This is a genomic window from Vibrio sp. T3Y01, from assembly GCF_013114525.1.
GTDB lineage: Bacteria > Pseudomonadota > Gammaproteobacteria > Enterobacterales > Vibrionaceae > Vibrio > Vibrio chagasii_B.
The window spans coordinates 230,687-288,357 of record NZ_VTXJ01000007.1 but is presented as its reverse complement, the minus strand read 5'-3'; the positions used below and the strand labels follow the sequence as shown (position 1 = coordinate 288,357).

At 42.0% G+C, this 57,671-nt stretch carries 46 protein-coding genes and 7 pseudogenes (2 of these 53 running past the window's edge); 20 read left to right on the top strand and 33 right to left on the bottom strand.

Features of this window, described 5'->3' with window-relative positions:
* The 4 genes in view from F0232_RS10340 to murQ are tightly spaced (at most 31 nt apart) and all read left to right on the top strand, a layout consistent with a single transcriptional unit that may run on beyond the window.
* Positions 1–1,200, top strand: partial view of a sodium:solute symporter gene (locus tag F0232_RS10340; RefSeq protein ID WP_171731854.1) — the 3' portion only. 399 nt of this gene lie to the left of the window's left edge; only the last 1,200 of its 1,599 coding nucleotides appear in the window; the start codon falls outside the window, past its left edge; its stop codon occupies positions 1,198–1,200.
* The gene (locus F0232_RS10335) at positions 1,197–2,066 is read left to right on the top strand and encodes a BadF/BadG/BcrA/BcrD ATPase family protein (RefSeq protein ID WP_171731855.1); all 870 of its coding nucleotides are present in this window, start codon (positions 1,197–1,199) and stop codon (positions 2,064–2,066) included. The genes F0232_RS10340 and F0232_RS10335 overlap by 4 nt, the downstream gene beginning before the upstream one ends.
* A 10-nt stretch (positions 2,067–2,076) precedes the next feature.
* Entirely contained in the window at positions 2,077–3,189 is a 1,113-nt protein-coding gene (locus tag F0232_RS10330) for an anhydro-N-acetylmuramic acid kinase (protein ID WP_171731856.1), read from the top strand.
* 31 nt (positions 3,190–3,220) lie between these two features.
* Complete coding sequence (murQ, locus tag F0232_RS10325; protein WP_004739508.1) at positions 3,221–4,141, top strand: N-acetylmuramic acid 6-phosphate etherase; 921 nt, start codon at positions 3,221–3,223, stop codon at positions 4,139–4,141.
* Positions 4,142–4,266: 125 nt separating this feature from the next.
* Here the strand turns inward: murQ and F0232_RS10320 are convergent, their stop codons facing one another.
* Positions 4,267–4,617 (bottom strand): DUF2799 domain-containing protein, encoded by a 351-nt coding sequence (locus tag F0232_RS10320; RefSeq protein WP_061033334.1) that lies wholly within the window; start codon positions 4,615–4,617, stop codon positions 4,267–4,269.
* Positions 4,618–4,950: 333 nt separating this feature from the next.
* Between F0232_RS10320 and F0232_RS10315 the strand changes: the two genes are divergently transcribed.
* From F0232_RS10315 to btsR, 3 genes are all read left to right on the top strand, one after another.
* Positions 4,951–6,438 (top strand): carbon starvation protein A, encoded by a 1,488-nt coding sequence (locus F0232_RS10315; RefSeq protein WP_061033335.1) that lies wholly within the window; start codon positions 4,951–4,953, stop codon positions 6,436–6,438.
* Between the two features lie 264 nt (positions 6,439–6,702).
* Positions 6,703–8,373: a sensor histidine kinase gene (locus F0232_RS10310; RefSeq protein WP_171731857.1), complete on the top strand. Its 1,671-nt coding sequence runs from the start codon at positions 6,703–6,705 to the stop codon at positions 8,371–8,373.
* Between the two features lie 102 nt (positions 8,374–8,475).
* Positions 8,476–9,207, top strand: coding sequence for a two-component system response regulator BtsR (gene btsR / locus F0232_RS10305; RefSeq protein ID WP_116870034.1), 732 nt, complete (start codon positions 8,476–8,478; stop codon positions 9,205–9,207).
* Positions 9,208–9,311: 104 nt separating this feature from the next.
* Here the strand turns inward: btsR and ispH are convergent, their stop codons facing one another.
* From ispH to murJ, 6 genes are all read right to left on the bottom strand, one after another.
* Positions 9,312–10,268 (bottom strand): 4-hydroxy-3-methylbut-2-enyl diphosphate reductase, encoded by a 957-nt coding sequence (gene ispH, locus F0232_RS10300; protein WP_171731860.1) that lies wholly within the window; start codon positions 10,266–10,268, stop codon positions 9,312–9,314.
* A gap of 116 nt (positions 10,269–10,384) precedes the next feature.
* Complete coding sequence (gene fkpB, locus F0232_RS10295; protein ID WP_004739519.1) at positions 10,385–10,816, bottom strand: FKBP-type peptidyl-prolyl cis-trans isomerase; 432 nt, start codon at positions 10,814–10,816, stop codon at positions 10,385–10,387.
* A gap of 159 nt (positions 10,817–10,975) precedes the next feature.
* Positions 10,976–11,476, bottom strand: a complete 501-nt coding sequence (gene lspA, locus F0232_RS10290; protein WP_004739521.1) for a signal peptidase II — start codon at positions 11,474–11,476, stop codon at positions 10,976–10,978.
* A gap of 160 nt (positions 11,477–11,636) precedes the next feature.
* A complete protein-coding gene (gene ileS / locus F0232_RS10285) occupies positions 11,637–14,477 on the bottom strand; it encodes an isoleucine--tRNA ligase (RefSeq protein ID WP_061033338.1) in 2,841 nt (946 codons plus the stop codon).
* A gap of 63 nt (positions 14,478–14,540) precedes the next feature.
* Positions 14,541–15,476: a bifunctional riboflavin kinase/FAD synthetase gene (ribF, locus tag F0232_RS10280; protein ID WP_171731858.1), complete on the bottom strand. Its 936-nt coding sequence runs from the start codon at positions 15,474–15,476 to the stop codon at positions 14,541–14,543.
* 70 nt (positions 15,477–15,546) lie between these two features.
* Positions 15,547–17,109 (bottom strand): murein biosynthesis integral membrane protein MurJ, encoded by a 1,563-nt coding sequence (gene murJ, locus F0232_RS10275; protein ID WP_061033403.1) that lies wholly within the window; start codon positions 17,107–17,109, stop codon positions 15,547–15,549.
* Positions 17,110–17,360: 251 nt separating this feature from the next.
* Between murJ and rpsT the strand changes: the two genes are divergently transcribed.
* Positions 17,361–17,621, top strand: coding sequence for a 30S ribosomal protein S20 (gene rpsT, locus F0232_RS10270; protein ID WP_004739529.1), 261 nt, complete (start codon positions 17,361–17,363; stop codon positions 17,619–17,621).
* Between the two features lie 279 nt (positions 17,622–17,900).
* Here rpsT and F0232_RS10265 read toward each other — a convergent pair whose 3' ends face one another.
* Positions 17,901–18,194, bottom strand: a complete 294-nt coding sequence (locus F0232_RS10265; RefSeq protein WP_004739532.1) for a metalloregulator ArsR/SmtB family transcription factor — start codon at positions 18,192–18,194, stop codon at positions 17,901–17,903.
* A gap of 100 nt (positions 18,195–18,294) precedes the next feature.
* Entirely contained in the window at positions 18,295–19,185 is an 891-nt protein-coding gene (gene nhaR, locus F0232_RS10260) for a transcriptional activator NhaR (RefSeq protein ID WP_004739533.1), read from the bottom strand.
* Between the two features lie 390 nt (positions 19,186–19,575).
* On the opposite strand from nhaR, the gene F0232_RS10255 reads away from it, so the two are divergent.
* Complete coding sequence (locus tag F0232_RS10255; RefSeq protein WP_061033341.1) at positions 19,576–20,721, top strand: Na/Pi symporter; 1,146 nt, start codon at positions 19,576–19,578, stop codon at positions 20,719–20,721.
* Positions 20,722–20,795: 74 nt separating this feature from the next.
* Here the strand turns inward: F0232_RS10255 and F0232_RS10250 are convergent, their stop codons facing one another.
* The 8 genes and pseudogenes from F0232_RS10250 to F0232_RS24940 all read right to left on the bottom strand — a co-directional run.
* Complete coding sequence (locus tag F0232_RS10250) at positions 20,796–21,638, bottom strand: IS3 family transposase (RefSeq protein ID WP_128163909.1); 843 nt, start codon at positions 21,636–21,638, stop codon at positions 20,796–20,798.
* Entirely contained in the window at positions 21,635–22,144 is a 510-nt protein-coding gene (locus F0232_RS10245; RefSeq protein ID WP_171750764.1) for a helix-turn-helix domain-containing protein, read from the bottom strand. The genes F0232_RS10250 and F0232_RS10245 overlap by 4 nt, the downstream gene beginning before the upstream one ends.
* 306 nt (positions 22,145–22,450) lie before the next feature.
* Positions 22,451–22,927 carry a hypothetical protein gene (locus F0232_RS10240; protein WP_061033342.1) on the bottom strand — a complete coding sequence of 159 codons (477 nt, stop codon included), beginning with the start codon at positions 22,925–22,927 and terminating at the stop codon, positions 22,451–22,453.
* Positions 22,928–23,142: 215 nt separating this feature from the next.
* A complete protein-coding gene (locus tag F0232_RS10235; protein WP_171731955.1) occupies positions 23,143–24,537 on the bottom strand; it encodes a winged helix-turn-helix domain-containing protein in 1,395 nt (464 codons plus the stop codon).
* A gap of 123 nt (positions 24,538–24,660) precedes the next feature.
* A pseudogene (locus tag F0232_RS10230) lies at positions 24,661–24,957 on the bottom strand (thymidylate synthase); the annotation flags it as partial.
* Between the two features lie 588 nt (positions 24,958–25,545).
* Complete coding sequence (locus tag F0232_RS10225; RefSeq protein WP_171750763.1) at positions 25,546–25,827, bottom strand: hypothetical protein; 282 nt, start codon at positions 25,825–25,827, stop codon at positions 25,546–25,548.
* Positions 25,828–26,428: 601 nt separating this feature from the next.
* Positions 26,429–27,334 (bottom strand): annotated as a pseudogene (locus F0232_RS10220) (IS630 family transposase).
* Positions 27,335–27,512: 178 nt separating this feature from the next.
* Positions 27,513–27,781: pseudogene (locus F0232_RS24940) on the bottom strand (hypothetical protein); the annotation flags it as partial.
* Positions 27,782–28,275: 494 nt separating this feature from the next.
* Between F0232_RS24940 and F0232_RS10215 the strand changes: the two are divergent.
* The 7 genes and pseudogenes from F0232_RS10215 to F0232_RS10185 form a co-directional block, all read left to right on the top strand.
* Complete coding sequence (locus F0232_RS10215; protein WP_171750762.1) at positions 28,276–29,190, top strand: hypothetical protein; 915 nt, start codon at positions 28,276–28,278, stop codon at positions 29,188–29,190.
* A complete protein-coding gene (locus F0232_RS10210) occupies positions 29,187–30,503 on the top strand; it encodes a YcaO-like family protein (protein WP_171750761.1) in 1,317 nt (438 codons plus the stop codon). Before F0232_RS10215 ends, F0232_RS10210 begins: the two co-directional genes overlap by 4 nt.
* 16 nt (positions 30,504–30,519) lie before the next feature.
* Positions 30,520–31,329, top strand: a complete 810-nt coding sequence (locus F0232_RS10205) for a nitroreductase family protein (protein WP_134837276.1) — start codon at positions 30,520–30,522, stop codon at positions 31,327–31,329.
* Positions 31,330–31,334: 5 nt separating this feature from the next.
* Positions 31,335–32,582, top strand: a complete 1,248-nt coding sequence (locus F0232_RS10200) for a hypothetical protein (protein WP_171750760.1) — start codon at positions 31,335–31,337, stop codon at positions 32,580–32,582.
* A 4-nt stretch (positions 32,583–32,586) separates the two neighbouring features.
* A complete protein-coding gene (locus F0232_RS10195) occupies positions 32,587–33,531 on the top strand; it encodes an ABC transporter ATP-binding protein (protein WP_171750759.1) in 945 nt (314 codons plus the stop codon).
* Between the two features lie 23 nt (positions 33,532–33,554).
* Positions 33,555–34,313 (top strand): ABC transporter permease, encoded by a 759-nt coding sequence (locus F0232_RS10190; RefSeq protein WP_171750758.1) that lies wholly within the window; start codon positions 33,555–33,557, stop codon positions 34,311–34,313.
* A gap of 81 nt (positions 34,314–34,394) precedes the next feature.
* Positions 34,395–34,642 (top strand): annotated as a pseudogene (locus tag F0232_RS10185) (transposase); the annotation flags it as partial.
* Between the two features lie 119 nt (positions 34,643–34,761).
* Here the strand turns inward: F0232_RS10185 and F0232_RS10180 are convergent.
* Positions 34,762–35,168: pseudogene (locus F0232_RS10180) on the bottom strand (transposase); the annotation flags it as partial.
* 70 nt (positions 35,169–35,238) lie between these two features.
* Between F0232_RS10180 and F0232_RS10175 the strand changes: the two are divergent.
* Positions 35,239–36,773, top strand: a protein-coding gene (locus F0232_RS10175; protein WP_367613620.1) for an IS3 family transposase whose coding sequence is annotated in 2 segments (ribosomal slippage) — positions 35,239–35,707 and positions 35,707–36,773 — 1,536 coding nt in all. Because the reading frame shifts where the segments join, the coding sequence is not laid out codon by codon here.
* Between the two features lie 36 nt (positions 36,774–36,809).
* On the opposite strand, the pseudogene F0232_RS25045 reads toward F0232_RS10175, so the two are convergent.
* Positions 36,810–37,007: pseudogene (locus tag F0232_RS25045) on the bottom strand (IS6 family transposase); the annotation flags it as partial.
* A 329-nt stretch (positions 37,008–37,336) separates the two neighbouring features.
* Complete coding sequence (locus F0232_RS10170; RefSeq protein WP_171750756.1) at positions 37,337–38,545, bottom strand: chromosome partitioning protein ParB; 1,209 nt, start codon at positions 38,543–38,545, stop codon at positions 37,337–37,339.
* Between the two features lie 140 nt (positions 38,546–38,685).
* On the opposite strand from F0232_RS10170, the gene F0232_RS10165 reads away from it, so the two are divergent.
* On the top strand, positions 38,686–39,867 hold the full coding sequence (locus tag F0232_RS10165; protein ID WP_171750755.1) for a hypothetical protein: 1,182 nt from the start codon (positions 38,686–38,688) through the stop codon (positions 39,865–39,867).
* Between the two features lie 31 nt (positions 39,868–39,898).
* Positions 39,899–40,759 (top strand): thymidylate synthase, encoded by an 861-nt coding sequence (locus F0232_RS10160; protein WP_171750754.1) that lies wholly within the window; start codon positions 39,899–39,901, stop codon positions 40,757–40,759.
* Positions 40,760–40,772: 13 nt separating this feature from the next.
* Here F0232_RS10160 and F0232_RS10155 read toward each other — a convergent pair whose 3' ends face one another.
* From F0232_RS10155 to rppH, 9 genes and pseudogenes are all read right to left on the bottom strand, one after another.
* Complete coding sequence (locus tag F0232_RS10155; RefSeq protein WP_171750753.1) at positions 40,773–41,261, bottom strand: hypothetical protein; 489 nt, start codon at positions 41,259–41,261, stop codon at positions 40,773–40,775.
* Entirely contained in the window at positions 41,261–43,315 is a 2,055-nt protein-coding gene (locus tag F0232_RS10150) for a hypothetical protein (protein ID WP_171750752.1), read from the bottom strand. Before F0232_RS10150 ends, F0232_RS10155 begins: the two co-directional genes overlap by 1 nt.
* Before the next feature lie 2 nt (positions 43,316–43,317).
* Positions 43,318–45,882, bottom strand: a complete 2,565-nt coding sequence (locus tag F0232_RS10145; RefSeq protein WP_171750751.1) for a tyrosine-type recombinase/integrase — start codon at positions 45,880–45,882, stop codon at positions 43,318–43,320.
* Complete coding sequence (locus F0232_RS10140) at positions 45,879–47,132, bottom strand: tyrosine-type recombinase/integrase (RefSeq protein WP_171750750.1); 1,254 nt, start codon at positions 47,130–47,132, stop codon at positions 45,879–45,881. Before F0232_RS10140 ends, F0232_RS10145 begins: the two co-directional genes overlap by 4 nt.
* 148 nt (positions 47,133–47,280) lie before the next feature.
* Positions 47,281–47,838: pseudogene (locus F0232_RS10135) on the bottom strand (thymidylate synthase); the annotation flags it as partial.
* 9 nt (positions 47,839–47,847) lie between these two features.
* Positions 47,848–48,669: a prolipoprotein diacylglyceryl transferase gene (gene lgt / locus F0232_RS10130; RefSeq protein WP_008221585.1), complete on the bottom strand. Its 822-nt coding sequence runs from the start codon at positions 48,667–48,669 to the stop codon at positions 47,848–47,850.
* A gap of 55 nt (positions 48,670–48,724) precedes the next feature.
* Positions 48,725–49,516: a sulfite exporter TauE/SafE family protein gene (locus F0232_RS10125; protein WP_171731954.1), complete on the bottom strand. Its 792-nt coding sequence runs from the start codon at positions 49,514–49,516 to the stop codon at positions 48,725–48,727.
* 8 nt (positions 49,517–49,524) lie between these two features.
* Positions 49,525–51,774, bottom strand: a complete 2,250-nt coding sequence (gene ptsP, locus F0232_RS10120) for a phosphoenolpyruvate--protein phosphotransferase (RefSeq protein ID WP_116870032.1) — start codon at positions 51,772–51,774, stop codon at positions 49,525–49,527.
* Positions 51,775–51,776: 2 nt separating this feature from the next.
* Positions 51,777–52,295: an RNA pyrophosphohydrolase gene (rppH, locus tag F0232_RS10115; protein WP_004739545.1), complete on the bottom strand. Its 519-nt coding sequence runs from the start codon at positions 52,293–52,295 to the stop codon at positions 51,777–51,779.
* 616 nt (positions 52,296–52,911) lie between these two features.
* Here rppH and mutH point away from each other — a divergent pair.
* A complete protein-coding gene (gene mutH, locus F0232_RS10110) occupies positions 52,912–53,577 on the top strand; it encodes a DNA mismatch repair endonuclease MutH (RefSeq protein WP_061033404.1) in 666 nt (221 codons plus the stop codon).
* Between the two features lie 48 nt (positions 53,578–53,625).
* On the opposite strand, the gene F0232_RS10105 is transcribed toward mutH, so the two are convergent.
* The 4 genes from F0232_RS10105 to lysS all read right to left on the bottom strand — a co-directional run.
* Positions 53,626–53,937, bottom strand: a complete 312-nt coding sequence (locus F0232_RS10105; RefSeq protein WP_061033347.1) for a DUF6482 family protein — start codon at positions 53,935–53,937, stop codon at positions 53,626–53,628.
* A 204-nt stretch (positions 53,938–54,141) separates the two neighbouring features.
* Positions 54,142–54,393 carry a hypothetical protein gene (locus tag F0232_RS10100; RefSeq protein ID WP_008224444.1) on the bottom strand — a complete coding sequence of 84 codons (252 nt, stop codon included), beginning with the start codon at positions 54,391–54,393 and terminating at the stop codon, positions 54,142–54,144.
* Positions 54,394–54,979: 586 nt separating this feature from the next.
* Positions 54,980–56,314 (bottom strand): cyclic-di-GMP-binding transcriptional regulator VpsR, encoded by a 1,335-nt coding sequence (gene vpsR, locus F0232_RS10095; RefSeq protein ID WP_116870031.1) that lies wholly within the window; start codon positions 56,312–56,314, stop codon positions 54,980–54,982.
* Between the two features lie 270 nt (positions 56,315–56,584).
* Positions 56,585–57,671, bottom strand: the 3' portion of a protein-coding gene (gene lysS / locus F0232_RS10090) for a lysine--tRNA ligase (RefSeq protein ID WP_061033349.1). 431 nt of this gene lie beyond the right edge of the window; 1,087 of the gene's 1,518 nt are visible here — the last part of the coding sequence; its start codon lies beyond the right edge, outside the window; the stop codon is at positions 56,585–56,587.

Genomic DNA, 57,671 nt, shown 5'->3' with positions numbered 1-57,671 from the left:
TTTGCTTCTGGTGCTCGTCTATATATGGCGGCTATCGCAGTATCTATGATTCTATTTACCAATATTGACCCAAGCAGCGTTATCACTTCCGTGGTGATTTTGGTCACCGTTGGCCTCGCTTACACCTACATGGGCGGTATCCGCTCGGTTATCTGGAGTGACCTGATCCAACTTGTGGTGTACGTCGGTGCAGCTATTGCAGTCATTATCTACTTACTAGGTCAGATCCCGGCAGATTTCAGCCAAATAGCACAAGTGCTTGCCAACCCTGGTGAAGGTCAATCTTCGAAGCTGACCTTGCTCGATTTCACTCTTGATTTAACACCTGCTGGTACTTTCAGCTTCTGGGCATGTATTACTGGTTTTGTACTGCTGAACATTGGTGCGTTTGGTCTTGATCAAGACATGACCCAGCGAGTTCTAACCTGCAAAGATGCCAAGCAAGGTTCTAAGGCGATGATCAACTCAATCATCTTCTCTATCCCTGTTGTGTTGGTTTTCATGTCGATTGGCCTGCTTCTGTATGTTTTCTATCAACGACCTGACCTGATGGGCGTCGAAGGTAAAGATGTCGTGCAGAGCTTTAATGGTGAGAACGTGACGATTTTCATGTACTACGTGCTCAATGAAATGCCAGCAGGCCTTCGAGGCTTAGTGACCGTTGGTGTGGTTGCCGCTGCGCTTTCAACCCTAAACTCAGGCTTGAATTCAATGTCTTCTGTTGCGATTCAAGATATCTACAAACCATGGTTAGAAGCTCGTAAAGGCGAACAAGATGACTTCCATTATGTAAAAGCGGGTCGCTTCGGTATGGCCGCTGCTGCGCTGGCCTTAGGTAGCATGGGTATCTTGTGTTACTACTGGCAGCAATACACCGACATGCCATTATTGTCGTTCGCTTTGAGTGTAATGGTGTTTGCTTACACTGGGTTATTGGGGGTCTACTTCACAGCGATTTTCACCGAACGTGGCAATGAAACATCAGTAGCTTTAGCGCTTGTCGCCGGCTTCTTAACTACGTTACTGATGCAAGCTTATGTTTGGGATAGCGTAATGGGTATGATTAATACTGATTGGGTGGGTGTTCGATTGGCCTTCCCGTATCAACTGTGTGTAGGTACCTTTGTGTCATTGATCGTCTGTCTATCAGGCAAGAAGCAGCCTCAAGAAGCAAACAAACTACAAACAGTTAGCCAATGATTACTCATACTCTAGCCGTCGATGGTGGCGGCACAAAAACCGCAATGAGACTCAAGCGAATTTCGCCGACACCGAGCGTAATTAAAGAGCGTACTTTGGCCGCAACGTCATTGACCTTATACGGTGAAACAGCTATCACTCAACTGACTCATTACATTGAAGAAATGCTGAGTGTGAATCAGATAAGTCCGAAACAGTGTTATATTGTGGTCGGTGTTGCTGGCGCAGGTAATGCTCAACTAAAAGCGAAATTACAACTGGCACTGTCCCATTTCCCAAACCTGTATGTGACGAGCGATGCTGAAGCCTCGGTCGTTGGTGCAAATAGAGGGGAAGGCGTAAACTGTATTGCCATTGGCACTGGTTCTGTTGCGATTCAATTAGACAACCAATACGTGACCCATCAATTTGGCGGTTGGGGTTTCCCCATTGGCGATCAGGGTGGTGGCGCTTGGCTTGGTTTTAAAGCGGTTCAGCAAACACTTGTCGAGTTTGACGCTCAACGTTGCTCGTTAACGAGTCAACTAGTCATGAAGAAAACAGGCAATGTCCGCAGTGCGATTCTAAAATGGACTCGCTCAGCCAACGCAACCGATTATGCTCAACTTGCAAAAGAGCTTGTCGAGTTAGAACCGTGTTGTCCGACGGCAAAAAACATCGTTGAGCAAGGTATTCAAGAAATTGATCTGCTTGCACGAACATGCTCAGACAACAACTCACTACCGATCATGTTCTTAGGCAGCTTAGGCGCTTTCTATCGTGACAAACTGCCACAAGCGCTACAAGATCGCAGCTTAGAGGTTCAAGGTAATGCTTTAGATGGCGCAGAAATCATCGCACATCAAAAGCTTCGCCCGCTTAATTAAGGAAATGACCATGAAGTCAGAGTTATACATTGGCGTGATGTCAGGCACCAGCATGGACGGCGTTGATACGGCACTGGTGTCGATAGAAGACAACCGGATCACACTGCTTGCTCATGATGAGTTTCCAATGCCAAAGGAACTCAAAACACGCTTGCTTAATGTATGTATCGGTCAGCAAACTGACTTGATTGCCATTGGTGAGCTCGACCACCAGCTTGGCCACCTATTTGCTGATGCCGTTCTACAGCTTCTCGCCAAGTCAGAGACTCCAGCATCAACTGTCACCGCAATTGGCAATCATGGTCAAACGGTATTCCACCAACCAACAGGCGACTCTCCCTTTACCATGCAGTTAGGCGATGCCAACATTATTGCTGCTAAAACCGAGATTCAAACCGTCGCAGATTTCAGACGTAAAGACATGGCGCTTGGTGGACAAGGTGCACCACTGGTCCCCGCTTTTCACCATACTATTTTTCAACCGCAAGAAAGCTCAGTTGTTGTGCTGAACATTGGTGGCATATCGAATATTTCAGTACTGCGCCCGAATCAACCAACACTTGGTTATGATACTGGCCCAGGCAATATGTTAATGGACGCTTGGGTAGATAAACACACGGGTGAAAAATTTGACCGCGACGCTCAGTTCGCACTTCAAGGTCAAGTTAATCAAGCCTTATTAAAACAACTGCTGGAAGCGTCTTATTTATCTCAAACACCGCCGAAAAGTACCGGTAGAGAGCTATTCAATCTGCCTTGGTTAGAGCAACAATTAACAGAATTTAATGACATCTCAGCACAAGATGTCCAACGCACACTTTGCGAATACACGGCTTTGACGATAGCCAATGAAGTCGAGGCTTACCGCTTAGGTAACGCTCCAGCATTGTATGTATGTGGTGGTGGGGTTAGAAACCCATTATTGATGAAGAGGCTTTCTGAGCTTCTACCAAGCTGGGAGGTTGCCTCAACCACCAGCAAAGGTGTAGACGCTGACTATATGGAAGCGATGGCTTTTGCTTGGCTTGCTCAACGTCATGTCCATCAACTACCGAGTAATTTACCAGAAGTGACTGGTGCAAGTAGATCTGCCTCTCTAGGCGTTCTATACAGTGCTAACTAAACCATTTTAGAACCATCATTTAAGGATCATTATGAGTAACGACGCTCTCATATCAGCGCTCTCGCACCTCGTTTCGGAGGGGAGAAACCCTGACACTATGGATATTGATCTACTCACTTCTCTTGAAGTGGTCGAAAAGATTAACCAACAAGACAAACAAGTCCCACTGGCGATCGAAGCTGAACTGCCGCAAATAGCTAAGGCCGTTGATAAAATCGCTCACGCCTTTCAAAACGGAGGGCGACTGATTTACATGGGTGCTGGCACCAGTGGTCGATTGGGCGTTTTAGATGCCTCAGAGTGCCCGCCCACATTTGGCGTTTCAGACAAAATGGTTATCGGCCTTATCGCCGGCGGACCAGAAGCCATTTTGAAAGCCAAAGAAGGGGCTGAAGATTCGCTAACGTTAGGTATTGATGATCTGAAAGCGATTCAATTTTCAGAAAAGGATGTTGTGGTTGGCATTGCGGCAAGCGGGCGTACGCCTTACGTGATTGGCGCACTCAACTACGCCAATCAAATCGGTGCGGTGACGGTTGCTCTGTCTTGTAATCCAGATTCGCCAATTGCTGATATTGCTCAGATCGCGATAAGCCCAGTGGTTGGCCCAGAGGCACTAACGGGGTCAACAAGGCTGAAATCCGGTACAGCGCAAAAACTGGTTCTTAATATGCTGACCACAGCGAGCATGATTCGTATTGGTAAGAGCTACCAGAACCTGATGGTCGACGTAAAAGCGACTAACGAAAAGCTAGTAGCCCGGGCCGCTCGTATCGTTATTCAAGCAACCGAATGTGATAAAGCGTTGGCAGTGTCGACACTTAAAACTACCGATTATGACGTTAAGCTAGCGATTTTAATGATTCTGACCGGGCTTGATTTGCAGGCGGCGAAGGCTCAGCTTGACCAGCAGAACGGCTTTTTAAGAAAAGCGGTCGAGAATAATCAGTAAATGTCGGATTAATCTTCAATACTGACGAAAGCGTGATACAAAAAACCAGTACACATAAGGTACTGGTTTTTTTCAATTTAAGCTTAATGATTCCGTTTAAGAGGTGTGAGTAATCACGAGCGAAGTTAGTGGTCGTTTGAAAACTCATCCCAGCCACGTTGCCACTCCATACGGAAACGCTGGGCATCTTCGGTACCAGAACAAACACCTTCATACACCTGACCAGATAGACCAATCTGGTATGCGTGGTTAGGGTTACAATATTCAGTCACACCAATTTGGTAACCTTCGTTGTAACTTGCTTGGTCAACCGCGCCCAATTTTGCCATCTCTGAATAGGAACGTTGAGTGTTGCCTTTAATACCATCGCGGTAGCCAATCTCTTGCCAGTTGCCTTCTGCCGCTAAATCTTGAACATTGGCGCTGCATCCTGCAAGGCTAAATGCTACGGCGAATAGTGCTATTATCTTTTTCATTTCAATCCTTTATATTTCCCTAGCCACTTCTAAATGAAGCTTTGCCTCTGTTGGTGATTCTCCGCTGAACGGGAGCTGATGTCCACTCATCTCTGTTATCTGCCGTTGATCTTTATTACGCGCCGTTTAATGCTCACTATCGACCACTTAACAGAAGCACGATACTTCTCAACACTTCTACCCCACCACTCAACAAAGGTCACAAACCACTAAACCGGTTATAACACCACTTAATTAGCTATTCGACCACTCACTCCAGTAGCGGAAGTTTCTTTCCATACACTCCTCTAATATACACCCTGACTTAATTAATACATTCAGGGATAACAAATTATGATGTGGTTTCTTACCTGTGTCGCAGCACTCATTGGTGGCTACTTTATTTACGGTACCTTTATCGAGAAGATTTTTGGTATCAATGAAAAGCGTCAAACACCTGCTCACACTAAGCAAGACGGCGTGGACTACGTTCCAATGTCGACTCCAAAGGTTTACCTAGTTCAACTGCTAAACATTGCAGGTGTAGGTCCAATCTTCGGCCCTATCATGGGTGCCCTATACGGCCCAGCAGCAATGCTATGGATCGTACTAGGTTGTATCTTCGCAGGTGCAGTACACGACTACTTCTCAGGTATGTTATCTATCCGTAATGGCGGTGCTTCGGTTCCAACCATCACTGGACGTTACCTAGGCAATGGCGCAAAACACTTTATGAATATCTTTGCCATTGTTCTACTGCTTCTAGTTGGTGTGGTATTCGTTTCTGCTCCAGCAGGCATGATCACTAACCTAGTGAACGACCAAACTGATTTCGCGATGTCTGCAACAACTATGGTTGTTGTTATCTTTGCTTACTACATCATCGCAACGATTGTCCCTGTCGATAAAATCATTGGTCGCTTCTACCCACTGTTCGGTGCTCTGCTTATCTTCATGTCAGTTGGCCTTATCACTGCGATTGGCTTCTCTGATGAACACCAAATCATGGGTGGTTTTGAAATCAGCGACATGTTCACCAACATGAACCCGAACGACCTACCACTATGGCCTGCTCTATTCATCACTATCGCTTGTGGTGCAATCTCTGGCTTCCACGCAACTCAGTCACCTCTGATGGCGCGTTGTATGGAAAACGAGAAGAACGGTCGCTTCGTATTCTACGGTGCAATGATTGGTGAAGGCATCATCGCTCTTATCTGGTGTGCACTTGCACTATCGTTCTTCGGTTCAGTTGAGTCTCTATCTGAAGCGGTAGCAAACGGCGGTCCAGGTAACGTTGTATACAGCGCTTCATTTGGCCTACTAGGTGTATTCGGCGGTATCCTTGCTTTCCTAGGCGTGGTTATCCTACCAATCACATCTGGTGACACTGCATTCCGCTCAAGCCGTCTTATCCTTGCTGAATACTTCAACATGGAACAGAAGACACTGCGTAACCGCCTACTGATGGCTCTACCACTGTTCGTTATCGGTGGCATCCTGACTCAAGTAGACTTCGGTATCATTTGGCGCTACTTCGGTTTCGCTAACCAATCAACAGCAGTAATGATGTTGTGGACAGCTTCAGCTTACCTACTACGTCACAACAAACTGCACTGGGTAACGACGGTTCCAGCTATCTTCATGACGTCTGTGTGTATCACATTCATCCTGAACAACAGCCAACTTGGTTTCGGCCTACCAATGCAAATCTCAACTATCGTTGGTGTGATTAGTGCGCTGGGTGTTGCGGCTTACGTAATCAAGATTTCTAAAGGCAAAGGCGAAACAGACCTTGCTGATGAAGAAAAAGAAGCAAAAGGTGAAACTAAAACAGCCTAGTTCTTTAAACTCTTTGTAAAAGACCAGTCTTCATAGAAAGACAAGAACAGCCAAACACAACTTCGCTTGTTCCGGCAATCACTCAGTGATTCATGGATATTAAGACTAAAGCCCATCCCCTGTGATGGGCTTTATTGTCTGTACTGGTTAGCAACAAGACAGTGTGAGCGCTAATCGCTCGATATAAGCCTAACAAACACAAGCAAAACTACCCTTACCACACAATGAGCTTTACACTTAACAAGCGTCTCAATAGGTGAAAATATGGAACTCATTCTCTCTCTGCTTCAACAAACCTGTGTCTACTTAGTGATCGCTTACATGCTAAGTAAAACCCCACTGATTCTCCCTTTGTTGAGCATCTCTTCACGCTTGAGCCACAAGATCAGCTGTTACGTTCTGTTCTCTCTGTTCTGTATTATGGGCACCTATTTCGGCCTACAGATCAATGATGCGATCGCCAACACACGTGCGATGGGCGCAGTCATGGGCGGTTTGTTTGGTGGTCCTGTAGTTGGCTTTGCGGTGGGCTTTACTGGCGGGATACATCGCTATTCATTAGGTGGTTTTACGGACTTAGCTTGTGCTATCTCAACGACAGCAGAGGGCCTGATTGGTGGCTTGCTGCATGTGTACTTAGTCAGAAAAAACAAAGCCAGCCAATTGTTTAATCCGATGGTAGTGTTTTCTGTGACGTTATTTGCAGAGATCATTCAGATGTTGATTCTGCTTGCGGTCGCCAAACCGTTTGAACAATCTTATGCGCTGGTTTCCGACATTGCAGCACCGATGATCATTGCCAACTCCGTGGGTGCAGCACTGTTCATGAGTATCATCCAAGACCGTAAAACCATCTTTGAGAAATACTCAGCGACCTTCTCGCGCCGCGCATTGACCATTGCTGAGCGTTCGGTGGGTATTCTTCATGGTGGTTTCACGTCTGATAACGCGCAGAAAATCGTGCGTATTATCTACGAAGAGACCAACGTAGGCGCTGTGGCAATCACTGACCGAGAAAAAATTCTCGCTTTCGTTGGCATTGGCGATGAGCACCATATCCCTAACACTCCTATTTCATCGCAAAGCACACTGACTTCGATGGAACAGAACGACATCATCTACCTGGATGGTAAAGAGAACCCATACCAATGCTCTCTCTCACAGGATTGTAAGCTGGGGTCAGCGTTGATTATCCCACTGCGTGCTGGTAACGAAGTCGTCGGCACCATTAAACTGTATGAGCCCAAACTGAAGCTGTTTTCAACCATCAACATGTCGATGGCTGAAGGTATTGCTCAGCTGTTATCGAGTCAAATCCTGTTCAGCAACTATCAGCAACAGCAAACCCTGCTCACTCAAGCTGAAATCAAACTGCTGCACGCACAGGTCAACCCGCACTTCTTGTTTAATGCACTCAATACCATCAGTGCCGTAACACGTCGTGATCCAGATAAAGCACGTGAGCTCATTCAGCATCTGTCTCACTTCTTCAGAAGCAACCTCAAACAGAATATTAATACCGTTAAGCTTAAAGACGAGCTCGCGCACGTTAATGCGTACCTGACGATCGAAAAGGCGCGCTTTACTGACCGCTTAGAAATTGAATGGGATATAGACCCACAATTGTTTGAATCACAATTGCCAAGCTTTACCCTGCAACCTCTGGTTGAAAATGCCATTAAACATGGGATTTCAAATATGCTGGAAGGCGGCAAAGTGAAGATCTATAGCGAAGCTTTCCAAGGTGGATTTAGACTGATCGTCGAAGACAATGCTGGTAACTACCAGAAGCCATCTCAAGATCATGTAGGATTAGGGATGGAAATTGTTGATAAACGACTCACTAATTTCTTTGGACAAGATTCAGCACTAAAAATAGAATCTCAACCACAGCAATTTACTCGAATGAGCTTTATCATACCTATACTAAAATAATGGTGTTTCGTAGGTAATCGCTTCTCATTAGCGACATTTAGAAGCAGGCATAAAAAAGATAAGCGGAATAAGCAGGGACAGAACAAAAATGAAGATTGCAGGATGTTAAAAGCACTCGTTATCGATGATGAGCTTTTTGCTCGCGAAGAGCTGATTGAGTTACTGACTGAAACGGGAGAAGTGGAAGTCATCGGTCAAGCAAGCAACGCGATCGAAGGACTTAAGCAGATCAACCTTCTTAAACCCGACGTGGTGTATCTGGATATTCAGATGCCTCAAGTTACAGGTATTGAGCTGTTGAGTATGCTTGACCCAGAGACAATGCCTTACGTGGTGTTTGTGACCGCTTACGATCAATATGCGATTCAAGCCTTTGAAGACAACGCCTTTGATTACCTGCTTAAGCCTGTTGAGCCCTGCCGACTCAATAAAAGTGTTTCTCGACTGAATAAAGTCGTCAAGCAGAACCAAAAAGCACCAGAGCAAGATGTCGCTTCAATTGCTCCTTCACGCTTAGAACAGATTCCGTGTATTGGTCACAACCGTATTGTGATCATGGCGAGCCAAAGTGTCGAGTGCGCCTATTCTGATATCAGCGGCGTGCATGTTCGCTGTTCATCGCAAACGGCCACTTCACAGCTGACGCTAAAGATCTTGGAAGAGAAGACCGATTTGATCCGCTGTCACCGACAATACTTGATCAACATAAAATCGATCCAAGAGATCAAATTGCTAGAGAATGGATTAGCGGAGATCGTCACGCTTACTGGCTTTGAAGTGCCTGTGAGTCGTCGCTATCTCAAGACACTAAAAGAACAACTCGGTATCCAATAGCTTATCAAAGCGCACGATCAAAAAAGCCAACGTATCAACGTTGGCTTTTTACTGCTTGCGAATCGACGGTATGACGAATCGTTAATGTCACAAATCGATAGAGATTAATCGACTTGTTTAATCTGTAGCTCTTTTGGTACTTCGAAGAACATATTCTCTTCACGACCTTGAATCTCTTCAACGTCAGTAGCACCAAGCTCGCGAATTCGATCTAAGATTTGATTTACTAGCTCTTCAGGAGCAGATGCACCAGCCGTTACACCGATTTTCTTCTTGCCTTCAACCCATTCTGTTTGAATGTCTTCAGGGCAATCCGTTAGGTAACCAGGTGTGCCTAGTTTTTCAGCCAGCTCTTTCAAGCGTGTTGAGTTCGATGAGTTCTTAGAACCAACCACAATCACAACGTCAACGTCGTTTGCCATCTCACGAACAGCGTCTTGACGGTTTTGAGTCGCGTAACAGATGTCGTCTTTACGAGGGCCTTGAATCTCAGGGAATACACGACGTAGCTCTTCGATTACATCAGCGGTTTCATCAACAGAGAGCGTCGTTTGGCTCACGTAGTGCAGGTTAGTTGGATCGTTCACCACTAGGTTTTGCACGTCCTCTGGTCTCTCAACCAAGTACATGCCACCCGTTTGGCTCGCGTATTGACCCATAGTACCTTCAACTTCAGGGTGACCTGCGTGACCAATCAGTACCACTTCCATATGTTTACGGCTCGCACGAGCAACCTCCATATGTACTTTAGTTACCAAAGGACACGTTGCATCGAATACCGTTAGCTCGCGCTCTTTCGCTTCTTTACGAACCGCTTGAGACACGCCGTGAGCAGAGAAGATCACGATGTTATCGTCTGGCACTTCGCTAAGTTCTTCGACAAAAATAGCACCGCGTTGTTTTAGCCCCTCAACAACAAAGCGGTTGTGTACCACTTCATGACGAACGTAGATCGGTGGCTGATACATTTCGAGTGCGCGCTCGACAATGCTGATCGCACGATCAACACCGGCACAAAAGCCACGAGGGTTAGCTAACATTATTTTCATTTCATTGCTCATCATTTACCGCGGTACTAAGGTTGTTTCTATAGAGTTCGCCGTCGGCGAGGCTCGCATTCTACAGTGAAGCGCCTAGACAGTGAAGCTCTGGGTGACATCACAGCTGTAAGGTGATGTTAGTCGACAGCTAAGATATTGACGTCAAACGTAACATCTTGGCCTGCAAGTGGGTGATTAAAATCAACCGTCACTGAATCGCCAGCGATCTCAGTGATAATACCTGGGATTTCCATGCCGTCTGGACCAGAAAATGCCATGATAGTGCCCACTTCAACCTCAGAGTCGCCAACAAATTTAGCACGGTCCATGTGATGGATATGATCTGGATTCGGCATACCAAATGCATCTTCCGCTTTCAGGTCGATAGACTTTTCAGTACCGGCTTCAAGCCCAAGTAAGCACGCTTCAAAGTTCTCGCTTAGGCTACCATCGCCCATCACGAACTTCGCCGGTTTGCCCATATTTTCGGTGCTATCGGCAACTGAACCATCCTTCATTTTAATCGTAAAATGTAGGGTTACTGCTGAATCATTTTTAATTGCTGCCACGTTACTTTCCTTAGACTTCTTTATTATTTGAGGATGCATTTTGCTTTGCTCCCTTGTTGACTGAAGCATAAAAAAAAGCGCCACCGGAATCAACCGACAGCGCTTAGGGCTATTCTATTCTGTGAGTCATAGACTGACTTTAGAGCATCTATTTAAAAGCTATTTGCTTTCGTCTTTCTTGCGGAAACCATCTAGGATGATCATCGCGGCACCAATACAAATACCCATATCGGCTAAGTTGAATGCTGGCCAGTGGTAAGTGCCCCAGTAGAAATCTAAGTAATCGACAACAAAGCCGTGTACAACACGGTCAAATACATTACCGACTGCACCACCTATGATGATGGCATAAGCGATGTTGTTCCACTTTTCTGTCGCTGGTAGCTTGCTCATCCAGTATGTCAGCATGCCCGTTACAGCAAAGGCAATACCTGTAAATAACCAACGCTGCCAACCACTTTGATCACTCAAGAAGCTGAATGCAGCACCGTAGTTATGAACGTACAAAAAGTTAAAGAACGGCAACACCTCAATACGGTTTGCCCAGCCATAACCCATGTTGTCCATGACAAAGAGTTTGATGCCGATGTCTGCAAGAAAAACCAGCAGAGCTAACCATAACCAACGTACACCAGATTGTTTTAACGAAACTTCACTCATTTCTATTCCTAGTATTTACGAAGCGATTCCTCATTCACACACTCGGTTTGAGTCGCCATGAAGAATCAGCTTGGTTAAACACATTTCCTATAACTAAAAATAACCCCAGTTGATACTGGGGCTATGATTTTTACAAAAAGTTCAGTCTTTCTCTGAGTCGTTATGCGAACTTACGCACTTCGCCTTCACCATCAACGTTTGATACACAACGGCCACAGATCTTCTCGTGTCCTTCAATAGTGCCTACGTCTGGTGTGTGGTGCCAACAACGGTCACACTTCTCAGCTTCTGTTGCTGCAACTTCAACGAATAGACCTTCAACGTCTGTCGCTTGAGCCGCATCAGACTTCTCGCTCAGTGGCTTAACAACCGCTGCAGAAGTGATAAGTACGAAACGTAGCTCATCTTCTAGCTTGTTGATCTTAGCCGCTAGTGCGTCATCAGCGTATAGAGTGACTTCAGCTTGTAGTGCACCACCGATTGTTTTCTCTTTACGAGCGTCTTCAAGAAGCTTGTTCACAGCGCCACGAACCGTTTGGATTTCAGCCCAGAATTCGTTGCTTAGCTCTTCGCCTTCAGCAAGACCGAACAGACCTTCGAACCATTCGCCAGTAAATACGAACTTGTCACGTTGACCAGGCATCTCGTTCCAGATTTCATCTGCAGTGAACGACATGATAGGTGCCATCCAACGAACTAGAGCTTCTACGATGTAGTAAAGCGCAGTCTGACAGCTACGTTGAGCATGGCTGCCCTGTTTTGCTGTGTACTGACGGTCTTTGATTACGTCTAGGTAGAAAGAACCCATTTCGATAGAACAGAACTGCATTAGACGCTGAGTTACACCGTGAGTGTTGTACTCGCCGTATGCTTTCACGATCTCTTCTTGTGCAGCTTGTGCACGGCCAACAGCCCAGCGATCAAGTGCAACCATCTCTTCAGCAGGCACTAGGTCAGTTTCAGGGTTGAAACCGCTTAGGTTCGCTAGGAAGAAACGCGCTGTGTTACGAATACGACGGTAAGCATCAGCAGAACGCTTCAGGATTTCATCAGAAACCGCTACTTCACCCGTGTAGTCTGTAGAAGCAACCCATAGACGTAGGATATCTGCGCCTAGTTTGTTGGTTACATCTTTAGGAGCAACAACGTTACCGATAGATTTAGACATCTTACGGCCGTTACCATCTACTACGAAGCCGTGTGTTAGCACTTGCTTGTATGGTGCTTCGTCTTTCATCGCGATAGATGAAATTAGAGAAGACTGGAACCAACCACGGTGTTGGTCAGAACCTTCAAGGTAAAGATCTGCACTGTTACCGTTGTACTCTTCACGAGAATCAACAACAGAGAAGTGTGTAACGCCTGAATCGAACCATACGTCTAGCGTATCTAGCACTTTTTCGTACTTGTCTGCGTCTTCAGCGCCCATTAGGTCAGCTGCGTCTACATCCCACCAAGCTTGAATGCCTTTCTCTTCAACTAGCTTCGCTACTTTTTCGATTAGCTCAGAGCTATCTGGGTGAAGTTCTGACGTTTCTTTATGAACGAAGAGAGCAATTGGCACACCCCAAGTACGTTGACGAGAGATACACCACTCAGGACGACCTTCGATCATACCTTCGATACGGCTTTGACCCCACTCAGGCATCCACTCAACATTCTTCGTTGACTCTAGTGCTTTTGCACGTAGGCCAGCTTGATCCATAGAGATGAACCACTGTGGTGTTGCACGGAAGATGATTGGAGTTTTGTGTCTCCAACAGTGTGGGTAGCTGTGCTCGTAAGCGTGGTGATGCAGAAGTGCACCTTTCTCTTTTAGAACGTCTAAAACAGAGTCGTTCGCTTTGAATACATGCTGACCAGCAAATAGCTCAGTATCAGGCAGGTAAACGCCGTTAGAGCCTACTGGGTTAGCGATTTCTAGGTTGTACTTCTTACCAACCACGAAATCCTCTTGACCGTGACCAGGAGCAGTGTGAACCACACCAGTACCTGAATCCGTCGTAACGTGATCACCTAGGATCGCAGGAACAGTGAAGTCGTAGAACGGGTGGTTGAACTGAGAAAGCTCAAGATCAGCACCAGTTGCAAAGCCTAGGTTATGGAAATGCTCGATGCCTGCACGATCCATTACGTCTTTTGCTAGTTCAGAAGCAACAACGATACGTTGAGCTGGCTGGTCGCCATTCGCTTCAACTTGGATAAGCACGTATTCAAGATCATCACGTAGACATACCGCTCGGTTAGCAGGCAGAGTCCATGGTGTTGTTGTCCAGATAACGATAGAGATTTCGCCTTGACCAGCGTGGCCGTCAGCTAGAGAGAATTTCTCTAGAAGCGCCGCTTCGTCAGCTGCAGTAAATTTCACATCGATAGATGGAGATACTTTATCTTTGTATTCAACTTCAGCTTCAGCCAGAGCAGAACCACAGTCAGTACACCAGTGAACAGGTTTGAAACCTTTCAGTAGGTGACCTTTGTCTGCGATTTTGCCTAGAGAACGAATGATGTTCGCTTCTGTGCCGAAATCCATAGTGCGGTAAGGTTTGTCCCACTCGCCCATGATACCAAGACGTTTGAAGCTCTCTTTTTGACCTTCAACCTGGCCCGCAGCGTACTTACGACACTCTTCGCGGAATTCAGCAGCCGAAATCTTCTGACCTGGCTTACCTTTCTTCTTCTCAACCATTAGTTCGATTGGAAGACCGTGACAGTCCCAACCAGGGATGTACGGTGCATCAAAACCAGAAAGGGTCTTAGATTTAATAATAATGTCTTTAAGAATCTTATTCAGCGCGTGGCCAATGTGAATGTCGCCGTTCGCGTATGGAGGGCCATCATGCAGTACGAAAGATTTTTTACCTTTCTTTGCCTTACGGATTTCGCCGTAAAGATCTTCTTTGTACCAACGCTTAAGCATTTCTGGCTCACGATTTGCCAGATTGCCGCGCATTGGGAACCCTGTTTCTGGTAAGTTCAGGGTATCTTTATAATCACTCATCGATTCTTAATTCCGTTATATTGGGCGAAGTTAGACATTATGTTAATCGGTGGAATCATCCGATTAATTCTTTAGCTGAAGCAGCCACACCCTTGCGGCTTCAGCATCCAATTCTATTTGATTCTTTAATGCGTCGAACGATTCAAATTTTATCTCGTCGCGCAGTTTGTGCAAAAGTCGTACTTCTAACTGTTTACCATACAAATTGGCTTTAAAGTCAAAAAAGTGCACTTCTAATTGCTGCCTTACACCATTCACCGTTGGTCGTTGTCCAATATTAGCAACGCCACCGACAGGAACCCCATCGATATCCAATGCTTCGACAACGTACACTCCCGACACAGGAGATACACAACGCTTTAATGGAATGTTAGCGGTAGGGAAACCTATGGTTCTCCCCAGTTTTCGACCATGGGACACACGACCACTAATGCTGTAATCACGTCCTAACATGGTAGCACTTGCAGCCAAGTCATCGACCGCTAATGCATTTCGTATCTCAGTACTGCTGACACGTAATTGATTTAAGCAATAACTTTGTGTGCTTACCACCTCAAAGCCATACTTTTCACCCGCTTCTTTAAGCATAGCGAAATTGCCAGTGCGGCCTTTGCCAAAACAAAAGTCATCACCAACCACCAAAAACTTCACGCCAAGCTTATCAACCAAAAGATCTTTAATGAATGCTTCCGCCGATAAACTTGCAAAGTACTGATTAAAATTGACACACAATAAACGACTGATCTCTAGCTTTCTCAGTTGAACGTACTTATCGCGTAAGCGAGTCAAACGTGCTGGCGCTCTATCTCGGGCAAACAGCTCCATAGGCTGCGGTTCAAACGTCATAACAACAGAAGGTAAACCTAATGCTGCCGCTTGTTCAGAAACCTGGCTAAGAACCTCTTGATGTCCTAGATGAACACCATCGAAGTTACCTATGGTCAAGACACAGCCGTGATGCTGCGCTTTAATATTGTGTATACCTCGGATCAGTTCCATTATGATCAGCTAAAACCTGTTATTTGCATCATTCATTGTGTGAAACCGACGGATTATATACTAATCAGTATTAATCTGTCGCTGCTTTTAAATGTTTTACTCGGATACCTAAAACCAGTACCGAAACAATATAAACAAAGCCACCAAGTCCAATCAAGCCTGTTAGCATCAGCGCTCTCTGACTAAAGCTCCATTCAAGCCATTGTTGCATATTATCTAACTGCCACAGAATTGCCGCGACCATCACGCCGCCTGAGACAACAAGCTTCGCGCAGAACAGTAAAGTGGTCTTTGTCAGCTTATAGACACCAGCAAGATGTAAACCGCGATATAACAAGGCCATATTCACAAAGGCTGACAGAGCGGTTGCAATTGCCAAACCTATATAGCCATAGAAATAAGCAAAGATAGCGTTGAATACCATGTTCGTGACCATTGCGATAATGCCGTACTTCACTGGGGTTTTCGTATCTTGACGAGAGTAATAACCCGGAGCTAACACTTTAATCAACATGAAGTTAAGCAAGCCAGATGCGTACGCCACTAAAGACATCGATGCTTGTTGCACGTCGTGTGGAGAGAACTCACCACGCATGAATAGCACCATCAGCATTGGTTTCGCTAAAACAATAAGCCCCAGCATGGCAGGAATGCCAAGCAGTAGCACCATACGCACGCCCCAGTCCATGGTATGTGCAAACCCTTCTCCTTGAGCATCAACGTGCTTACGAGACAAAGCAGGAAGAATCACAGTCGCAATCGCAATACCAAATAGACCCAGTGGGAATTCAAGCAATCGATCTGAGTAGTACAACCAACTAATAGAGCCTGTCGCTAGGAAGCTGGCAATGAAGGTATCAAACAGTAGGTTGATTTGGCTAACTGACACACCAAACAGAGCTGGAATCATTAATGTGCGAATCTTAACGACGCCCGGATCTCTCCAGCCCCACTTCGGCTTAACCAACACACCTGCTTTAATAAGGAAAGGCATCTGGAAAAGGAACTGAACTAAGCCACCAAGAAACACACCGATCGCCAAGCCGATTTCTGGCTGTTCTAAGTTCGGAGAGATAAACCACGCTGCACCGATGATCATGACATTCAAAAACACAGGGGTAAAAGAGGAGACCGCAAACTTACCCAGTGTATTGAGAATGGCACCAGATAACGCGACAAAAGTGATGAACCATAAATAAGGGAAGGTAATCTTGAGCATAAAGCTCGCGAGTTCGAACTTAGGCGCCGCTGGGCCATCATTTAGCCAGTCGATAAACCAACCCGCACCAAACAGCGCGGTAATTGCTCCAGAGCCCAGCACACCGATAACGGTAACAATAGACACTAATACCCCGAGCGTACCTGACACCTTAGCGATTAAATCTCGGGTTTTCTCTTTATCACCAGCCGCGTGATATTCCGTTAATACTGGAACAAACGCTTGAGAAAAGGCACCTTCTGCAAACAGTCGACGTAAGAAATTCGGGATTTTATTAGCGAAGAAAAATACGTCGGCACTCGCTCCTGCTCCCATCAAATTTGCTACTACTACATCACGTACTAGCCCCAATACACGGGAAACAAAAGTCATTGCACTGACAATCAGGCCTGACTTTAATAGTCGTTTACTCACAGAAACCTCTGACACTGGTTGATTACTTTCAAGGGAGGATAAATACTATCCTGTCCTAAGAAGCATATTTATTAGCATTGGTCTAAAAATGCTGTTAGAATCCCCGCCATCTTAACCGCGATGACCTTTCCATACCAAAGTTTGTTTGGCTACGATTGGTTTTTGCACAAATCATTTGACAATTAAGCGCTAATGAGGGATAGTCCTCGCCCTTAAATTGTCACCGAACTAAGTTTTTGGGAGTTAGACCCTTGGCAAACAGTAAATCTGCTAAGAAGCGCGCTATCCAAGCTGAGAAACGTCGCCAGCACAACGCTAGCCGTCGTTCTATGATGCGCACTTACATGAAAAAGACTATCGCAGCTATCGCAGCTGGTGATAAAGAAGCTGCAACTGCTGCTCTTGTAGAAGTTACACCACTTCTTGACCGTATGGCGACTAAAGGCCTTATTCATAAGAATAAAGCTGCACGTCATAAGTCTCGTTTCGCTGCTGCAATCAAAGCTCTTTAATAGAAATTTGATTACAACGCAAAACGAAAAAAACCGGCTTAGGCCGGTTTTTTTATATCTAAATTTTGAGCAGCCCAATTAAACGACTGACAGGCAGTAGTTAAAGGTGACTAACAAACCAAGTTACGAATAGTAAATAAAACAGATAGGAGTTAAATAGATAGGTTGTAGATAAATAGATAGTGAATAGACAGCGATAAACGTTCGACGTGAAATACTGACACTTCCTTGTGTCGACCTTATTCCTGATAAGAAACTACTTTTCTTACCAACAATAAACTACTTGCAATATAGACCATGCAGTAGATTAATCATTGCTTTTACTTCTTCACTGCTCAATGTGTAATACACGGTTTGAGCTTCTTTGCGAGTATCGACCAAACCATCTCTTCTCAACCAAGCAAGGTGTTGAGATAAAGCCGATTGACTCAGTTCCAACTTGCCACACAACTCCCCAACCGACAGCTCAGTACCATGTAAAAGGCACAAAATCTGTAAGCGACGTTCGTTGGCCATGGCTTTGAGTAGAATCACAGCTTGTGCTGAGTTCTTCTCCATCTCTTTTAAGTTCATAGTTTGGCTCCCTACAACCTTTACGCCAACTACGGGCTATCAGTATTTACGGCATATTGCGGAGTTATCATAGTCGATATCAATTCATTAACAAACTACCTCATTCGAACAATTTGCTAAAATCTGCGTCACATACATTTTTTACTGCTGGATGCTGGATCATCCTCTCAGCAAAAATGACGTAGTACTCCTCTTTTAACTCTTCAATACCACCTAATAGCTGCAATGAAGTGTCTTGTTCTACTTCTGACATATAAAGCGTTGGCGCTAAGAAAATCGCGTCATGGTGATAGCGAGCGAACGCTTTCATCAATGCCGCGTCATCAAACTCTCCCAAAATATCTGGTTTAAGACCTTGGCGGTCAAACCATTGCAGTATCTTGCGCCCCATTGAGGTTCGACTGCCCGGGATCAGCAACTTCCTTTGTTCTAGTACAGCAGGGAAATTAACCCCTTTCACTTCACCCGAGCTGAAAAAGCTCATACCGCTCTCACCCAACTTCTTGCTGAATAAGCCTGGGCTTTGGCTAGAGTCCACAGGGCAGTCAGACAAGATCATATCGAGCTTATGTTGAGAGAGCTGTTCAAGCAGCATTTCGTGAGTCGATTCAAAACAGCGAAGGTGGATACTGTTGTCTTCTGGAATTGTCGACATCAGGATCTTGCTAACGAGCCTTTTTGACAGCGCATCCGCAACACCGACATCAAACAGAATATTTGAGTGCTGACTGTAGTTCACGATGTCGAGCATTTCGTAGCTCAAACCAAACATACGATCCGCGTATTTGAACACCAACTGCCCAAGCTCTGTTGGTTCAACACTGCGACCATTACGCTTAGTCAGCTTGCCGTCCATTCGCTCTTCTAATGCTTTTATCTGGCCAGTTACCGTTTGAGGTGTGAGAAATAGAGCTTCTGCTGCTTTAGTAACAGAGCCTTGCTTACAGACCATCCAGAAGTAATAAAGATGGTTATAGTTGAGGTGCGACATAGGTGTGCCGTAAATAAGAGAGTCGATTCCTTTTTATATCAAATATGACACCTCCGCTCAACAAACTCGGAAAAACCAATCACAAAACCATTTAACCACTAATTTTTTCGAAGTGTTTGATTTCATAATGTAATATTAGGACGAATTTTCTCAATTTTTTTCTAACTTTTAAGATCTATATCACCCATCAAAACCAGCAATAAAAACATTCAAAAACAATAACTTAAAACAACCACATTTACTGTCAGAATATTTAAACAGTAAATCATCACAAAAAAGTCTCGCCTCAATCAAAATGTAATATTACTGAAATATTTCACCTCTAACATCACGCTCAGATTAAACAAACAGACCAAACACAGACTTAAACGGTCCTATGGAGAAAACATTATGAACCAAGCTACTACTGCAGCAGCGCCTATTTCGAGCACAACTCGTTGGCTACGCTGGGCTAACTTGGCATTCATGCTTTACCTACTATTACTTTCAGTTTCAATGGTTGGTACAGGCTTCAAATGGGCAACAGGCGAACAAGCAAAAGTTCTTTTTGAATTTGCTTCACACCCAGTTGCAGGCTTAATGATTGGTTTAGTTGCAACCGCACTTATTCAATCATCAAGTACAGTTACTTCAATTATCGTTGGCCTTGTGGCAGGTGGTTTACCTGTTGAGCTAGCAATCCCTATGATCATGGGTGCAAACATTGGTACTACGGTAACCAATACGCTAGTTAGCCTTGGTCACGTTCGTTGTAAAGAAGAGTTCAAACGCGCATTCGCAAGTGCGACGATTCACGACTTCTTTAACCTATTGGCTGTAGCTATCTTCCTACCGCTAGAGATGGCGTTTGGTATTCTAGAGAAGATTTCTCACTGGTTGGTATCTCCGATGCTAGCAACAGGTGATATGAGCATGAAGGGTCTTAACTTCATCAAACCAATCACTAAACCAGTAGTGAGCGCAATTAAAGAGCCTCTATCAACATTTGGCGACACGGTTGGCGGCATCATGCTTATCGCTCTAGGTATCGCAACTATCTTCGTAGCTATCACAGTTATGGGTAAGCTGATGAAGAGCCTAATGGTTGGTCGTGCTCGTGAGATTCTGAAGAACGCAATCGGTCGTGGTCCAATCCACGGTATCGCTTCTGGCTCTATCGTTACTATCCTTGTTCAGTCTTCTTCAACGACGACAAGCTTGATGGTTCCACTAGTAGGCTCAGGTGTTCTTAAAGTACGTGATGTTTACCCATTCACTCTAGGCGCAAACATCGGTACATGTATTACCGCTCTGCTAGCAGCAACAGCAGTATCTGGTGAGTTCGCAGTATTCGCACTACAGATTGCTCTAGTACACTTGGTGTTCAACATCATGGCAACGGTATTCATCTTCGGTATCCCGTTCCTACGTGAGCTACCAGTTAAAGCAGCAGACATGATTTCAGACATGGCTGTGAAGAACAAAGCTGTTGTTGCCGGTTACCTTGTTGCGGTATTCCTTGTACTGCCAGGCACAATCTTGTCTCTGACTGCTTAATAGCAAAATACACATCGCTTATAGCAAAGCCCGCAACCTAGGTTGAAGTGACCCCGTAAAGTTGGACATTTCTGTTAAGCGGCTTTCAAGGCCTGAGTTCGATATTCTATCGGAGTCAGGCCTTTTAGTTTCACTTTTATACGTTTGGTATTGTAGTACTCGATGTATTCTTTAATTTGCTCTATCAGAGCATCTGCATCTTCAAAGCTTTGGTTGTGATACATCTCTGTTTTGAGTAAAGCAAAAAAGTTTTCAGCAACCGCATTATCCAAGCAGTTACCTTTTCTCGACATGCTTTGTGTTAACCCACTCTCCGCTACTTTTTTTTGATACTGTCGATGGCGATATTGCCAACCTTGATCGCTATGTATAATTGGCTTTGAGTTGGGTTTAAGCTTTGATATGGCTTCCGTCAGCATATCCGTGACAAGCGGCAAGCAGGCATTTTTGGCCACTCTATAAGCAACCACCTCCTGAGTAAACAAGTCGACAACGGGAGACAAGTATACTTTCTGCTCTTTTACTTTGAACTCCGTGACATCAGTTACCCATTTTTCATCGGGTTGAGTCGCACTAAAATCTCTTTCAAGCACGTTAGGAGCTGCTGTTCCAGACTCTCCTCGATATGAACGATACTTTTTAATCCTGACCGTCGATTTAAGGTTGAGCTGAGCCATAAGCCTTTGAACCGTTTTGTGATTAAGCATGAACCCCTGATTTTTTAGTTCCAAGTGAATACGGCGGTAGCCGTATCGTCCCTTATGCTCATGATAAATTGACTTTATCAACCGCAGCTCACGTTCGTAGCTATTTGGGCGCTTGCTCGTTTGAGCCTGGTAATAAAAGACACTTTTTGCTAGCTGTAGAGTGTGCAGTAAGTGCTTTAACGGGTACTTGCTTTTAAGAGTTAGAGCTATGACCGCTTTTTCTTTGTTCGACGGTTTTTTTCCTGCTCCAACTCTTCCAACTTTTTTAGAACGGCATTCTCGGTTCGCAAGTAGACCAATTCCTCTTTTAGCTCCTCAAGTGTCATTTCATCATCAGGCTTAGTCGTACGTTGAGGGTGCTGTTTCATTGAGGGTCTTCCTTTCTGGCGCATTTTGAGCCCTTTGATACCGAGCTCATTAAATCTTTTGAGCCAGACAGAGAGTATCCCAGGGGATGAGAGGTTTAATACTGCGCTAGTGTGCGTGAGAGACCATTCATTCGTCCACATTAAATTCAATGCTTTTCGCTTTGTCTGAGCAGAAGCAGCATGCTTAGTTGGTAAAAATGAATCAGTACCATGGATGGCAAAGACTTGAGCCCAATACCGTATCTGTCTTGAAGGGATTGAATATTGTTTTGCTAAGTAGCGAGATGACGTGCCATCTAAATATTGCTTAGCAATGATACATTTTAGCTCTCGGCTATATTTGGACATAAAAAGACCCCCAATAATTGGTGTCCAACTATTGGGGGTCAGTTCAGGTTGCGGGCTTTTTCTTTTATAAGAGCAGATGCGGGAAACAAAAAAAGATGCGGGATTCGAGTAAACGAGTAACGAAGAGTCAGAAGCAGGTTAGAGATACGGGTAAGCGAGTAACGAAAAACATGAACTGTGATAGTCGTACTTGGTATATCGCCGACTCAAACCTAGGTATGTTTTTCGTATTCCTAATCTCATTTACTCATTTCTACTCTTAGCTCTTCGCATCTCGAATCCCGTTTACTCGCATCTAAAAAACGCTTACTTACCCTGCTCATTACGCAGGTACATGATCGCAACCATGCCAAAGCCGATAAATTGCCATAAATACTGTCCGTCACTCGCGCCAGTGATGGTTTGAGTAAACGCCATACAAGCAGTCACAAACAGGGAAGAGAAAGCAGCATAAAGTAACCACGGACGCTCTTTACCGACCATGAACTCACCGGCAAACACCGAGCGAATAACCAGTAAAAATGGAACGCATTGCAACGCAATTAGAATCGGAAACATAAAGTCGAACGTTGGGCTAAGTAAAACATGACCGACTTGGCTCTTATCCCAAGTGCCAACAATATAACCTTTCCAACCAGCCCAGGTATCACCTGCATAAGCGGTATCAGGTGTAACAAAGCCAAGTAACACGCCCATCACTTTATCGATAAAGCCATTTTTGAACCAAAAGACGAATAAAAAGATCTGAATCGGTATGATCTGAAAAGCAAATTTCTTCAACATGTGTGTACCCCAAATAATGAATGATTTGAGGACCAGTATGTGGAAGTCGGCGTGTTTACACTTGATGCAAGGCAATCAAGGCTGACTACAAACAATAAACAAACATGTTAAGAAGCCCATTAGGACTGGGAAAACCAACCTAACTCCCATGCCACCAGCGCTCCCTCACACCTTCACATAAGTGGGAGTTTAGGCATTTAGAAAAAGTTTGTTTTTTATAAAGATTCAATAAGATCAAACAGTTGACCGTTATGCTCTTTTTTCACTTCGGTGTAGCGTTGATAGTTGTATTGCGAACCTTTTGGGTTGTCCGACAGCTTGTCAGCGACACTTAGTAGATAAAAACTGATTGGGCTCGGTGTGCTTTCGGCTGCATAAAAAAGGTAAGGGAAAGCTTGGTTGGCATGTTGGTTGATTAACAGTGCAAGACCCAGGGTTAGATTCGCGATATCACAACGCGGGTTCATCTCGAAGGCTTGCTTTGCCAGTTGTAGCGCATGTTCGCGATCTTCTTGCTCATGGCTTTGCAAATAAGCCAAAGATTCCGAATACGACAGCAAGGCATTGACCAGATAATTATCTCGCCCTTGTTGTTGAATCGTATCCAACTGAAGTGCTATTTCCTCAAATGGCTGACCACCTTTACCTTGGTAGAACAACGATATCCCCTCAGAGATAACACTCCAATCATCGTAGTTATCAATAGAGGTCACGCGATGACTCGCTACGCCGTATTCTGAGCTCATAGGAGCAATAATGGCTTTGATCTCTAGAATCACATCCCCAATGGCATCGAAGAAGTTATCTTGGCTAAAGGTCTTTTCCACCTTCTGACTTTGATTCGGTTGGCGATTGTTTTGTACAAGCACGCTCAACACATAGTCACCCCCCTCTTGCTTAAGCCAACCTTTGAGCTCGACACCATTATTAGCCAGTGATTGCTTCCCCTGTTTCGATAGCTGAGAAAAGTGGTAACCCGATAGTTTTTTAGCTGAGTTCAGCCCATAGAAAAGATAGTTATAGACGCTTTCTGACATCTCATAATCGTTCGAAGAATCTAGGGTTATGTCATGGATATAAACAGGAATCACATCACTTTGGTGAGCAGAAACAACAGCAGTGCCACTGGTTGGGACATCGGTTTGCCACGCCCAAGTTGCTATTAAGCCAACAGAGAATACTGCGGTTGTAATCAGGGCGATGGTTTTCTTTTTCGACTTAGCAACAAAAGGGGTAGATTCAGGTTGAGAGACGCCCTCAACGGGAGTTGGTTCGACGCTCGACTGAGTCACCTCAACATCGAACAGGTAACCTTGCTTAGGAATGGTCTGAATAATCCGATACGGACGTGATTTATCCTGAAGCTGACTGCGCAGCAAGCTGATGACCTGTCTGACCAAGTTGTCAGACACTTGAGTTCTTTGCCACACATCCGCGGCTATCTGCCGAGTGCTAACCACTTGCCCGCGATTTTCGATGAAATAACTCAGCAATTTAGCTTGCAAAGGCTCTAAATGAATCGCTTCGCTATCCACCACTAACTGATTTTTATCAGGGTAGAAAGCAATAGGAAAATCGTGTTGCAATACAAAGCAATGCGAGCGAGTCATAGTAGTTCTGTAGTTAGAAAAGACCCCACAAGATTATTGGTTTTATAAATAGTAAGCAAGCCAAGTATCACAAATAAAAAAGGCTGCACAGTGGCAGCCTTTCAATCAAACAAACGGATACGATTAAACCGAGAATGGGTACCTAATCGCTTCGTGGCACTCGTAACCTTCAACCCAGAAGTCATCCATTGTTACCCAAGTTTCTAAATCCTCTAGAGACTTAATCTCTGGGTTGATGTGGAATGTAGGGCCAGCTAGAGGCTCACGCTTTAGCTGAATATCACGCATTGGCGCCAGTTGATCTTCATAGATATGAGCGTTAACTAGCTTGTGGTAAGCCACACCCGCTTTTTTACCCGTGATTTGCGCCATGATAGCTAGGAACACGTACACTTGAACCATATTGAAGTTCAGGCCTAGCAAATTTAAACCCCTAATTTTATGAACACTTAGTTTATAAATCATATGGTTACATTTGATTTACCAGTGTGCATTTAGAAAGATGCATACTGACTAAACTTTAAGTGAGGGATGGTTATGGAAAAAGAAACTTTGACGACATCATTTTAGATGACAACTGTACAAAGTTTTCATTCGATACGAGGAGTGTAGTGGATGAGCGCTTTTGGCCAGCCATATGTATGGCTGGCAGCATGGTTTCGATACTAGAAGTATGACAAAAAGTAGAAGTGGCGTATGGGTCGTAACTCGGAATTGTCCAGAACATTGCTGACTGGAGCAAAATGTTCAAGCCATTAGCTAACAAGTCTTTGCCCCATTATTAGCTTTATCGAGCAAATTAGCGTTTTCAATCGTCCGTAATTTGCCCAAATGTTTTTCATGTTGTGATTTTATTATTTATGCACAAAAAGTGTATTTTTAGATTGTGGCTATGCGGCGCTTTGGGACAAAAGCGACTTGGTGTTGGTATTTTAAAACTCGTTTACTCAAAATTATTGGAATCTTAATGAGGCTGAGAGCACAGCCTTGAACTAACTATAATGGAGATTACACGAATTCATCCGCCCAATCGGTGTCATAGCCCATTTCTTCGCAGAAATCATACATACGTTCAAAATCGTGGATAAAACGTCTAGTCAATTTAGTATGTATTTCTTTTAAGATGATCACACCATTGTGTATATCGTTTGCGCGCAAAGGTGCTGTAGCGACACTATCAATATGTGCAAACTCCACACAACGATAGTCATCAAAGTACGTTCCTGTGAACTCGCAATATGTAGGTTGATTATAGTCAATTTGTTTTCTTTTTAGTGCGTTGCGAGCCATACTCACTCTACTGTTGAAAGAGGTATTTGGTCTTGGATAGGTTTGCTATTTAAAATCGAATCGTAGATGTCTCTTGCATATCTAAGATATAGTTGGGTATGACCAGTGGATAATCTAATTCTGGCATCTAACAAGCTAATAAAATCGGAACCAGTAATGTAGATTTTTTTTCAACGTATAAGGTAGAGATGGTGGCACCAATCCATCGATTCCATTCTGCCAAAGGGGAGGGGCGGCTCCTGAGTTTGATGTTCTCAACAAATGCTTTAATTGAGACACATCAATATATGGCCAACCATTCTCTGTAATTAACACGCCCCTTAAAAAGGTATTTCTGATTGTTGTAAGTGTAGATCCTGTGAGTGTGCGTATTATCCATGCCTATCGCTTTGAACAACACAGGGATTAACTTACGTCGGATCTGATTCTCTATTTCTTGAGGATTAATTGAAAACTCAGCAAAAGTGGCGGTAACGATCTCGTCGATTTGTAACGCATAACTGAAGCTTTGATCTTCTGGCAAAACATTATCCCCTAAATGATGAGGGAATAGACAATAGAATGCCTTTATGTACGGTTGTATTTTAGGATCTATACCCGTTCAACTTGAAGATGCAGGCTTGAGAACTTGAAAATTATCATTAATTCGGGATACCAAAGAGCCTGCGATCTCTGGAAGAGTCACAGTAAAAAATTGGTCTATTGCCGCCTTAAAATCCCGTTTGCTTTTGAAGTAAACGTTGTTCCTCGACTTCTCATTCATTACTTTCCATAGCCGCTCTATTGGGTTGAGGTTTGGGCTGTAAGGTGGAAGATAATGCAGTTCAATATTCAGGACAAACGCCGCATTTCTGACTAAATCACAGCGGTGATATCCCGCATCATCTAAGACGATATGAAGCTTATGGGCTAACGGATAACTCTCTCTTAACTAACAGAAAAAGTGAACTATCGTTTCACTGTTAATACTTTCGTAATCGTGAACGATGGTGGCACCAATATCCGATAGGTTTAGTACGCCAATAATGTTCAACCTACTGCGATTACCCGTTGTTTCAATCACTTTATCCTGACCAGTTCGTATCCAGCCATGAGATATTTTTGTTGATAGTGTTGGGTGAACTGCGTCCATAAAAACTATCGATTCATCCTTGCCACAGCTTGCCTTTAGCGCTTCATAAGCCGCTATGAATGCTTGCTGTTTCGCTTCATCAAACTTGTGTGGTACGCCTTTCGGTTTCTTGTAGCTAAAACCATTGTGGTGAAGCCATTTATTCATACCAGAGACGGTATAATAAAGTCCAAATGTGTCTTTAACGTAGGCGACAATTTGATGAGTATGAGAATAGGTTTTCTCCGTCAAATGCTCGATTAGGTACATGGTTTGAGGAGCAGAAAGCTTGGTTTGACTTCCGCCATTTTCAAGCTTAAGTTTTTCAGAAAGAACGTAGTCACTAAGGTGGCGTACAACGGTCGATTCATGAATACGAAGAGCTTGTGAAATCATAGTCTAAGTCCAGCCTTCAGAAGCCAGCAAAACAGCCTTAATACGCTCGTAAACTCGACTATCCCGCTCAATGTCGTGCATTTGTTCGAGTTGTAATTTCTGTTGAGAAGTCAGTGTAATTTTCATAGTTCGTAGCATGATCCTGATTTTACTAAAAATCAAGCATCTTCAATGATCACGGGTATAGCTCCGCAAAGCGATCTGTCGGTATACCATCGAATTTGCATTCTTTCACTTGCTCTTCGAAATCAGCAAACAGTAGGTATTGCTTTACAGGCGCATCAAACATCTCTTTGGCTTGATGAATCGCTTAGTTAAGTAGCTTCGAGAGGTACTCTTGCGCGTAAGGCTCATCGGCAAGGTCTTGCTCAATAATCTAAGTGACGCGGCCTGTGATCGCATCTTTTTGTTGTGAGCTTCATCGTCAGCTAGCTCTTCTGGTTTAATTCCACTGAACTAGGCAACATCAAAGCCCGAGACAATATCAATGCCGAGTGCAGTTCTTATTGGTGTTATGAATGCAATTGTAGATCACCATCACAAATAATAAGCTACTAGCTTCATACCTTGCCGCAATTCTAATAAGGTGAGGGCCAATTTTGATTAGTAATGGTAATTAAGTGCATGAAAAAAATGAAGTTTTATTCAAGCTCAGATCGAATTCGAATGAAGTCTCCTATTGGGTTAGCTGTGTCGGCTGGACGTACTTGTACTACAACAAGCTCCTCTTGCTCTTGTGGGGGGTAGAAGTTATACCTATTTATTCTGTTGATACAGAAAACTACAAGTTTACCTGTAGATTAGTGCCAATTATAAAATTACAGCGAGAGCTGTAATTTTAGCCAAATATCTAGCTCTGTAACAAAAAATTAATCACTACTTCTAATTAAGTAAATTAATGGTAAACAGAGTTTTAATAATTATTTTAGTATAGATTAAAAATGAATAATAAATACTTAGTAAATAAAACATTAAAAATCAGTGTGATTAATAATGAAAAAGTACAATTCCGTTACCCTGACTATAATAATGTCACAATTGAATTTAGCTCAAATATAATTCAGTCGATCGTTATGACGGACAGTATAATGTCTTATGAAGACTGGTTGACTAAAATCACTGAATATGGTGTCGAATCAGAAGATGTGGAAGATATATTTAATGATCTATTATCTTTAGGTGTGATACATGCTGAACGTATGGGAATAAATAACACGTTTGATTCGTTGTTAGCTAATGAAGATCTCCGTACTTTAGAGTTGAAAAAGGATGTTATTGATAGTCTAATCATAAAAAATGTTGGAGTATTTGGCTCAGGTGAACTTGCAGATATTGTTAAAAACTCTATCAAAAGAGTTTCTAACATGGAGGAATCTCAAGATAATCCTGATATTACTTTTATCTGTTGCGATTCTGATGATATTTCAAGTATTAAGTCTCTTTGGAAAAATTCGCCAGACTCATTGTTAAAAGTAGCTTTTTGGTTTGATGGTGGAACTCTTAGACTGGGTCCATTTTCTATTTTAAACGAATCAGCTTGTTTTAATTGTTTCGCTGATCGTATTAATTCAGCTTCTCAATTTATTGATGAAGCCGAAGTATATGATTTAACGTTACCTATTTCGGTTTCAAATCTTCCATTAGGAATAACTATAAATAACCTTGCTTCATATATCGTTATGAGGACTTTAAATTTAGCAAAGGTTCGCCAGTTTAATATATTAGAACCTAGTAATGTTGAAAGTTGGGCTGTATTGACAGGAGAGTATTCTAAAAAATTTGTCGTACGAAATCCATTCTGTTCTACCTGTAGTGATGTTGAACGCCCAAAACGAGCGATAAGGGATATGGCATGACGATATTGGAAGATACCTTAAAAAAACTTGTTGATTTTGAATCTGGCATTATTTCATGTATTTATGAGGCCCCTCCTCAATATTGTGAGCCACTAATACAAATTTATATGGCTGAATATTCTGACCCAGTAGTATTGGACAAAAAAAAGTTACGAAACAGGTTCCCAGCAATTTCCCGTCAAGCATCCGGAGCTGGACTAACTCGCTCAGAAGCTATGTGGTCGACTATAGGGGAGGCTATTGAACGTTATAATTCAGGAATATACGACCATTTACCTCAAACAGTGGCGGTGGCTGATGAAGTGGCTGGTGGAAGAGATTTTCTTGAGAAGATGATACATTTTTCTGAAATCAGTTATATAAATGGTTACGTAAATTATCCAAAACCAGACCCTAATATTGAACGTAACTGGACAGAAGCAAAAAACATCTTGACTGGTGCTTCGAGCTATGTTCCTGCCTTTCTTGCGTTTATGAGGTATGACGCGCCGAGACAATCCGACATATTAGATCGTACATATAGTACGGGATTAGCTAGCCATTCTACATATTATGACGCAGCATTATCTGGATTCTGCGAATTGATAGAACGAGATGCATATTCTTGTTATTGGCTAACCGGAATACCTCCATTGTCTTTGTCGAAAGAATTTGTACGAAAGTGTCTACCAACAGACTTTGCAGAAGAATTAAATCGATTAAAAGTAACTTATAAAGTCTTAGCATTACGAACAGATCTTAAGACACCAGTTATAGTTTGTGTGATCTCAGTCCCGGGTGGAGGTATAGCTTCAGGTGCTTCTTGCAACTTAAATCCTCAAAAAGCTCTACAAAAAGCGATGATCGAAGCATTTCATACATACAATTGGTGTCTTGATATGAAACGTTTAAATACAACAATTGAAGCTCCAGATTTAATTGATGACTTTAGAGACCATGTAGCATGGTATCTAGAGCCTGAACGTAGCGAAAAATATAAATGGTTCAATCAAGATATGGTCGAGATTGACAAATTTCCTGAAGATTGGATGCCACTTTGTACAAGTGATTTACCAATAAAAGATCAGGTGGGTATTATTGCAGAAAGACTTTCTAGTATTGGTTTTGATCCGCTATTAGTTGATTTGACATCTCCTGACATTCGTGATCTCGGCTTCTATGTGATTCGTGCATTTGCTCCTGGGCTACAGCCGCTTTCTTCCGGATATACAAAGACTCATACAGATCCGCGAAGATTAGAGGGATTTATTGATTGGCTTGGATTTCCTGAATCAGTAACTGTGTCACTTTTTCCACCTCATTCCTTTCCGTAATAATAAGAATAAAAACATGTCAATTGAAAAATATATTACCCCCCATAGTTTTGATGCTTTAGAAATGAAAGATATATTAGAATTTCATGATAGAACAAAATTAAAACCAATAAGTTCAATGTCTTTTTTTCTGAGAACTGGTCTTTATATGGATTCAATAAGGGGAGCCCAAGAAGCATCAAGAAATTACAAGGCAACTCCTTCATATGATACGGAGTTAATAAATGTAGATGTCCCTGAACGCTTATATAAGGCCATTGAGCAAAGAAGATCCTGTAGAAGTTTTGATCTGAAAAAACCATTCAATCGTTCAGGACTATTACGATCTCTAATGTCTTGTACACCTACTCGTAAAGCACAAGCTCATGTCGATGATAGTATATATTTAAATTTTAGGCCTTATCCATCTCCTGGAGGTTTATATCCTGTGGAGATACATCTATTAGAACCAACTAATAATGGATTTGAACTTAAATATTTTAATCCTAATACAAGTACGTTACATATGATTCGTCGTGATATTTCAGTTACTGAAGTAGAAAATGCATTATGTGTTGGTTCAGATAAATCATTGGTGCATACTACACGTGGAGCAATATTACTAAGTGTATTATGGGAGCGGACCGTAATAAAGTATGGAATCGCTGGATACCGTTTCGCGTTAATCGAGTTAGGTATTGTAAGCCAACACTTATCATTAATACTAGCAGATCAAGACATAGAAACTTTAAATTGGGGGGCTTTTTACGATGATAAAGGAACAGATCTACTTGGTGCTGACCCTTCTTTAGAGACTCTTGGTTCAGTTATCTGGTATGGAAAGTAGTTCTCATGGATTGTATAACACCTTTAAAACTCGAAGATATATGGTTAGGTTCAGGTTTAATAAATGATGGACAATGGCTTGATGAGGTAAATGAATTAATTACGCCAAATAGAATTCATGCAATGTCCGTTTTATTGGAAAGAGATTCCTTAATTTTTAGTATATCTTCAAAAGATATGATTATTTTTCAATCAGGTATCGATAGTTCAATAAAAGAAAGAGTCATAAGTTCTTATAAAATTTGTAAGGATTTATCTGAAAAAATAACAGATACGTTATCTGAATACCGAATTCTTATTGTCTCCAAATATAACTCTATTGATCAACATTGCATTCTTTTTACAAATGGAACATCGGTTGCTGTAATACATGAAGATAAATTGTCAAATACTAATGATATTTATCATGAAACAACACATTTGTTTGCATTATCGGGTTACTCTATGATTGATGAAGGGTTGGCAACATTCATAGAAGATATAGCTTCTATTTTTACAGATTTAGAGGATGTTGCAGTTTCTAATGAATGGTTAAAGCATAAAGTTCAATCTAGAACCAATAAGAGTAATCCTTACGTATATGGTTCGGCGAGTATTTGTTCTGCTTTATTAATAGGAGGAATTAAAAATGCTAAGAAATTAATACGCTCATGTCAAAACTCTAGTACCGAATATGAGTGTTATCTTTTAATGGAAGAAAGCCTTAAAAAGGCTGATTACTTGATTTCCAGTAAGGAAGCTTGTTATAAATCTATCAACCCTACTGATGACTATTTTAAAGGACGTCATTCATTATTTAAAAATCAAGTCAGTAAGATAATTAAGGGAGATCCTGTTAAGTATACCTACGACGAGTGGTTAAACATAGCTAGATGTTCTGTATTATTAGCATCTGAACCATCTTTTGATAATGAACTCTTAGATGAAATTCATAAAGTATCTAAAAAACTTCCAATTGATTTTCTTAATGTTAGATGGTTATTTAGTATATCTAGCCAAGTAAGATTTATATATTCTTGTTCATCTCAAGATTCCTTTATTGACTCATCAAAGTTACTAATCAAAACTTTAGTTAAAAAAATTGAGGATACTAATTTAAGTAAAGATGCAATGATAATTCTAGTGTATTTATACTACTATCTTCCTAAGTTCGCTGGGGGCTCCAATGAAGATGCATTATCTTTATCTAAAGCACTTCGTGTTAAACATGGTATAATTATTCCACAATTTAAATATATAAAAAATGATAGCTAATAATATGAACTCATATTTAGAAATAGAAAAAATAAGATATATAGGTAATAGTCGTGAAGCACCTACTACCATAGTTTCACTAAAAGACTTGTCATTTGAAGATGGTAAGGCAACGGCCATTATTGGTCCAAATGGCTCTGGAAAGTCAACATTGTTAAATGTAATGATGGGACTGCGACCAGATTTTACATTTAAAGCAAGTCTCTCTGGTCAGGTTTATTCTGACAGACTACCTCCGAATCGTAACCGTATTGGTTATGCTAGTCAAAATCTAAACTTTCCATCAGGGACTAATGTAAAAGATATTTTTCGTTACTACTTCAGTGTTTATGATTGCTTTGAAGAACATTTATCAGAAAAAATTTCAAGTTTAATTCCAGAAGACTTGGAGAATTCTTCCTTTGATAAAATATCTAGTGGGCAAAAACAAAGGGTTAATATATTTTTAGCTCTGAATCACCAACCCGATCTAGCTTTATTAGATGAGCCGGAAAGGAGTCTCGATGATTTAAGAATTAGAACCACAGCCCAAATTATTGCTGAACGTTCATCATTAAGTAAAACAACAATAGTTGCTACACATAATGAAAAGATTCTCTCCGTGGCACAAAATGTGATTTTCCTGACAGATGGACAAGTTATTTACCAAGGTAAATTACATGATTTAATTTACGAACGTCTCGGTGAAGGGGTTTTAGAGATCATAATCAATAACGAGTCTGAATTAAGGTTTATAATGTCAAAGGTTAAAGGTATTTCTGATTGTAAAATGAAGATAATGCTTGATGATGGTAGATTGTTATTGTTTGGTAGTAGTTCTCTCCCTCGTGATTTAGAAGATTCTAATATTGAAAAGTTATCTTTTACTTGGCGAAAATTAACATCTAAAGATCTTTTGCTTTCTGTTGAAGGTAGTCGTCTTTATGACGATTGTGCTCTGTCATTTTAATAAGTTTATTAAGGTAGATGTGTATGATTTTCCCCTCTATATTTAGATTAGAAACAAAGTCATTTGTAACAAATTTAACTGCATTGTTTTGGACATTTTTTTATCCAGTCATGATGCTTCTTTTGCTTATATTTCTATTTGATCCCAGAGATGAGGGTTCAGTAGACTTTTATTTTTCTAGTATTATTGGTTTAACGATGCTGACTATAGTTTCAATGTCAATATTTGGTCTTGCTCAAACTATTTGCGATTTTAGGTCACATAATGCATTCTTATCATATGTAATAGCTCCAGTCAGTTACTTTGAAATCTCGATGGCAATAATTATTTCTCGAATGGTGCTGATTGTTGGATTTTCTATTTTATTTATTATTTCGAGTCTAATTATACTTAATGCTGGTTTTAAATTAAACGTTGGAATGTTTTTTTTGGGATTTTGGGCACTAATAATAACTAGTGTTTTTTGTTTTGGTCTTGCACTTATTGTTTCTCGTTATTGTAGGAATAGTCAAACAATGCTTGCGATTGCAAATATTATATATATATATGCGTTGATGTCATCGAATGTCTTTATACCATTATCAGCCCTACCTAGTTGGAGCAAAGTTTTTATAACAACATCCCCTTTTTATAGTTTTAATAATATACTATTAAGCGCATTTTCCGGCGAAAATTATTTCTATATTTTAACTGTTGGCAGTTTTTTATTTTTGTTAGGACTACTCTTTGTGTGGTTTGCGTCTGACCGATATTTATTTCTCCCTGTAGGTCGTATTCGGTAATAACAGCGTTGTTGACTAAATCAGTTGAACCTTTCTTCAATCCAGCGAGCTGCTCCCATGTAGTAGAAGCATGGTGATGTTATGGGTAAGTCGAAAAAGAAGATAACTAACTGGAGTCAATATAATGAAGCCTTGTGCAAACGAGGCTCAGTAACATTTTGGACTGACGACTCGGCTGTTGAAGCGTGGCAATGCAAGAGGCACATAGCAAACGTGGTAGAGGCTTTCAATTTTCTGATACTGTGATTGAAACAGCTTCAATGATTAAAGGGATATTCTCTGCGCTTCAATGTTTTATCGACTCTATATTTGCATTGATGAACGTCCCTTGGTTCTGTCGCAAGTCTGGTTAGAGGCGTAACAGCTCAACTCTACAGATACAATTATACAGCGAGTGCGTAGAATCGTTCAAAGGCCGTCTGGCCTACAATATCTGTCTGATCTTGTTTCAACATCGTCCACACTTCCCGCTCATGTAAACTGGCCAAAGCTCCTTCCTTTGACTTCCAACCCAAAGCTTGACGTGTTTTCTGCTTTACCCAACGGTGGCTCTGCTCAACGATATTGTTCAGATATTTAATGTCCAAAATCTCTACCAGTGAGAGCATAAAATAACCCGTCAACCAAAGAATCAATGGCCGCGTAGTTACTCTTACTTCCATCTATGGCAACTTTGCTTGGTAAACCATTTTGTGAAATGGCCTTATTCAGAAAGGCTTTAGCAGCAGCCTCATCACGGTTCGGGCTAAGATAATAATCGATCACATTGCCAAATTTATCGACAGCTCGGTAATAGTAGACCCACTTACCCTTTACTTTGATGTAGGTTTCATCCATACGCCACGAGCCAGACACCGGCTTCCCCTATCTGGCAGGGTAGTTGTCACTGTTAAAATTTAACCAGTTTGGGCGATAAAGAGTAATTGTGTCTCGTATCTCAGTAGAAAGAAAAGAAGCTATATTGAAGAAGCTATTACCTCCCTATTCTATGTCAGTTAAAGAAGTGTCGGAAGAGGAAGGAATCAGCACTGCGACCCTGTATCATTGTCGCCAGCAACTCAGACGTTCAGGAGCCGCCGTGCCAAATAGCAACACTTCATCAGAGCAGTGGTCTGCTCAAACTAAACTTGCCATTGTCGCTGAAACCTACTCAATGACAGAAAGTGAACTCAGCCAATATTGTCGTGAAAAAGGTCTTTTTCCAGAGCAAATCCAAAGCTGGCGCAGCGAATGTATGCAAGGGTTTAAGTCGAGTAAAGAGCAGGAAGCTGAAGCAAAGAAGCAGGCTAAAGCTGACAAACTTGAAATCAAAGAGTTGAAGAAAGATTTACGACTCAAAGAAAAAGCACTCGCTGAAACGGCCGCCCTCTTGGTACTAAGAAAAAAGCTGAGAGCCTTTTACGGGGAAGAGCCAGAGGACGACTAACCTCAACCGATGAAAGGCAGACCCTAGTGACTCTTATCCTTGAAGCGAAGCAATGCGGATGTCGTTTAGAGCCAGCTTGCCATGAAGTTCAAATCGACTTGAGAGCGTATCGCCGCTGGTATCAGCAAGGTGAAGTGCAAGCTGACAAAAGGCCAATATGCCTTAGGCCTGAGCCTGCTAACAAGCTGTCGCAGGAAGAGCGTGATGCGATAATCGAGGTGTGTAACCGCTCTGAGTTCGCAAGCTTGCCTCCAACTCAAATCGTCCCGACACTGCTTGATAGAGGTGAGTATATCGCCTCTGAGTCGATCTACTACCGAGTGTTGAGTACGCAGGGGCAACTTCACAAACGAGGTCGTCAGCGGAGCAGACAGAAGCAAGCGAAGCCAACCAGTTACACAGCGACGGGCTCGAACCAAGTCTATACATGGGATATCACTTACTTACCTTCAAAGGTTCGAGGTCAACACTATTACCTGTATGTCATTGAGGACATCTACAGTCGAAAAATTGTTGGTTATGAAGTGTATGAGCATGAATGCGGTGAGCTGGCGTCACAACTTCTGCAACGGACGTTGATGCGAGAGCAGTGCTTTAATCAAGCGCTGGTTCTTCACTCCGATAACGGTGCGCCAATGAAGTCGTTGACGTTCCAAGCGAAAATGGAAGAGTTAGGTATTACCTCGTCATATAGCCGCCCAAGGGTCAGTGATGATAACCCTTATGTCGAGTCATTGTTCCGTACAGTAAAGTACATGCCAAACTGGCCAACAAAGGGCTTTGAAACTCTCGATAGTAGCCGAAGTTGGGTTGAAGCCTTCGTACTCTGGTACAACACCGAGCACAAACACAGTAAGCTAAATTACGTCACGCCTTCAGAGCGTCACAATGGAAAAGATAAAGAGATCTTGAAGCGTCGTGTAGAGGTATTGTTCGCTGCAAAACAGCGAAAGCCTGAGCGGTGGTCTGGTGATATCAGGAACTGTGCGCCTGTTGGTGACGTTCATCTGAATCCAGAAAGAGAAGCTGCTTAATAAGTAAGCAAATGATGACAACTACCTTGAAAAACACCGCTTCTTTCTACGCCTCGCTCTATGCTCTAATACTGGTGTAAATTTAATAACCCAACGATTAATAGTAGCGTGATCCACAACGACTCCACGCTCTAATTGTATCTCTTCAATTTCACGATAACTGAGTTTATATGCGAGATAATAACGTACTGTTTCGAGAATAACTTCAGAGGGAAAGTGACAGCCTTTAAACATTAAGAATCAGTATCATGAATAGAAATTAAGCAAATCTTAACTTAAAGGCTCAAAGTTTGCGACAGAACCAGACAACCACAGCTAACTTTATTAAGTTAAGGTTATGAGTAAATACATATAAGTAAGAAGTTGTAGATTCCCACTAAAACAAAGTCAATATTTCCTAACGTGGGTGTCAGAGGTGGAGGCCGAGACCGTTTGAAAATATCCCATAATTGATAAATAACGTCAAGCCTTTCTATAAAACAAAAGATTGTTACAACGATGGTATGGAGAGGCTACATACTCTCCATGCTATGCATATTTTTAAAAATATTAACTAAATAGTCTTATTCTACTTCAACGTTAGCTTGTTTCATGATTCGTTTTGGTGTTAGCCCCTTAATGACACAAGGAACAGTGAAGGCTTCATTAATGTTACCAGCACTCGGTAGCGGAACCTTGTTACCGTCCTCATCTTTACGGTAGCGAGAAATGCGTTTAACAGTGATTTTATTTCCAACTATTGGGATATTTAGATAAGAATTCCAGCCTTTGAATATTGCAGATAATCGGCATAGTAATGAATATGATGATGATTCATGCACTAGTGATTGGAGGTATTTTCGCACTTGATATTCCACATCATCTTCTGATTCAAGTCCAATAGATGAAATTAGTCGAGTGAGATACACCTCTGGTGTTAGGGGTAGACATTCAAGGTGACTTTCAGTTAATTTTTTCTTAATTAGGTAATGAGCAAAAGCGTAGACCGACTCAGACGCCTGACTTTCTAATTTATGCCTTTTCAATACTTTAGAGACGAAGTCTACAGAAAGAGCTAGCTCATGGTTTTGTTCGACATATGTCAGAATTTCAGATGGTTGGAATGAAGTGCCTTGGGTCCCACGAAAAGCGAATGGATTTTTTGTTGATTCAAAAGCTTTTGCCAACATAGCAACACGTGAAAGAGATTGAGCATTCACTTTTACTCCTGCCATTTCGAGAACCTGAGCACGAGAACGCATGTTTCCGACGTCGATATTTGCAAATGATCTTTCATCAATAACACCAAAGGTAAGCGTCGCAATAAAGCCTCTCATTGCTTCACAAGCAGCCTCAAGTCGGTGGTGGCCATTCAGGATTTCTCCATCGTCAGAGATAATGATCGGTTCTCCAGTTAAGCACCACTCTCCCTTTTTCATTGCCTCTGCGTATTTTTTAACCTTTGCTTTGCTCAATCGACGATTCTTATTATTTGCGTTCACTGCCCCACGGCGAGAAAAACGAAGCATATCCCTTGCAAGCTCAGGGGTAATAAATATATCAATATGCTTCAGCCCTGTTTGTACAGATTGGATACCACTGTAGTAACGCGCTTTAGATTTAAAAATACTTTCAATTGTTGTAGTTGATAAGTGCTCACCTGTGTTTTCTAGCAAATGCTTAGAGCTCGCCAAATAACTTGTAGCATGTCCTTTGTCATATTTTCCAACTAACTGCTCAACAATGGACTGTTCTAGAAAATCTTCATTAGTTTGATCGTGTTTTGTCGTCATATTTACCGCCTCACTTGGTTTGCCCCTGCTTGATGGGCTAAATTTTTGACGCGCAATGATTGATCAGACACCACCGTCTGATCAATCATTATTTTTGTTTTAGACTATAAATTCACATTAATCAATGTTAGGTATCCAGCTTGTCCAAAGTTCAACTTAAGGGTCGATTGGTCTCTCAAGGCACAACGAGCCTTAAAAGGTTTACAACGAGCATTCCCGTTATTGAATTAGTCAATATCCTAGAGCCAGAACGCGAGTATCAAGGCTTGGAGTTCTTTTTTGAGGCTGCAAGAAACAAAATAAACAAAGAGCAAGTAGCAATTATTAAGCGAGATATTGAATGGGATTTACGTACGGAAGGCTTAGAGCCTCTTTTGTCGCTAACACTTGTGATTGCGGGAAAATCAAACGTAGAAATAGCTCGTGATATTGCTTCGGTTAGCTATCATCGCAAGCAGGCTATCGTTGTTGGCAACTTATTGGTTTTTATAGCGATAATGGATTTACTGAGTGTTAAATCCCCTCTTTTTTCATCAAGGTTAAGCTCTAAAGATTTAGAGAAGAATAGTGTTACTCGGCAGGCTCTGGCTATAGAGGATATATCCTTAACGGTTATTTTTAATGAGAAAGGGATCTGCGATGAGCAAGTTCGTGACTTGTTCTTCAAGTTTGAACGTCAATACACAGGTGTGCACTTGACGCAGCTCAAGACTCAAGAGAGTAACTACCCTCTAAAAAAATGGGTATGTGACTTAGCTGACAAACTAAACCTTGACGAGCTTGGTGGGGTTTCTAGTCAATCTAAACACGTTAAGTCTAAAGATAAATTTGTCACCACCGAATACATCTTATTCAAAGTCTTAGTTGGTGCTGTTGCTAATTCTCTTGTTCAAGAAAAATGTCGAATGGGAGATAATGTCACATTTAATAAGGGTTCTTTAGTTTCTGATATTTTGTCAAAGAAAGGGCTAAAGAGCCTTGTTGTATTTTTTAATGCGTGGTTAGAGCCATTGCGTGGACAAAAAAGTTACCATGGTGGCTTTCGTTTATCTGCTCAAATTTGGCAAGCACTATCTTTGGTTGTAAACCAGCTGATGTCCATAGAATCAACAGTGGAAGAGATAGAGCGAGCAGGAAAAGTGTTGGGGCAATTGGACTATGGGAAAAAAGCTACTCATTGGAAAGATTGTAGCGTCATGGAGCTAGATTCTAACGGTAGACTCTTTAAAAGTGCAGCACCTTCAAGTAGAGATTTCAAGCTAGGACTTTACCGGTATTTTACAGAAATCATCAATACCAATACTCAGTTGCAAAAAAAATAAGTTAAAATAGTTGAAAAACTAGGTAAGTAATATGAAAAAAAGTCACAGTCAATACGAAGAATTATGTCAAAGAGTCATCAATGAAGGTATATGGATCGAGAACAAAAGAACAGGTAAACGTTGCCTAACTGTAATCAACACAGATTTAGAATATGATGTTGGTAACAATGAATTTCCATTAGTAACAACACGAAAAGCTTTCTGGAAAAGTGCTATAGCAGAAATGCTTTGCTACTTACGTGGCTATGATAGTGCTGCTGATTTCCGAAAGGTTGGCACTAAGACTTGGGATGCTAATGCCAACTTGAATGAAGCATGGCTCAATAACCCTCATCGTAAAGGTGAGGACGATATGGGTAGAGTTTATGGCGTCCAAGGTCGAGCATGGGCAAAGCCTGATGGCGGCCATGTAGATCAGTACAAAAAAATAATCGACAACCTTAGTAAAGGCATCGACGACCGAGGTGAAATTCTATCTTTTTACAACGTTGGTGAATTCCATATGGGCTGTTTACGTCCATGCATGTATAGTCACCACTTCTCACTACTTGGCGACACCCTCTATTTAAATAGCACTCAACGTAGCTGTGACGTTCCATTAGGGCTAGTCTTTAATCAAGTTCAAGTAGCTTGGCTCCTTCAAATTACGGCTCAGATCACAGGGTTAAAGGCAGGTAAAGCGTTTCATAAAATAGTCAACGCACATATCTATGAAGATCAATTGGAATTGATGAAAGAGCAAGTTAAGAGAGAGCCTTATGCATCTCCTAAACTAGTTATAAACCCGAATATTAAGTCCCTAACAGACTTAGAAACTTGGGTGACTGTTGATGACTTTGAAGTAATTGACTACCAGCATCACGATCCAATCAAATATCCATTTGCAGTCTAGTTATAATGGGGCACTAAGCCCCATTGTTCTTCGAGCTAAGTAGGCTCTCTAATAGTTCAATCCTTTCCTCTAACGCCACTTCGGACTTTCGCCCTTTTACAAGCTCTGCCTTATACCATTCGAGACTATCATTATCGCGTTTTAATCGGTGCCTAAGTTTATCTAACTCTCTTTCTGATTCAGAATACTTAGTGAACCAATGCAATATTTCTAACTTTGATTGGTCTAGTAACTTCTGCAAGTTATCTTCTTTTTTCTTTTCCGTAACCTTATTACGATTTGAGTGTTCTTGCTTAGCTATTTTAAGTATCTCAAGTTCTTGACCAACCCAAGATCTCGTACCTTTTGAATCAAAAGTATTACGATGAAGACCAGTCAACTCCACTAATTGCTTCTTGGTCGCCTTTAATTTTTTATCGTTACGTATGGCGAGTAAAGCATCCTCAATTTTCTTAGTGTTTATATCGTACTGTTCTTTGTTTCTTTCATCATATTCAGCCATCAGATTAATGCCTCGCCCAGATACTCCAAAACCCTTTTTGATTCTTCTATTGCTTCAACCAACTGCTCCTGCCTATCTTCATACCCATCGGCACCAAGCAGCTTTATATTATCGAGGTATATCTCCCGCCACTTAGGTGCGTTAGCTTTAGTTACTACAGCATTATGACAGCGGACAGGGTTACATCTTAAACCACCAATACATGGTAAAGTCTCATCAAAATCCTCTACTCCCCCAAAGCAATAACCGCTACCTACATTAATGATGGCTAAGCCTTGCTCTACCATCGCTTCATATATTTCTTCTTCTGTGTAACCAGCTTCTATACAACCATTGAAGAACTTTTTAACCTTAGAAAGATGCTCCTCAGCCTTCCCACCCATATATTTGCCATTGGGATCAAAATTTGCCTTAACTGCTTCTAATTCAGCAGAGTGCCTAAGAACTAACGGCTTATTCGCTCCTTTTGTTAATTCATTAGCTATACCACCGTAACCTAAAGTTGTTTGACTAACTTTACCTTTTCGAGCAAGAGCTTCTACTGCTGAAACCATATGTTTAAGTTGGTAAGATATAACTGGCAAGCCTACATCAGCTCTAAACATCTGATGAGACAAACTATGTCTGAATACGTAACCGTTCAGCTTGCTATTGATGTCATTTGGAGATAACCCAGTCAACACCATAAAGCTCTTTTTAACAATATGAGAAAGACTAGTCATTGGGCGATTTATTTCATCTGGTTTCAAGGTATCAACATTTGAAAACACATATGTATTTTGGAAAACCTTGCCACCGATTAGTTTAATCACTCCTATAGCATCAATCATAATTGGTATGGCAATCCAGCGGTCATTGAACAAGTTCCAACGATTATCTCGCCCCTTATGCTCCTCAGAAACGATCATGTTATCTCTCAAATCTAAGCAGCTATTAATCTTCAAGTCTGAATAGACATTTGGTCTCGCGGCCATGAGTGAGCCAACAATCCATAGTGCCGAATAGTACGCCTCATTAATCGCTAATCGTAATGGCTCACTGGAGCTAAACCTTTTACGGAAATTGACCTCTATTGACGAATTGGAAGGTTGTATATTATGGTCAATTTTTGCTACTTGATTATCAGGAAATGTAGAATTGATGTGAGAAAATGAATATCTCTTTCTACTCAATCGATATGCTCCATAGGCATCAAAGTCTTCTCTAGAATAAGGGAATTCTTCAAATTTCGTGGCCAACATCTCATAGTGTTTAGTCATAACAGTATCCTGCACAGTCTCTCCCAGAGCTTTTAAGAAACTGACCACATTAAATGAAGCCTTTTTTAGAGCCATATCGAACTCTTTAGTTTCGAGATACTCCAACTTATCTGCTTTTTTCTCCCCACTAAGATCTAATGCTTCTTCATAAGACTTTTCTATTGCATTGAAATCCGCATTGCAGTGGATACCAATATCTTCTTTAGCTTTAAGCGTATTTAAATAGTCAAAAAATACTTTGTAGGAAGAGCCTTTTCTCCCAGTTCGAAGTTTCAACGTAGTTGTTTTTGCCGCCTCTTCAAAATCTAGTAACGTGATAGCAGATAGTTGACTACACTGCTCTTGTACATACTCTTTACCTAAACGCTTCTCTATTTCAGAAAAAGTAAAATCTAAGAAATTCAATCCACTTTTAAATGCACTAATCAAAGTATTTGGTTTTATTTCATTTTTTTTATTACCAAATTCTTTAGGTGATGCATAAACAGATAGAAACAAGCACTTTATTTCCGTTATAACCCCCAGAGGAACATGAGAGTAAGATTCAAAGTTAATCTGAACCTTAGCTAAACTTACAGAAGCTGCACGATTTGACGTCTCTGAATCGTAATCCCACAACATATCACTAAACACACTATTTTTGGATACAGGCAATAAAGCAAGTTGATCAATGAATGGAGTAATATCATCAAGGGCTTGTTGGTAACCAACTTCATTTAAAACAAATAAGTTACAAAAGATATCATCCCAGTTCAGCTTGACCCTCATTAAGTGCTCTAAATGTTTTTTCTCCATCTTTATGCCCCCCAACTATCTAATACCGTGGTTTCAAGAAATATCGAATCCTCTTTCGCTTGAATCAATATATCCTCTGTAAACTCTGATGTTTCTGGGTTTAAAATATCATCAAGTAATGAGAGGTTTTCTAGTACCACTATGTAATAGGGTGTATTGGTCACTACGCTATTTTCTATTGAAGATAAGTAATCTCTTTGCATCGCAAATAACTCTGGAAGATGTTTTTCTGTCAACATCACATTGTCACAAGACAAGCACTTATTATATTGAGAACAAGGCACCCCTTTAACGTACAGTGATGACTTTCTAATAAAATCTGGCGGATTAAATATGTTTTTACACCCACCAAGCGGGGTTTTCATTACGATCAGGTTCTCATCATATTTACGCTGTGGCGTATGATCAGAGTTCTGTTTATTTACTTGTATAGTATTTTTATAAATATCTTCAATTGCTTTCCGTGCTTTATCTCTTATTATTCGGTCAAAGTCTAACTGTTCAAGGTACTTGATTGTAGTGTAAACTGTTGAATGACCTAATAAATATTGAATTTCTCGAATTGAAACACCAGCCTCAATTAACTCACTAACTAGAGTAGGTCTAAAGCGAGTTGTAGTGAGTATCAATGGTGCACCGCTATCACTCTTAAGTTGATATTCTTCAACCAATTCAGAATACAGTTTACTCATATCTGCGTCTGTTATTGCTTTCGGTGTGGTAGCAAAATTAATAAAAAGTCTTTTCGATATTTTTGATGGAACTAATTTTCTTGCTTCTGTGGTTAACTGAATAATGTCATCAAATACCGACTCAACAAAGTTCTTTTGACTCACTGTTAACCATTGCAGGTCAGCATGAAACAAGTCGAGATGGAGCATCTTCTCGCCTGTCGAACGCTCCTTCCAGTAAGTTAAACACGGCTTATTAGTGAGTGGATGACGCTGTTGGTAATCATCTATTTCAAGTTCTAGAATTGGATTTAAATTCATACCTAAAACCTGAGCCATTTTAAGTACATACACACCGACTTCACGTAGCATCACCCTTCGAGTTTTTACCTGCCATGCATCATATAATTCGGTAAGAGATATCTGTCTCGTTGTAACAAAAGTTATTAATTTCACCTGCCCTTTAGTACGATTTTTTGAATTATAATAAGTAGGTATGCAATTACAGTCGTCCTCAAAAATTAATCTTGCTTGTACTTTGGGATCATCAAGATCAGCACTCTTCCTATCTAACCTCTTGTATGGGGAGAGTTTATTCTTAGCGAGAACTATTTCATTCTCTAGCATTTCATTTATTCGCTTTCTTTCTCTAGGTGAGTAAGGCTTATATGCTATTGACTCCCTAACAATCTCAAACCCATCTGCTGGGTAATAAACGAAATCAAAACCCCGAATGGTTTTCAGTTTATCCAGTGTCATACGCAATGCTGATAGCACTGTACTCGCAGATGAAGTTGATAGTGATGCTTCACCAATTTTTTCGCCTAAATACTCTTTAAAATCTCTCAGTGACCATGGATGAAAATACTCATTAAGCCCCCCTTTTTGAGAGGCTCCCTGACTTTCTAGAAAGTTACTGTAATGCCTAAACCCAATATAGTAATTTGAAACCCCTGATGATGAGGTTGCCTTTAGAGAGCCGACAGCAAAAGCATGTTGTACACTCATGTAACGCCCTTTTTCAGAGCTGAAATCACCAATTGAAACCAGTCGCTTATTCCGTAGCTTGTCGAATACTGAACGCTTACTTTCTTCTTTATCTAACGCTTTTTCTTTGCGTATTTCTTCACGCTCTTTAACCGTTTTATAATTAGTTTTCTTAAGCTCAATCACCTCGCTCGAGAAACGTTGATGTTCAGCTTTCAACAATGGTAGCATCACTCTCATACGTTCGAGCGGAATTAGATGGCTAAATGCTGATTTTTCAATAACCTTACCGTGTAATGGAAGAGCCTGCTTTTCCGCATCTGTTAGGTTATTTTTCCATTGAAGGAAAACTCTTCTATGATTAAGGTCATAACCAACAGAGTGACTACTATCTTTGATTTGATGATATGGAAGGGAGACGTCATACTCCAACAGCAATTGATTTAGTTGTTTTCTTAGAACAAGTAACTCTGGATGATTAAGTTTTTTCCTTTCACATGAAAGCTTACGTGCCAAGTATGCTATGGAAACAAATCCAAATTGTTCAAAAAAACTATCAAGATCACCAGCAATTAACTTTGAGTTTGCAGCACCTACTTTATTTGATAGCTCAATACCCCATAGTAAGCTAGGGGTTACTTTACATTCAGAGATGAAGTTGCGCATCAATGTTACAACTACTTCATCGTCATTCAGGTATAAAACACCTAGCGACCTCAGCTCTGCGTCTATCTTATTGATATCTCCTTTTAAGTAACGTCGTATCGAGTAATAGCTTGTAGAGGCGTCATGAAACAAGTGTCTACAATCAATTGAGTTCCTTGAGGTTGCAACTCTCTGTTTTTGATCAATAGTTAACTCTTGCCACCAAGAATTCAGAAGTTCTCTATATTTCTGAATAGGTTTCATTTGACACTTCCTTTTTTTGCTCTGGTTCGATCCTTCAGTTTTTTCATCAGCTGGTGCCTTTTTAAAGCAATACCATTTCGATCTACAAATTTATCCCACACACCTACAGGTATTTTTGTGTACTTTTCTGTTGTGTCTAATGACCCATGCCCTAAGCACTGTTGTAAAATTAACAGCCTGTCCAAGGATGTTTTTTCCAAATCTTCGGAATTTAGTAGCATAGCGCCGAAACCATGTCGGATTTTGTGTGGCGATATTGTAGAGTTAATAAGACCAAGCTTTAAAGCCCTTTGAGATAGCTTTTTTATTAGCCTACTAATTGCCTTTTTAGTGTAGGGACTACCATTTTGATTAAGGAAAGCAGGTATAGGATTTTTACCCCATTTTCGCTTATGTTTCTTATATTCAATACTGGAATGGTACCTTTGAACTCTGTTAATGGTCTCTTTTGAAACAACTGTTTCCCTATATTTAGCTTCCCTCCCTCGCCCCTTGTTCCCTTTAATCTCCATTCGGACATATTCACTAGGTATTTGAAAGGTATGATTATCTACAATAATGCTCTTACGTGATTCTCTAGATAACTCCAATACTCTATCTTGAAATATTTCTTGAACTTCTCCCCTACGAACACCTGAGTCATACATGAATTGAATGAGAGCTCTTTCTCTTTCATTATTAGCAACAAGTATCAAGGCTTCAATATCTGAAAATAATGCTGGCTTTATTAGTGACTCTTTCGCCACAGTAACTAAACTGCCATTTTCATAGGGATTTTCGCTTCTCAATAACTTGTAACCAGCAGGAGGGCTACATAGAAACTTGGAGAAAAACCTTCTGTAAGTAGCATCTCTGTTTGATATAGTTTTTCCACTTATCGGGTGCTTTTCATTACCGTCTTTATCTTTATCCTTTCTGCAATAGTCAAAATAGTTCTGAATTTCTGTCACATGCACAGACAACAGGCAATCATCACGCCTAGAGCCAATGTGGTTGTCATCTAAAGTTGTCAGATATTTAATCAAGTAACGTAAGTTATTCGCATAAGTTCTTACAGATTCGTCACTGTGGTTTCTTCTGTAATCGTTTAAGAAGTCTGAGACAATTGGCAGGAGTTCCATTTGCTCGTTAAATACAGCGACACCTTCAGTAAGTAAAAGTATGTCTGGGTATCCATCATAATCCTCATGAGCAACTGAATATGACGTATCAAGGTTCTCACTTGAAGATATTACAACACCCTTTTCCATAGCTCCCCCTAAATGTGCACCAATAAACACTTAGTCCTTTCTGTATATACTAAATGTGCACTTTAAACATAGTACAATAAAATCAATGTACAAATAAAAAAAAGCCCGTATCGACTACGAGCTATGCAATTTACATTTGGGGCTATAAAAGTGGTACATCACAAGAGCGCTGAGTACTGTTTAGGTACAGAGTATCACCCAGTAGAGAGAAGTGATGGCTGTACATACACGGACGCAAACATCCCATGTGGAACTCACCTGGGTTGTAGAAGTTTAAGATCTCACCACGGTCATCGATACCGTTTGTCAGGTCATCAACAATCTTCTTCAGCTGGTCGATATGACCACCATCAGGCTTTGCCCATGCTCGGCCTTGAACACCATAAACACGGCCCATGTCATCTTCACCCTTGCGGTAAGGATTATTCAGCCATGCTTCATTCAGGTTCGAATTCGCATCCCAAGTTTTCGTTCCTAGCTTACGAAAATCTTCAGCGTTGTCGTAACCGCGAATGTAGCCAAGCAGTTCAGCAACTGCCGCTTTCCAAAAGCTCTTACGTGTAGTGACAAGTGGGAACTGGTTGTTACCAACATCATATTCAAGGTCAGCATTGATCACAGTTAGGCAGCGCTTGCCCGTGCGTTCATTTTCAATCCAAGTACCGTTATCAACGATACGCTGACAGAGATCTAAATACTGTTTCACACCAATTCCTTACTTCGTTTGTTGTGGTAATTCGTCTTTGTAGTGACCGCGCTTGTATGCCCATACCATCATCAGCGCACCGATGATAACCATTGGCAGTGATAGGATTTGTCCCATAGAGATAAACCCGCCGAACAAGCCTAAATGAGCATCTGGTTCACGTACGTATTCTACTAAGAAGCGGAATGTACCATATCCTGCAAGGAATAACCCTGATACAGAACCAAGAGGACGAGGCTTTTTAATAAACCAGTTCAAGATGAAGAACAGCACGATCCCTTCAAGTGCCATTTCATAAAGCTGAGATGGGTGACGAGGAAGTGGACCGCCATTCGGGAATACAATTGCCCATGGCACATCCGTAACACGGCCCCATAGTTCACTGTTCATGAAGTTACCTAGACGGCCCATACCTAAACCAAATGGAACCAATGGTGCAATCATGTCTGCAACGCCGAAGAAGGTGCGACCATTCTTTTTCGCATACCAGAACATTGCGGTGATAACACCCAGCAAGCCGCCGTGGAAAGACATACCGCCAGTCCATACTTTAAATAGATACAGTGGATCCGCTAAGAAAAGGTCAAAATTGTAGAACAACACGTAGCCAATACGACCACCAAGTACCACACCTAGAAAGCCAGCGAACAATAAGTCTGATACTTGCTCTCGAGTCCAACCGCTACCCGGCTGATCAGCTCGGCGATTTGCTAGCCAAAGAGCAAACATAAAACCGACAAGGTACATTAGGCCGTACCAACGAACTGAGATTGGTCCTAGTTCAATAAGAACAGGATCGATATTTGGGAATTCAATAAAACCCTGAGACATACTTGGCTCTCTATCTAAATTGAATAACGGTTAGCTCAATCGCTAACGAAAGACACTACAGCAGCATGGTCGCTGCTATAAACATTAAAAATACCGCAAAGAACTTCTTAAGTACTGGTGTTGGTAATTGCGTAGCCAGCTTCGCCCCCACTCGTGTGGTTAGTACTGATGTGCACGATATCGCAACCAAGGCAGGCAGGTAGACATAGCCGAGGCTAAACGGAGGCAGCCCCTCGACAGACGAGCCATGCCAAATAAAGCCTAACATTCCAGAGATAGCGATAACGAAACCACACACCGAAGACGAGCCCACTGCCTTGCGCATTTCCACACCATGATGGTTAAGGAAAGGTACAGACAACGACCCACCACCAATACCCGCCAAGCTTGAAACCAAACCAATGCCACCACCACATAACATGGTTGTCGCAGAGCCCGGCATCGCTTTTTGGCTCTTAGAGCGAATCGACAACAGCATCTGCAGTGCTAGCACTAACACAATCACACCAAAAACTTTAGGTAAGTATTGAGAAGGAATAACGTCAGCTACAAAAGAACCGAGAAAACCGCCAACCACAACCCCTGGCATTAACCATTTAACGACAAATATCTCAACGTTACCCAACTTTAAGTGGTTAATCGCAGACGATCCTGACGTAACAATAATGGTAGATAGCGAGGTCGCTAATGCCATTTGCATTGCAAACTCTTGAGGGATACCCGCTTTCGGGAGCAAGAACAGTAATGCCGGAACCACCAGCAACCCACCGCCAATACCCAGCAAGCCAGCTAAAACACCAACAACAGCACCAAGGCCTGCTAGCAAGCCTATGAGTTCATATGACACGTTAATTCCTATTTTTTACCTGCTCGAATGAAGCCTGTAAATTCACGCTCTTCGAAATAGTTCAGCATCATACTATAGATGTCACTGCCATACGGCTTTGAAAGTGCCTTATTTGCCAAATCCTGTAATTCGCTCAAGTTAGATTGGCGAATCAAATATTTGGTTCTAGCAACATTCGAGGTGTTCATACTTAACGTCTGATACCCCAACCCAAGCAGTAACAATGCGCCCATTGGATCACCGGCTAGCTCGCCACAAATACACACAGGTAATTGATATTGCTTACAAGTATCATGAATTTGTTTCAATGCCATGATCACTGCCGGGTGCATAGATTCATAGACATCAGAGACGCGGGAATTGTTCCTATCAACGGCCAATAAATATTGGGTTAAGTCATTAGTACCGACAGAAACAAAATCGACCTTGTCGGCAATCAGTGGTAACAAGTAGAGCATCGAAGGCACTTCAATCATGATACCGATACGGGGCATCCGTACTCGATTATCAAGTTCATGCACTTCATCATAGGCTTGCTCAATCAACTGCAGGGCGTCATCCAACTCCTGAGCGCCCGAAATCATCGGTAGCAGAATGCTCAAGTTATGGCTTTCACAACTCGCACGTAGCATGGCACGCAGTTGAATAATGAAGATATCTGGATGATCCAGCGTAAAACGGATACCACGCCAGCCAAGGAAGGGGTTGTCCTCTTCGATTGGGAAGTAAGGTAATGCCTTATCACCACCAATATCGAGCGTACGCATCACCACCTGCTTATTTGGGTAGCTCGAAAGCACAGAGCGATACTGCTTGAACTGTTCATCCTCTGATGGGAAACGTTGTTGCAACAAGAACGAGATTTCCGTTCGGTACAAACCAACGCCATCTACACCTTGGTTGATGGCAATATTGGTATCAGCACTCAAACCTGCATTAAGTAGGATTTCGACCTGTTGGTCATCTTGGGTTTTCGCAGGTAGATACAGCTCGCGATTGACCATTGAGGAGAGCTCACTCTCTTCAAGAATCAGCCCGCGATACTCTTTGAGCAGGTTCTTGGTCGGCTCGATAAAGATCTCGCCACTATAACCATCGACGATGGCTTGCTTACCATTCGCTTGCTCGAGGTTAATGCTAACCCCCATCACCGAAGGAATACCAAGCGCGCGAGATAAAATAGCAGCGTGCGAGTTCGCCGCCCCTTCCAAAGAGATCACTGCCAACAGCTTCTCTTTTGGAATCGACGCTAATACTGAAGCGGTTAACTCACGAACCACCAGAATAATCGGCTTATCTAAGGTACGTAGCTCATACTCAGAGTTGTGAAGGAAGTACAACAGCCTTTGACCGAGCTCTCGGATATCCTGTGCTCTTTCACGCAGATACACATCCGACATACGAGCAAAGCGATTGGAATAGCTCTCAACCACCTGCCTTAGTGCCCAGTCCGCTTTATCGCCTTTCTGAATCTGGCTTTTTAGATCCTTACGCAACATAGGATCGTTGAGTAAGTGCGTAAACAGGTCAAAGATCGCCAATGCGTCTTTATTGATTTCACTGTCTAAGCGCTTTCGCATGCGCTTGAAGTCATTGAGGGCATTCTCAACCGCCACTGCCAATAACTCTTGCTCGCGCTCGATATTGAGCGTCGAAGCAGGATACACATCCGTTAATTCAGGTTGGGTGTTGTCCCACCACAGATCACCAATCGCTACCCCAGATGAAGCAGCAATACCTTTGATGCCTGGCAGCTTTTGTTGTTCCAACAGCCAATGACCTTGGGTTTGAGCGTGCGCGACAATAACCGCAAGTTGAGCTGAGAGCGTAACGAGGAATGACTCTTCCATCTCGCTGAATAAACGAGGTGTTTTTTGTTGAATAACCAATACGCCAAGCACTTGCTTGCGATGGATAATAGGAGTACCAAGAAAAGAGTGGTAAATGTTTTCTCCAAGTTCTGGAAAAAACTTATAAGCAGGGTGAGCAGACGCTTGTGCAAGGTTAATAGGTTCAGCACTTCGTTTCACGAGGCCAACTAAGCCTTCGTCGAAACCAATGTGAATACTATTACCTTCAAAGATCAGGCCTTGAGTTGCCATCAACTCAAGGCGCTGCATATCATTATTGGCTAAATACACGGTGCAACATTCCGTCTGCATCGCACTGCATGTCTCTTTAACTAGAATATCAAGTGCCGTCGATACATCTTCAACTCTTGATACGTGTTCAACTATTTCCCTTAGTTGACTGAGCATGCTTAACCTCTACGCAATTTGCGTTTTCCTTTTGTTTTTCGCTCTTTAAACGGCATTGCTAAAGATGCGAACTCTTTCATCGCTCGACGGTAAACATCTCGCTTAAAAGAAACTACTTGTCGAACTGGGTACCAGTAACTCACCCAACGCCAACCATCAAACTCAGGTGTACTCCCACGCTGCATATTGATACGCGATTCATCGCAATCTAAGCGTAAAAGGAACCACTTCTGTTTTTGTCCAATACAGACAGGTTTAGAATCCCACCGAACCAGTCGTTTGGGTAGCTTGTAGCGTAACCAATGACGACTTGTCGCGACGATCTTTACATCCTTTTTAGTAAGGCCAACCTCTTCATACAACTCACGGTACATTGCCTGTTCCGGAGTTTCACCTTCATCTATTCCCCCTTGAGGGAATTGCCATGAATGTTGCCCGTATCGTTTAGCCCAGAAGACCTGACCATGGTTGTTACAGATTACAATACCAACATTTAATCGGTAACCATCGCCATCTATCACTGGCCAACCTCTATCTAAATTTTTAATTACACTGATTTTTCCACATATCCCCAATTGGAGCAAACTTAGTGACGTGATAAGCGCTATATTTATGAATATTATCTGCAAATATGGATAAGTTTTGCTCAAATTCGAGTTACCCACACAATAGTGAGACCTAGACCACATTTATTCACCTTTTCTGTGAATAACTATGTGAAGAATTAGCCGCAATCGTTTTATTTAATCCATAGATTCATCAACACTAAAACCAGCCCACTAGAAAAACAAAAACTTAAACATTAAAAATCAACACCTTAAAATAAAAATAAAAAATCAAAGCACAGTCAAAACACAAAAGATCTTTTAAAAACACAAGCTGCTCAAAGATCAACCACCCCGGTGTTTATCCACACTACCAAGTGAAAGATTCATTTTACACCCCATTTAGCAAGCATTTTATCCACCAAAAACCCCTGTTTATTTATCCACTAAATTAATATTTCAATTAATTACCTTTATGTCCTGTGGATAACCCTAAGTTTGATCCCTTCTTCGACTAGGAGATCATTTCTTAACCAGTCGTCATTTGGTGATAACTTCTGATAAAATCATTTTTTTGATCATGCCTTTTATTATGAAACCAGAACCACAAACACAACAAGAGTTGTTAGACAGAGCTTACGCGATTGCCGGGATGACCTTCAGAGAGCTCGCTGATGAAGCAGAGATGGACATGCCAAACGATCTTAAGCGAGACAAAGGCTGGGTTGGGCAACTGTTAGAATGGCACTTAGGAGCACCTGCTGGCAGTAAACCAGAACAGGATTTCGCGAAGCTAGGCATCGAGCTAAAGAGTATTCCGATTGGCTATTCTGGTAAGCCACTTGAAACCACCTTTGTTTGTGTGGCGCCATTAATGGGAGTGCAAGGACTGACATGGGAAACCAGCCATGTTCGCAATAAACTGTCTAAAGTGTTGTGGATCCCTGTAGAAGGGGAAAGAGAAATCCCGCTGGCAGAACGTCACGTTGGATCACCACTACTATGGACACCAAGTGAAGCTGAGAACGAACTCCTAAAGAGAGACTGGGAAGAGTTGATGGAGTTGATCGTTTTAGGGAACGTTGAACAGATCACGGCAAGGCATGGAGAAGCCCTACACTTACGTCCAAAGGCCGCAAACAGTCGCGTGTTAACTGAAGCTTATGGAGCCAGTGGCAAGCCCATCAAGACCAAGCCTCGTGGGTTTTATTTGCGAACTCAATTTACTCACAACTTGCTGACGACGCATTACGCATAGCCCAATAAACATTAGTACGAAACAATATCAGTGAGTTACGTTCTTTGATCAATGAGGTTTCAACGCTAATTCGATATCACAGTAGCTTTGACTTGGCTCACTGCCAAATTCGTCATAAGCATTGTGCAAGCGAAGATAGGCCTTTTCAAACCCTAGCCGGAGTAACTCCTCTTTCACTTGATCCAAAGATCCAAAGTGAAGTGGCTCACCATCTTGTTTTACCGGCTCAAGCTTATGTTTGTACTCCACAGCCAGCAGATATTCCGAGATATCGGAACAGCCAATAACGTACACTTTGGGGATTTGATACGAGTCTTTGTGCTCTCCATGTAGCCACATGTCTAACTGATGCTTTTGCATAACCGGCCTCCCTTGCTCTCTATAGCTTAGTAGAACTCTATTTCTTTACTAGGGCACGTTGATTTTTATCGATTAAAAAAACAAAAAAGAGAAGCCAATGCTTCTCTTTTTTGTCCAGTTCTAGTTCAAAAGCGCTCACTTTTGACACCTAACTATCACCGTCAATGATTTAAGGGGTTGAAAGGTGCGATCAACCCCGAAAGATTACGTCGGTATTCGCGCGCTAAGAACACGACGAAGATGACGAACACGACGTTCAATGGTGACAACTTCAGGCTCAGAGAAACCAATTGGACGACCATCGGCTTCAAGGCCAATATCTCTTAGCAAATGAGTGTTGTGCCAAGGTAGGTCTAGTGAACTACGACGTACTTTTCGCTGCCATTCCCGCTCTTCACGACGAAGATCGGCACGGATAAGGACTGTTGCTAATTTTAAATATACTGAGTGACGCATAATAACTCTCCAGTTGTTGAGTCAACTGAGGAAAAATAGCGTGTTAGATAGTATGAGGGCTTCTCACTTAGCTGCTATTTTTCCGCAGCCAAATAAGGATACGGATCTATTAGTTAGGTTTATCTTGGGTGTTTCGATCGGCCATGGCTGAGATTTGTGACATAACAGTCACCATGTCAGTACACGGATCAAACGACGCGCAAATGTGCTGTATAAAATCGAAATGTTTCATTTGCGCCTCCAAGCTAACTAAAAAATCCAAAAAGAAATGGGGAAGTAAAAGCAGACAAGTCTTTGTTAAATCGTTGCTTTCACGGTTAAAGTCTAACCAAGTGAGTATATTATTCAACCGCTAATTGGTTAACATTTTTAAAACAATGCAATCGCCTGAAATATCAGTTGCATATTCATTTACATATAACATATTCACTATGATTATATAAAATCACAGCATATCTCTCTTAACGACTTAGAGTTCATCTCTCAGTTGTTCGAACATAAACGCAACGACTAGCAACAAAAAAACCACGCATGATGCGTGGCTCTTAAATTTACACGAACAGATTGAATGACTTAGAAGAAAGTTCTACACAACTCCCTCAGAAATAAGGCTGTGTTTATTCAACAAACGGTACATGGTTGCCCGTGATACACCAAGTTCTTTAGCTGCCAGCGAAACCTGACCACCGTATGATTCCAAAACAATTAACAACGCATCGCGCTCTGAACGTTCACGAATACTCTTCAAGCTACGTCGTTCATCATTCTGTTTTGGTAAATCGAGTTGGTGATCTTCGATGATCACTGCATCCGACATCAACACAACACGCTTTATCTGATTCATCAATTCGCGAACATTGCCTGGCCAGTGGTAGCGATTCATCGAACGAATGGCATCGTCTGAAAAACTCTTAGCCTGAGCATTAAACTCTTTCGAATACTCTCGTAGGAAGTGATCAGCTAGTACGGAGATATCGCTTACACGCTCTTTCAGACTCGGAACATGAATGCGCAGTACATTGATATAGTGATAAAGCTCTTCATTGAAGTCCCCTTCTATCAGTGCTTTCTCGATATCAGAGGAGTTCGCAGCCAGAATTCTCACATCAACAGACTTAGGTCCTTCTGCGGTCTCAATCTTGCCTTCTTGTAGAAAACGCAGCAGATTCAACTGTTGATTACGTGGCATCGCCAAAACATCATTGAGCAAGATGGTGCCACCATCGGCCTCTTCCAGCATACAAGGAGAAGACGTTGGTTGTGCTGATATTCCAAATACCTCAGCTTCTATTCTCATTTCAGACAAGGCACGGCAGTTCACCGTTAGAAATGGCTTTTGAGATCGTGAGGAGTTTTGATGAATAGAGCGTGCAATCGTCTCTTTGCCTGAGCCGCTCTCTCCATAAATCAGGATGCTGACATCGGTTGGACCAATACGCTTTACTTGATCTCTCAAGCGCTTCACAGCCACTGAGTCACCCAGTAAGCCCATATTGTTATTGATACCGTAATTTGGCCATACTTTCTGTTCTAACTTGAGCATTCCCAACTGATGTCCAATCGTACTCAATAGCTGAGCATCAGGGATAGGTGCCGTGAAAAAGTCGATACAGAAGTTAACGATAAATTGGCAGATCGTATCAGAGCTTAATTGCGATTCACGGATAAAAGCGAGCCATCGTACTTGCTTATTGTTACTCACAAGGTTAGCAATACCATTAAGACTGAATTCATCATGGCTGAGATCGACAATACCAATACATGGGCCAATATCAGCAATCAAGGCATCCGCTTTTCGCAAGTCAGCACACTGGGTACACTGCCAACCCACTTGTTCTAATACAGATAACCAGGGTTCGTACGCACCACCAACGACGATAAGAGAACCTGGTAAGGAATCCATCTTAAATTGAGTTCCCATCCTTCTTCCTTATTCTATTTTTATTTAAATCAGACTAATACGACTCATCGCTTTTCGTTCGACTAGATGCCACGAGATCGTATTCAGCGCAGAGACGTATAGTAGTGAGACTATCTTAGATTTTATGTCTCAATAGTAAGACTATGTCAGAAATAGTGATTTTTCGAATCAAGAGTGCGGTACAGACTAGGTTTTGAGCTCTAAAAACAGAAAAAGCCACCCGAAGGTGGCTTTTAAATTTTATTGGGTGTTACGACCCGTAAGCGAGAGTTACGCTTGTGGACGCATTGCCGGGAACAAGATCACGTCACGGATTGTGTGCGTGTTTGTAAATAGCATTGCTAGACGGTCGATACCGATACCTTGACCCGCTGTTGGTGGTAAGCCGTGCTCTAGTGCTGTGATGTAGTCTGCATCGTAGTACATTGCTTCATCATCACCCGCGTCTTTCGCGTTAACTTGCGCTTTGAAACGCTCGTCTTGGTCTTGTGCATCGTTAAGCTCAGAGAAGCCGTTCGCTACTTCACGGCCACCGATGAAGAACTCAAAACGGTCTGTGAAGAACGGGTTGTCATCGCTACGACGAGCTAGAGGAGAGATATCCGCTGGGTAGCCTGTGATGAACGTTGGTTGAATTAGCTGAGGCTCAGCCGTTTCACCAAAGATCTCTTCAAGAAGCTGACCACATGTCCAGAACGTTTCCACTTCAACGTGTACAGATTTCGCGATTGCTACCATCTTCTCACGGTCTTGTAGGTCTGCTTCTGTTAGTGCTTGAATCTCAGCATGCTCAGGGTTGTAGTGCTTGATCGCATCGAACATGCTCATACGCGCGTACTTGCCACCGAACTCAACTGTTTCGTCACCGTAAGGCATAGAAGTAGAACCAAGAACGTCCATAGCCGCTGTGCTTAGCATCTCTTCAGTTAGATCCATAAGGTCTTTGTAATCAGAGTACGCTTGGTAGAATTCCATCATTGTGAATTCTGGGTTATGACGTGGAGACAGACCTTCGTTACGGAAGTTACGGTTGATCTCGAATACACGATCAAAACCACCAACCACTAGACGCTTAAGGTAAAGCTCAGGTGCAACACGTAGGTACATGTCGATGTCTAATGCGTTGTGGTGAGTGATGAATGGACGTGCAGTCGCACCACCAGGGATCACGTGCATCATTGGCGTTTCAACTTCTAGGTAGCCTTTTGAGCTCATGAAGTTACGGATTGAAGAAACAAGCTTAGAACGCACGATGAATGCGTTGCGAGAATCTTCGTTCACGATTAGGTCAACGTAACGCTGACGGTAACGCATCTCTTGGTCAGTTAGACCGTGGAACTTCTCTGGTAGAGGACGA

Excerpts from the sequence above, each read along its gene's own strand:
- F0232_RS10335 (WP_171731855.1), top strand. The coding sequence starts at position 1,197 with ATGATTACTCATACTCTAGCCGTCGATGGTGGCGGCACAAAAACCGCA.
- F0232_RS10330 (WP_171731856.1), top strand. The coding sequence starts at position 2,077 with ATGAAGTCAGAGTTATACATTGGCGTGATGTCAGGCACCAGCATGGAC.
- murQ (WP_004739508.1), top strand. The coding sequence starts at position 3,221 with ATGAGTAACGACGCTCTCATATCAGCGCTCTCGCACCTCGTTTCGGAG.
- F0232_RS10320 (WP_061033334.1), bottom strand. The coding sequence starts at position 4,617 with ATGAAAAAGATAATAGCACTATTCGCCGTAGCATTTAGCCTTGCAGGA.
- F0232_RS10315 (WP_061033335.1), top strand. The coding sequence starts at position 4,951 with ATGATGTGGTTTCTTACCTGTGTCGCAGCACTCATTGGTGGCTACTTT.
- F0232_RS10310 (WP_171731857.1), top strand. The coding sequence starts at position 6,703 with ATGGAACTCATTCTCTCTCTGCTTCAACAAACCTGTGTCTACTTAGTG.
- btsR (WP_116870034.1), top strand. The coding sequence starts at position 8,476 with ATGTTAAAAGCACTCGTTATCGATGATGAGCTTTTTGCTCGCGAAGAG.
- ispH (WP_171731860.1), bottom strand. The coding sequence starts at position 10,268 with ATGAGCAATGAAATGAAAATAATGTTAGCTAACCCTCGTGGCTTTTGT.
- lspA (WP_004739521.1), bottom strand. The coding sequence starts at position 11,476 with ATGAGTGAAGTTTCGTTAAAACAATCTGGTGTACGTTGGTTATGGTTA.
- ileS (WP_061033338.1), bottom strand. The coding sequence starts at position 14,477 with ATGAGTGATTATAAAGATACCCTGAACTTACCAGAAACAGGGTTCCCA.
- ribF (WP_171731858.1), bottom strand. The coding sequence starts at position 15,476 with ATGGAACTGATCCGAGGTATACACAATATTAAAGCGCAGCATCACGGC.
- F0232_RS10265 (WP_004739532.1), bottom strand. The coding sequence starts at position 18,194 with ATGAACTTAAAAGAGATGGAGAAGAACTCAGCACAAGCTGTGATTCTA.
- nhaR (WP_004739533.1), bottom strand. The coding sequence starts at position 19,185 with ATGTCGCACCTCAACTATAACCATCTTTATTACTTCTGGATGGTCTGT.
- F0232_RS10255 (WP_061033341.1), top strand. The coding sequence starts at position 19,576 with ATGAACCAAGCTACTACTGCAGCAGCGCCTATTTCGAGCACAACTCGT.
- F0232_RS10245 (WP_171750764.1), bottom strand. The coding sequence starts at position 22,144 with ATGTCCAAATATAGCCGAGAGCTAAAATGTATCATTGCTAAGCAATAT.
- F0232_RS10240 (WP_061033342.1), bottom strand. The coding sequence starts at position 22,927 with ATGTTGAAGAAATTTGCTTTTCAGATCATACCGATTCAGATCTTTTTA.
- F0232_RS10235 (WP_171731955.1), bottom strand. The coding sequence starts at position 24,537 with ATGACTCGCTCGCATTGCTTTGTATTGCAACACGATTTTCCTATTGCT.
- F0232_RS10225 (WP_171750763.1), bottom strand. The coding sequence starts at position 25,827 with ATGGCTCGCAACGCACTAAAAAGAAAACAAATTGACTATAATCAACCT.
- F0232_RS10215 (WP_171750762.1), top strand. The coding sequence starts at position 28,276 with ATGAATAATAAATACTTAGTAAATAAAACATTAAAAATCAGTGTGATT.
- F0232_RS10210 (WP_171750761.1), top strand. The coding sequence starts at position 29,187 with ATGACGATATTGGAAGATACCTTAAAAAAACTTGTTGATTTTGAATCT.
- F0232_RS10205 (WP_134837276.1), top strand. The coding sequence starts at position 30,520 with ATGTCAATTGAAAAATATATTACCCCCCATAGTTTTGATGCTTTAGAA.
- F0232_RS10200 (WP_171750760.1), top strand. The coding sequence starts at position 31,335 with ATGGATTGTATAACACCTTTAAAACTCGAAGATATATGGTTAGGTTCA.
- F0232_RS10195 (WP_171750759.1), top strand. The coding sequence starts at position 32,587 with ATGAACTCATATTTAGAAATAGAAAAAATAAGATATATAGGTAATAGT.
- F0232_RS10190 (WP_171750758.1), top strand. The coding sequence starts at position 33,555 with ATGATTTTCCCCTCTATATTTAGATTAGAAACAAAGTCATTTGTAACA.
- F0232_RS10170 (WP_171750756.1), bottom strand. The coding sequence starts at position 38,545 with ATGACGACAAAACACGATCAAACTAATGAAGATTTTCTAGAACAGTCC.
- F0232_RS10160 (WP_171750754.1), top strand. The coding sequence starts at position 39,899 with ATGAAAAAAAGTCACAGTCAATACGAAGAATTATGTCAAAGAGTCATC.
- F0232_RS10155 (WP_171750753.1), bottom strand. The coding sequence starts at position 41,261 with ATGGCTGAATATGATGAAAGAAACAAAGAACAGTACGATATAAACACT.
- F0232_RS10150 (WP_171750752.1), bottom strand. The coding sequence starts at position 43,315 with ATGGAGAAAAAACATTTAGAGCACTTAATGAGGGTCAAGCTGAACTGG.
- F0232_RS10145 (WP_171750751.1), bottom strand. The coding sequence starts at position 45,882 with ATGAAACCTATTCAGAAATATAGAGAACTTCTGAATTCTTGGTGGCAA.
- F0232_RS10140 (WP_171750750.1), bottom strand. The coding sequence starts at position 47,132 with ATGGAAAAGGGTGTTGTAATATCTTCAAGTGAGAACCTTGATACGTCA.
- lgt (WP_008221585.1), bottom strand. The coding sequence starts at position 48,669 with ATGTCTCAGGGTTTTATTGAATTCCCAAATATCGATCCTGTTCTTATT.
- ptsP (WP_116870032.1), bottom strand. The coding sequence starts at position 51,774 with ATGCTCAGTCAACTAAGGGAAATAGTTGAACACGTATCAAGAGTTGAA.
- mutH (WP_061033404.1), top strand. The coding sequence starts at position 52,912 with ATGAAACCAGAACCACAAACACAACAAGAGTTGTTAGACAGAGCTTAC.
- F0232_RS10105 (WP_061033347.1), bottom strand. The coding sequence starts at position 53,937 with ATGCAAAAGCATCAGTTAGACATGTGGCTACATGGAGAGCACAAAGAC.
- F0232_RS10100 (WP_008224444.1), bottom strand. The coding sequence starts at position 54,393 with ATGCGTCACTCAGTATATTTAAAATTAGCAACAGTCCTTATCCGTGCC.
- vpsR (WP_116870031.1), bottom strand. The coding sequence starts at position 56,314 with ATGGGAACTCAATTTAAGATGGATTCCTTACCAGGTTCTCTTATCGTC.